This is a genomic window from Halohasta litorea (assembly GCF_024494645.1).
Lineage (GTDB): Archaea > Halobacteriota > Halobacteria > Halobacteriales > Haloferacaceae > Halohasta > Halohasta litorea.
Genome location: NZ_JANHDJ010000007.1, coordinates 220,335 through 275,255, shown reverse-complemented (window position 1 = coordinate 275,255; position 54,921 = coordinate 220,335). Strand labels below are relative to the sequence as shown.

At 63.4% G+C, this 54,921-nt stretch carries 56 protein-coding genes and 1 pseudogene (1 of these 57 cut by a window edge); 34 read left to right on the top strand and 23 right to left on the bottom strand.

The window, feature by feature from the left end; all coding sequences use genetic code 11:
* Positions 1 to 364 (bottom strand): annotated as a pseudogene (locus NO877_RS16950) (PGF-CTERM-anchored ABC transporter substrate-binding protein); the annotation flags it as partial.
* 202 nt (positions 365 to 566) lie between these two features.
* Here NO877_RS16950 and NO877_RS16945 point away from each other — a divergent pair.
* Together NO877_RS16945 and NO877_RS16940 are read left to right on the top strand one after the other, a co-directional pair.
* A complete protein-coding gene (locus NO877_RS16945) occupies positions 567 to 890 on the top strand; it encodes a DUF5783 family protein (RefSeq protein WP_256397539.1) in 324 nt (107 codons plus the stop codon).
* A 54-nt stretch (positions 891 to 944) separates the two neighbouring features.
* Positions 945 to 1,310, top strand: coding sequence for a NifU family protein (locus NO877_RS16940; protein WP_256397538.1), 366 nt, complete (start codon positions 945 to 947; stop codon positions 1,308 to 1,310).
* A 148-nt stretch (positions 1,311 to 1,458) separates the two neighbouring features.
* Here the strand turns inward: NO877_RS16940 and hcsS are convergent, their stop codons facing one another.
* From hcsS to arsD, 4 genes are read right to left on the bottom strand one after another with little or no spacing between them, the layout of a single operon-like run.
* On the bottom strand, positions 1,459 to 1,647 hold the full coding sequence (hcsS, locus tag NO877_RS16935; RefSeq protein ID WP_256397537.1) for a halo-CC-star protein HcsS: 189 nt from the start codon (positions 1,645 to 1,647) through the stop codon (positions 1,459 to 1,461).
* Complete coding sequence (gene hcsL / locus NO877_RS16930; RefSeq protein ID WP_256397536.1) at positions 1,638 to 2,012, bottom strand: halo-CC-star protein HcsL; 375 nt, start codon at positions 2,010 to 2,012, stop codon at positions 1,638 to 1,640. The genes hcsS and hcsL overlap by 10 nt, the downstream gene beginning before the upstream one ends.
* The gene (gene arsA / locus NO877_RS16925) at positions 2,009 to 3,946 is read right to left on the bottom strand and encodes an arsenical pump-driving ATPase (protein ID WP_256397535.1); all 1,938 of its coding nucleotides are present in this window, start codon (positions 3,944 to 3,946) and stop codon (positions 2,009 to 2,011) included. The genes hcsL and arsA overlap by 4 nt, the downstream gene beginning before the upstream one ends.
* Positions 3,947 to 4,282, bottom strand: coding sequence for an arsenite efflux transporter metallochaperone ArsD (arsD, locus tag NO877_RS16920; RefSeq protein ID WP_256397534.1), 336 nt, complete (start codon positions 4,280 to 4,282; stop codon positions 3,947 to 3,949).
* A 328-nt stretch (positions 4,283 to 4,610) separates the two neighbouring features.
* Between arsD and NO877_RS16915 the strand changes: the two genes are divergently transcribed.
* From NO877_RS16915 to NO877_RS16900, 4 genes are all read left to right on the top strand, one after another.
* Positions 4,611 to 5,009 (top strand): ArsR/SmtB family transcription factor, encoded by a 399-nt coding sequence (locus tag NO877_RS16915; protein WP_256397533.1) that lies wholly within the window; start codon positions 4,611 to 4,613, stop codon positions 5,007 to 5,009.
* 125 nt (positions 5,010 to 5,134) lie between these two features.
* Positions 5,135 to 6,058, top strand: a complete 924-nt coding sequence (locus NO877_RS16910; RefSeq protein WP_256397532.1) for a diacylglycerol/lipid kinase family protein — start codon at positions 5,135 to 5,137, stop codon at positions 6,056 to 6,058.
* Between the two features lie 56 nt (positions 6,059 to 6,114).
* Positions 6,115 to 6,714: a PGF-CTERM sorting domain-containing protein gene (locus NO877_RS16905; protein ID WP_256397531.1), complete on the top strand. Its 600-nt coding sequence runs from the start codon at positions 6,115 to 6,117 to the stop codon at positions 6,712 to 6,714.
* 117 nt (positions 6,715 to 6,831) lie between these two features.
* Positions 6,832 to 7,614 (top strand): formate/nitrite transporter family protein, encoded by a 783-nt coding sequence (locus NO877_RS16900; RefSeq protein WP_256397530.1) that lies wholly within the window; start codon positions 6,832 to 6,834, stop codon positions 7,612 to 7,614.
* A 7-nt stretch (positions 7,615 to 7,621) separates the two neighbouring features.
* Here the strand turns inward: NO877_RS16900 and NO877_RS16895 are convergent, their stop codons facing one another.
* Positions 7,622 to 8,050 (bottom strand): universal stress protein, encoded by a 429-nt coding sequence (locus tag NO877_RS16895; RefSeq protein ID WP_256397529.1) that lies wholly within the window; start codon positions 8,048 to 8,050, stop codon positions 7,622 to 7,624.
* 113 nt (positions 8,051 to 8,163) lie between these two features.
* Entirely contained in the window at positions 8,164 to 8,484 is a 321-nt protein-coding gene (locus NO877_RS16890) for a cupin domain-containing protein (protein WP_256397528.1), read from the bottom strand.
* A 117-nt stretch (positions 8,485 to 8,601) separates the two neighbouring features.
* Between NO877_RS16890 and NO877_RS16885 the strand changes: the two genes are divergently transcribed.
* A complete protein-coding gene (locus NO877_RS16885) occupies positions 8,602 to 9,621 on the top strand; it encodes an NADP-dependent oxidoreductase (protein WP_256397527.1) in 1,020 nt (339 codons plus the stop codon).
* Position 9,622: 1 nt separating this feature from the next.
* Here the strand turns inward: NO877_RS16885 and NO877_RS16880 are convergent, their stop codons facing one another.
* The 7 genes from NO877_RS16880 to NO877_RS16850 all read right to left on the bottom strand — a co-directional run bounded on the left by NO877_RS16880 (position 9,623) and on the right by NO877_RS16850 (position 15,719).
* The gene (locus NO877_RS16880) at positions 9,623 to 10,696 is read right to left on the bottom strand and encodes an ATP-binding protein (RefSeq protein ID WP_256397526.1); all 1,074 of its coding nucleotides are present in this window, start codon (positions 10,694 to 10,696) and stop codon (positions 9,623 to 9,625) included.
* A gap of 173 nt (positions 10,697 to 10,869) precedes the next feature.
* Positions 10,870 to 11,175: an amphi-Trp domain-containing protein gene (locus NO877_RS16875; RefSeq protein ID WP_256397525.1), complete on the bottom strand. Its 306-nt coding sequence runs from the start codon at positions 11,173 to 11,175 to the stop codon at positions 10,870 to 10,872.
* Between the two features lie 215 nt (positions 11,176 to 11,390).
* Positions 11,391 to 12,263 (bottom strand): DUF7551 domain-containing protein, encoded by an 873-nt coding sequence (locus tag NO877_RS16870; RefSeq protein ID WP_256397524.1) that lies wholly within the window; start codon positions 12,261 to 12,263, stop codon positions 11,391 to 11,393.
* 24 nt (positions 12,264 to 12,287) lie between these two features.
* Positions 12,288 to 13,481, bottom strand: coding sequence for an ABC transporter substrate-binding protein (locus NO877_RS16865; protein WP_256397523.1), 1,194 nt, complete (start codon positions 13,479 to 13,481; stop codon positions 12,288 to 12,290).
* Between the two features lie 56 nt (positions 13,482 to 13,537).
* Entirely contained in the window at positions 13,538 to 14,455 is a 918-nt protein-coding gene (locus NO877_RS16860) for an ABC transporter ATP-binding protein (RefSeq protein ID WP_256397522.1), read from the bottom strand.
* Positions 14,455 to 15,585, bottom strand: a complete 1,131-nt coding sequence (locus tag NO877_RS16855; RefSeq protein WP_256397521.1) for a FecCD family ABC transporter permease — start codon at positions 15,583 to 15,585, stop codon at positions 14,455 to 14,457. The genes NO877_RS16860 and NO877_RS16855 overlap by 1 nt, the downstream gene beginning before the upstream one ends.
* The gene (locus NO877_RS16850; protein ID WP_256397520.1) at positions 15,582 to 15,719 is read right to left on the bottom strand and encodes a hypothetical protein; all 138 of its coding nucleotides are present in this window, start codon (positions 15,717 to 15,719) and stop codon (positions 15,582 to 15,584) included. Before NO877_RS16850 ends, NO877_RS16855 begins: the two co-directional genes overlap by 4 nt.
* A gap of 219 nt (positions 15,720 to 15,938) precedes the next feature.
* On the opposite strand from NO877_RS16850, the gene NO877_RS16845 reads away from it, so the two are divergent.
* The 4 genes from NO877_RS16845 to NO877_RS16830 all read left to right on the top strand — a co-directional run bounded on the left by NO877_RS16845 (position 15,939) and on the right by NO877_RS16830 (position 21,860).
* Positions 15,939 to 17,357 carry an amidase gene (locus tag NO877_RS16845; protein ID WP_379826927.1) on the top strand — a complete coding sequence of 473 codons (1,419 nt, stop codon included), beginning with the start codon at positions 15,939 to 15,941 and terminating at the stop codon, positions 17,355 to 17,357.
* 33 nt (positions 17,358 to 17,390) lie between these two features.
* Complete coding sequence (locus NO877_RS16840; protein ID WP_256397518.1) at positions 17,391 to 17,810, top strand: PPC domain-containing DNA-binding protein; 420 nt, start codon at positions 17,391 to 17,393, stop codon at positions 17,808 to 17,810.
* A 68-nt stretch (positions 17,811 to 17,878) separates the two neighbouring features.
* Positions 17,879 to 21,403 carry a DNA polymerase II large subunit gene (locus NO877_RS16835; protein ID WP_256397544.1) on the top strand — a complete coding sequence of 1,175 codons (3,525 nt, stop codon included), beginning with the start codon at positions 17,879 to 17,881 and terminating at the stop codon, positions 21,401 to 21,403.
* Between the two features lie 151 nt (positions 21,404 to 21,554).
* Positions 21,555 to 21,860, top strand: coding sequence for a DUF7130 family rubredoxin-like protein (locus NO877_RS16830; RefSeq protein ID WP_256397517.1), 306 nt, complete (start codon positions 21,555 to 21,557; stop codon positions 21,858 to 21,860).
* A 19-nt stretch (positions 21,861 to 21,879) separates the two neighbouring features.
* Here the strand turns inward: NO877_RS16830 and NO877_RS16825 are convergent, their stop codons facing one another.
* A complete protein-coding gene (locus tag NO877_RS16825; RefSeq protein WP_256397516.1) occupies positions 21,880 to 22,047 on the bottom strand; it encodes a DUF7556 family protein in 168 nt (55 codons plus the stop codon).
* A 125-nt stretch (positions 22,048 to 22,172) separates the two neighbouring features.
* Here NO877_RS16825 and NO877_RS16820 point away from each other — a divergent pair, with 125 nt between their 5' ends.
* The 5 genes from NO877_RS16820 (at position 22,173) to NO877_RS16800 (ending at position 27,567) form a co-directional block, all read left to right on the top strand.
* Positions 22,173 to 23,030, top strand: a complete 858-nt coding sequence (locus tag NO877_RS16820; RefSeq protein ID WP_256397515.1) for a CBS domain-containing protein — start codon at positions 22,173 to 22,175, stop codon at positions 23,028 to 23,030.
* Positions 23,030 to 24,823 (top strand): glycine--tRNA ligase, encoded by a 1,794-nt coding sequence (glyS, locus tag NO877_RS16815; RefSeq protein WP_256397514.1) that lies wholly within the window; start codon positions 23,030 to 23,032, stop codon positions 24,821 to 24,823. Before NO877_RS16820 ends, glyS begins: the two co-directional genes overlap by 1 nt.
* 13 nt (positions 24,824 to 24,836) lie before the next feature.
* Positions 24,837 to 25,454 (top strand): dolichol kinase, encoded by a 618-nt coding sequence (locus tag NO877_RS16810; RefSeq protein ID WP_256397513.1) that lies wholly within the window; start codon positions 24,837 to 24,839, stop codon positions 25,452 to 25,454.
* 80 nt (positions 25,455 to 25,534) lie between these two features.
* Complete coding sequence (locus NO877_RS16805) at positions 25,535 to 26,113, top strand: TetR/AcrR family transcriptional regulator (RefSeq protein ID WP_256397512.1); 579 nt, start codon at positions 25,535 to 25,537, stop codon at positions 26,111 to 26,113.
* Positions 26,110 to 27,567: an MATE family efflux transporter gene (locus NO877_RS16800; protein ID WP_256397511.1), complete on the top strand. Its 1,458-nt coding sequence runs from the start codon at positions 26,110 to 26,112 to the stop codon at positions 27,565 to 27,567. Before NO877_RS16805 ends, NO877_RS16800 begins: the two co-directional genes overlap by 4 nt.
* Positions 27,568 to 27,618: 51 nt before the next feature.
* Here NO877_RS16800 and NO877_RS16795 read toward each other — a convergent pair whose 3' ends face one another.
* Positions 27,619 to 27,741 carry a hypothetical protein gene (locus NO877_RS16795; protein WP_256397510.1) on the bottom strand — a complete coding sequence of 41 codons (123 nt, stop codon included), beginning with the start codon at positions 27,739 to 27,741 and terminating at the stop codon, positions 27,619 to 27,621.
* A 181-nt stretch (positions 27,742 to 27,922) separates the two neighbouring features.
* Between NO877_RS16795 and NO877_RS16790 the strand changes: the two genes are divergently transcribed.
* The 9 genes from NO877_RS16790 to argF all read left to right on the top strand — a co-directional run bounded on the left by NO877_RS16790 (position 27,923) and on the right by argF (position 37,116).
* Positions 27,923 to 29,152, top strand: coding sequence for an argininosuccinate synthase (locus tag NO877_RS16790; protein WP_256397509.1), 1,230 nt, complete (start codon positions 27,923 to 27,925; stop codon positions 29,150 to 29,152).
* A gap of 1 nt (position 29,153) precedes the next feature.
* On the top strand, positions 29,154 to 30,650 hold the full coding sequence (argH, locus tag NO877_RS16785) for an argininosuccinate lyase (protein WP_256397508.1): 1,497 nt from the start codon (positions 29,154 to 29,156) through the stop codon (positions 30,648 to 30,650).
* Between the two features lie 174 nt (positions 30,651 to 30,824).
* A complete protein-coding gene (gene lysW, locus NO877_RS16780; RefSeq protein ID WP_256397507.1) occupies positions 30,825 to 30,995 on the top strand; it encodes a lysine biosynthesis protein LysW in 171 nt (56 codons plus the stop codon).
* A gap of 46 nt (positions 30,996 to 31,041) precedes the next feature.
* Positions 31,042 to 31,926, top strand: coding sequence for a lysine biosynthesis protein LysX (gene lysX, locus NO877_RS16775; protein WP_256397506.1), 885 nt, complete (start codon positions 31,042 to 31,044; stop codon positions 31,924 to 31,926).
* Entirely contained in the window at positions 31,923 to 32,969 is a 1,047-nt protein-coding gene (gene argC / locus NO877_RS16770) for an N-acetyl-gamma-glutamyl-phosphate reductase (RefSeq protein ID WP_256397505.1), read from the top strand. The genes lysX and argC overlap by 4 nt, the downstream gene beginning before the upstream one ends.
* Positions 32,970 to 32,994: 25 nt before the next feature.
* The gene (locus NO877_RS16765) at positions 32,995 to 33,981 is read left to right on the top strand and encodes an acetylglutamate/acetylaminoadipate kinase (protein WP_256397504.1); all 987 of its coding nucleotides are present in this window, start codon (positions 32,995 to 32,997) and stop codon (positions 33,979 to 33,981) included.
* The gene (locus tag NO877_RS16760) at positions 33,978 to 35,114 is read left to right on the top strand and encodes an aspartate aminotransferase family protein (RefSeq protein WP_256397503.1); all 1,137 of its coding nucleotides are present in this window, start codon (positions 33,978 to 33,980) and stop codon (positions 35,112 to 35,114) included. Before NO877_RS16765 ends, NO877_RS16760 begins: the two co-directional genes overlap by 4 nt.
* Entirely contained in the window at positions 35,114 to 36,223 is a 1,110-nt protein-coding gene (locus NO877_RS16755) for a [LysW]-lysine hydrolase (RefSeq protein WP_256397502.1), read from the top strand. The genes NO877_RS16760 and NO877_RS16755 overlap by 1 nt, the downstream gene beginning before the upstream one ends.
* A gap of 5 nt (positions 36,224 to 36,228) precedes the next feature.
* Entirely contained in the window at positions 36,229 to 37,116 is an 888-nt protein-coding gene (gene argF / locus NO877_RS16750; RefSeq protein WP_256397501.1) for an ornithine carbamoyltransferase, read from the top strand.
* A 70-nt stretch (positions 37,117 to 37,186) separates the two neighbouring features.
* Here argF and NO877_RS16745 read toward each other — a convergent pair whose 3' ends face one another.
* A complete protein-coding gene (locus NO877_RS16745; protein ID WP_256397500.1) occupies positions 37,187 to 37,438 on the bottom strand; it encodes a hypothetical protein in 252 nt (83 codons plus the stop codon).
* A 120-nt stretch (positions 37,439 to 37,558) separates the two neighbouring features.
* The gene (locus NO877_RS16740; RefSeq protein WP_256397499.1) at positions 37,559 to 38,047 is read right to left on the bottom strand and encodes a pyridoxamine 5'-phosphate oxidase family protein; all 489 of its coding nucleotides are present in this window, start codon (positions 38,045 to 38,047) and stop codon (positions 37,559 to 37,561) included.
* Between the two features lie 144 nt (positions 38,048 to 38,191).
* Here NO877_RS16740 and NO877_RS16735 point away from each other — a divergent pair, with 144 nt between their 5' ends.
* The gene (locus NO877_RS16735; RefSeq protein WP_256397498.1) at positions 38,192 to 40,384 is read left to right on the top strand and encodes an ATP-dependent DNA helicase; all 2,193 of its coding nucleotides are present in this window, start codon (positions 38,192 to 38,194) and stop codon (positions 40,382 to 40,384) included.
* Between the two features lie 264 nt (positions 40,385 to 40,648).
* On the top strand, positions 40,649 to 40,981 hold the full coding sequence (gene ddfA / locus NO877_RS16730) for a DdfA family disk-determining factor (protein WP_256397497.1): 333 nt from the start codon (positions 40,649 to 40,651) through the stop codon (positions 40,979 to 40,981).
* Positions 40,982 to 40,992: 11 nt separating this feature from the next.
* On the opposite strand, the gene NO877_RS16725 is transcribed toward ddfA, so the two are convergent.
* Positions 40,993 to 41,676: a helix-turn-helix domain-containing protein gene (locus tag NO877_RS16725; RefSeq protein WP_256397496.1), complete on the bottom strand. Its 684-nt coding sequence runs from the start codon at positions 41,674 to 41,676 to the stop codon at positions 40,993 to 40,995.
* A 660-nt stretch (positions 41,677 to 42,336) separates the two neighbouring features.
* On the opposite strand from NO877_RS16725, the gene NO877_RS16720 reads away from it, so the two are divergent.
* Entirely contained in the window at positions 42,337 to 43,308 is a 972-nt protein-coding gene (locus tag NO877_RS16720) for an ABC transporter ATP-binding protein (RefSeq protein ID WP_256397495.1), read from the top strand.
* Positions 43,305 to 44,123, top strand: a complete 819-nt coding sequence (locus NO877_RS16715; protein ID WP_256397494.1) for an ABC transporter permease subunit — start codon at positions 43,305 to 43,307, stop codon at positions 44,121 to 44,123. The genes NO877_RS16720 and NO877_RS16715 overlap by 4 nt, the downstream gene beginning before the upstream one ends.
* A 2-nt stretch (positions 44,124 to 44,125) precedes the next feature.
* On the opposite strand, the gene ligA is transcribed toward NO877_RS16715, so the two are convergent.
* On the bottom strand, positions 44,126 to 46,222 hold the full coding sequence (gene ligA / locus NO877_RS16710; RefSeq protein ID WP_256397493.1) for an NAD-dependent DNA ligase LigA: 2,097 nt from the start codon (positions 46,220 to 46,222) through the stop codon (positions 44,126 to 44,128).
* A 193-nt stretch (positions 46,223 to 46,415) separates the two neighbouring features.
* On the opposite strand from ligA, the gene NO877_RS16705 reads away from it, so the two are divergent.
* From NO877_RS16705 to NO877_RS16690, 4 genes are all read left to right on the top strand, one after another.
* On the top strand, positions 46,416 to 48,101 hold the full coding sequence (locus NO877_RS16705) for a sensor histidine kinase (protein WP_256397492.1): 1,686 nt from the start codon (positions 46,416 to 46,418) through the stop codon (positions 48,099 to 48,101).
* 199 nt (positions 48,102 to 48,300) lie between these two features.
* Positions 48,301 to 49,584, top strand: a complete 1,284-nt coding sequence (locus NO877_RS16700; RefSeq protein WP_256397491.1) for an O-acetylhomoserine aminocarboxypropyltransferase/cysteine synthase family protein — start codon at positions 48,301 to 48,303, stop codon at positions 49,582 to 49,584.
* A gap of 31 nt (positions 49,585 to 49,615) precedes the next feature.
* On the top strand, positions 49,616 to 50,872 hold the full coding sequence (gene metX / locus NO877_RS16695) for a homoserine O-acetyltransferase MetX (RefSeq protein WP_256397490.1): 1,257 nt from the start codon (positions 49,616 to 49,618) through the stop codon (positions 50,870 to 50,872).
* Positions 50,873 to 50,943: 71 nt separating this feature from the next.
* Positions 50,944 to 52,233, top strand: coding sequence for an O-acetylhomoserine aminocarboxypropyltransferase/cysteine synthase family protein (locus tag NO877_RS16690; RefSeq protein WP_256397489.1), 1,290 nt, complete (start codon positions 50,944 to 50,946; stop codon positions 52,231 to 52,233).
* 11 nt (positions 52,234 to 52,244) lie between these two features.
* Here NO877_RS16690 and NO877_RS16685 read toward each other — a convergent pair whose 3' ends face one another.
* From NO877_RS16685 to NO877_RS16675, 3 genes are all read right to left on the bottom strand, one after another.
* Entirely contained in the window at positions 52,245 to 52,445 is a 201-nt protein-coding gene (locus tag NO877_RS16685) for a hypothetical protein (RefSeq protein WP_256397488.1), read from the bottom strand.
* Between the two features lie 81 nt (positions 52,446 to 52,526).
* Entirely contained in the window at positions 52,527 to 52,925 is a 399-nt protein-coding gene (locus NO877_RS16680; protein WP_256397487.1) for a hypothetical protein, read from the bottom strand.
* A gap of 40 nt (positions 52,926 to 52,965) precedes the next feature.
* Complete coding sequence (locus NO877_RS16675) at positions 52,966 to 53,208, bottom strand: ferredoxin (RefSeq protein ID WP_256397486.1); 243 nt, start codon at positions 53,206 to 53,208, stop codon at positions 52,966 to 52,968.
* A gap of 116 nt (positions 53,209 to 53,324) precedes the next feature.
* Between NO877_RS16675 and NO877_RS16670 the strand changes: the two genes are divergently transcribed.
* Positions 53,325 to 54,921 carry the 5' portion of a sensor histidine kinase gene (locus tag NO877_RS16670; RefSeq protein WP_256397485.1) on the top strand. The gene runs 149 nt beyond the window's last position, so 1,597 of the gene's 1,746 nt are visible here — the first part of the coding sequence; the start codon lies at positions 53,325 to 53,327; its stop codon lies off the right edge, out of view.

The following is a 54,921-nucleotide window of genomic DNA, read 5'->3' as shown; positions in this document are numbered from 1 at the left end:
AGACGTTCGCTTTCGAGTCGGAGCCGTTGAGATACGACGCGAACTGTGTGACCCCTACAACGCGATCCTTTGCGTCCAACTCCCAGAGCGTCTGGGCGGCCGAGGGGTTCGTGGTCGTGATCCGATCCGGCCGCTCACTCAACGTGATTTCTGTTCCCGTTGTGTCAGTCAGATTCATCGGGAAAGAACACGTGTCGCTGGTCGAGTCTCCGTCGACTGCGGCCGTTATGCGGCCCCCGTTATCTGCCGATTCGATTGCGAATACGCTGTCCGCTGGCTGTGCGGCTGCCGTGATACCTGCAGTCCCGCCGAGCACGGAAATGCATAGCAGCCCGACAATCAACACGACGAATCTGTTTCGCATGAATTGTGAATCGAGGATGTGCAATAAAATATTACCTAATGAAAGCCAGCTTGTTCAAGATTGTCTGTATCGAACCGACCGGACCGGTTGTCGAGATATATATAGAGTGTTGATTCACCCGGAGGGCCGTATTGATATCCCAGAATACGATTTATGACTGGCGAATCGGCCGTCTTTTTAAGATGCTAGCCAATCACAGGATATGGCCGAGTTCGACCCCGAGAAGTTCGAAGACAAGTACGCGAACTACTTCCCGCAGCTCCAACGCGCGTACAAGAACGCGTTCAACACGATGAACGATGCCTACGACTCGACGTTGATCCACGCCATCGATCAACAGGTGCTCAACGAAAGCGAGCCGTTCTACAACGCCGACCGCGAAGGGTTCGACATCGAACTGCCCGACGAGCCCTACGAACGGCTGGAGGGCGTCGTCGTCGAGCGCGAGCGGTTCGAAGCCGTCCTCGCGGAGTACACCGACGAGATCGAAACCGAACTCCGGCAACTGTTCCGACTGACCGAGTAGCCCGGGTTCAACCTGAACCAAAGGCCTAAGCCTGTCGCATCCCAATAAAAATCTATGAGTACGGATTCAGCAGCGTCGGACTCCGACCTGAAAGACCGCGTGGTGAACTTCCTGCGCCGCAACTTCCCCCAGATCCAGATGCACGGCGGCAACGCCGCCATCGAGTATCTCGACGAGGAAAGCGGCGAGGTCCACATCCAGCTCGGCGGTGCCTGTTCGGGCTGTGGCATCTCCCCGATGACGATCCAGGCGATCAAAACCCGAATGGTCAAGGAGATCCCCGAGATCGAGCAGGTCCAGGCCAACACCGGCATGGGCGGCGAGCCCGAGATGGGCGAAACCGAGGGGATGAGTCCGTCATTCCCCGGTGAGTCGAGCGACGACGACGGCGGCAACGAAGGCCCACAGGCCCCGTTCTAACGCTGCTTTTTATATTGCATTTGTGTTGGTAGTTTGAGACGCTAGCGATGGCTGGCGTGTTTTAAATAGGCCGTGTGGAGCGAGCCGTCGACAGTCGATAAATCAAATAGTGCGATATCAAATAGGAGTTTGGCGGTCCGCAGACTACCTAACAGCAATCATCAACATCACAGACACTCCCGTAGTCGACGCCGATCTCCTCGGTAATCGCATCATTACATCGACGCAGCAGCGAGTCGAACTCGAACTGCGTCGACTCCCGTTGGGCATTGCGGAGTTCCTCGGCGAGTTCCTCGGCGGCCGCCAGCACCTCTTCGTCGGGAGCGCTCAACAGCACCCACCTCCCGACGACTGGGCGAAGACCATGCCGATCGGCTCGCTGATCACGTCGTTGGTCTCCTGGAGCAACTCGATGAGGTCGGACTCTGCGGCCCGATGGTGTTGGATCGTCTCGTTGTTCGCAAGCTCGGCTTGGAGTTCCTGGAGGTCGGCCATGAGTTCCTGATCGAAGGCCTGTTGTAGCTGTTGCTGCGTCTGTTGGAACTCTGCAAGCAGTGCCATTGCGTCGGCGTCGTTTTCCAGCCGTTCGTTCGCGGCCATGAACTGCTGGTAGGTCTCGCTGTCCTCGATGGCGTCGATGAACGCTTGGAGTTTCGCCTCGACGGCGTCTTCGGCGCTATCGAGTGAGTCGGCGTTGCTCATTGCTGCGGCACCTCCGCGGCCTGCTCGCCGAGCGCATCGAGTCCGGTCACCGCATCGCCGAACGCGCTGAGTTCGTCGAGGCCGATCGGCTCGTCCTGCCGGAGCGGTGCGCCCATCAGAGGTGTCTCGAAGCGATCCTGGATCTCGCCGAGATACTGCTGCTGTTGGGCCCGCCGGTTGGCGAAGAAAGCGTTGTCGCCGTAGGCCTCGGGGAGCAGGTAGTTGGCGACGACGAAGGCGGTCTCGATGCCGACCTGATCATGCAGGTCTTTGGCCGCGCGGTAGGCCTCCATCATCGGCGTGTACTCGGGGGACATGACAAAGGCGAACGAGCTCTTGTCGGGGTCCTGCATCGTCTCGATGACGGTGTCGTACTGGTCGCCCGTGGCGGGGGCCGCGCCCTTGGTCAGCGAGCCGAGATCCATGAACCCCTTCCAGTCCGAGGGGAGTTCGAGGAGGCGGAGCGTGTGACCGGTCGGTGCGGTATCGAAGACGACGATGTCGTAGCCATCCTCCTCGAAGTAGCCCACGAACTTTTCGAGGGCGGCCATCTCCTCGGCACAGGGCGATTCGAGTTCTTCTTCGACGTTGGCGATGGCCGCCTCGACGTCGATCCGGGTGTCCTCCTTCTCGGCGTACATCTCGGTGACGTGATCGAGGACCTGCTGGCGGTACTCGTCGAGGGCTTTCTCTTGGTCGATGCGGGCCGCATCGAGGTTGGCCTGGCTCACCGAAGTCGGTTCGTGGCCCACGGGCTCGCCGAAGATGTCTTCGAGGTGGGCCGCGGGGTCGGTCGTCACCACGAGCGTCTCGTAGCCCGCCTCGGCGAGTTTGGTCGCCGACGTCGCAGCGATGGTCGACTTGCCGACGCCACCTTTCCCGGTGAAGAACAGATAGCGTGTCTCGCCGTCGACCGGCTGGAGCTTCTCGGCGACTGCGTCGGGATCGGTCAGCGAGTCGAAGTCGACCGACGTCTCGGCCGCACCGTTGGGTACGGAGCCGACCTCGACGGTCGCGTCGTCGCCGTCGTAGAGGACGCCACCCACGTCGGCTAGCAGATCGAGTCCGGCGATCTCGCCGGGCTGCAGCGGGTAGGTCGCCATCGCGTCGGCGTCGAACTCGCTTTCGGCGCGCTCGATGACCGCCTGTTCGTCGGCGCGTTTCCCATTGAAGAAGGGGTCCTCACAGACCGACTCGGGCAGATAGCCATTGATAATGAGGAGCTGTGATTCGATACCGAGGTCGCCCAGATCAGACGCGCTCCGCTGGATCTCGTCTATCGAGGAGTCCTCGGGCTTGCCGACGAAGGCAAAGGAGGTTTGCTCGCTGTCTTGCAGCGTCTCGATGGCGTGCTCGTAGTCCTGCTTTCGATCCTCCATCGAGGCGGCGGGGCCGATACAGGTCGAGCCGCCCTTTTCGAGTTCGGCGTTCCAGTCGGAGGGCAGTTCCATCAGCCGGATCGTGTGGCCCGTGGGTGCGGTATCGAAGACGACCACGTCGTATTCGGGACTATCCATGAAGTCGACGAAGTTGTCGAAGGCCGCGATCTCCTCGACACAGGGGCTGTTGAGCTGTTCTTCGACGGCCTGGATCTGCTCGTCGTCGAGCAACTCGCGCATCGGCTCGATGGTTTCTTGGCGGTAGTCCTCGGCGGCCTGATCCGGGTCGATCTCGATGGCCGAGAGGTTGTCAATGTCCTCGATCTCGGTTACCTCGTGGCCGATCTCCTGGCCGAAGATATCCGAGAGGTTCGGTGCAGGGTCGGTCGTCACCAGAAGGGTGTTGTAGTCGTTGTCGGCGAGCCACGTCGCGGTCGCACAGCTGACGGTGCTCTTGCCGACGCCGCCTTTCCCGCTGAAAAAGACGAACTCGGTGTCCGATCCGCTGGGTTCGACGATCGCTCGGGCGTCAGTTGTCGGTCGCGTTGGTGCCATTCAGTGGGCCTCCTGGGGCTGCGTGTGACGGTCGCGCAGTTCGGCCGCCAACTCGTCGTACGAAAGGTACTCTTCTTTGGCGACGATCTCGCCGTCGACGGTCGTGATCGGGAGGATTTCGGGGCCGTGTTCCTCGACGAGGTCGTAGATCGCCTCGGTATTGAGGAACTCGTCGATGTTGTGCTGCATGTTTGCCCGCGAGATCTCGGCATCCTCGAATTCGGCTTCGAGTTGGTCGAGGGCGGCACTCAGCTCGACGAGTTCGTCGTCGGGATCGGGTCCACAGACGCCTGTGGAGCAACACATCGCTTCTTCGTAGAGGTGGATTTCGGTCATGGGTGGAGTCGTCCGCAATCGAGTCCGGATGGTGCGAACCGTGATTGCAGGTCAGCTGGTGTCGGACTCATTTTAGCAGATCGTGAACCGACAACCTAAACATTTCGATGGTAGCTAAATCGATTGTCGATCAAATTGGCCTGTAAAACAGGGCCGAATGTCGAGAGTAGATCAGAACGCGTTTACTGCCGAGTATAGTGTTTTTGCTGTGCAGCGCGTCGATATACGCAACTATAAATTAGTGAATACTAAATCGTTCTGCCGAGAGAGATAGTCTGTTATGTGGCCGCTACAAAAGGTTTAATTTACGTTTGAGTCAACTATGGGTATGTCTGCGAGGGACCGATTACAGCGCTATCTGACCGACGAACGCGGTTCGTGTGGTTCCGAGGCGCTCGAACAGCGACTCGACGAACTCGATGCGTTGGATGCGGCTGTCGGTGGGCCAGATCTCGAATCGGACGTCGACCTGCTGTCGGCGCTATCCAACGAAACGCGGTACAAGATCGTTCGAATCCTGCATACAGCCAACGAGGAGCTCTGTGTCTGTGAGTTCGCACCGTTGCTCGACGTGAGCGACAGTGCGATCAGCCATGCACTCTCCCAGCTCACCGAGGCGGGCCTCCTCACGCGGCGAAAGGACGGCAAGTGGCGCAAATACAGCGTCACGAACCGGGCAACCGCCGTTCTGATTGCACTCGACGGCTCCCGGTCGATCGACCCCTGACGCGGTACCCGCCGTCGTGGGACCCTTGAGATCCGTCCCGAGCGGGATCGACAGCCCATCAGCCGTTCGACGCTCCAACGGAACCGCCATGTCGTACTTATGCGGGCGTCCCGTCGACGCGTCCCATGGGTGAGGCACGTCCAGACCGATCTGCCGAACGTCGTCGACTCGTCCTCAACCCCGTCAGCGGCGGGGCCGATCACGCCGAGACGGTACGGCGGCTGGCGGCGATTCACCAGTTTCCAGTGGTCGAAACCGAACGCGGCGGTCACGGAGTCGAGCTGGCCAAAGCGGCCGCTGCCGATAGCGTCGACCTGCTGGCGGTCTGTGGGGGCGACGGGACGCTTCACGAGGTGGTCGAGGGGCTGGCCGCGGTCGACGCTCTGGATGCGGTGACGGTCTGTGTGATTCCCGCCGGGACCGAGAACATCGTCGCGGGGGATCTGGGCATCGAAACGCTGGGCGAGGGGTTCGAGGTGGCCGACAGCGGCGAAACACGGCGGCTGGATCTCGGCGTCGCAAACGACGAACCGTTCGTCATGTCGGCCATCGCGGGGCTGCCAGCAGACGTGAGCGAGGCCGCAACCGCCGATCTGAAAGAGCGGTTCGGCTCGGTCGCGTTCCTGATCGGCGGGCTCAGAGAAGGGTTTTCGTTCGATGGCCTTGAGGTGACGATCGACGCCAGCGGCGGCAGTGCGGAGACAGCGTGGACCGGTGAGGCGATTGCGGTTCTGGTCGGGAACCTGCGCCGACTCGGGAAGAACGGCGGGCGGGCCGACGCCGAAGACGGACTGCTTGCTGTCGAAATCATCGAGCGAATGCCGCCGGGCGAGGCGGTGCGAGAGGCCATCGAACAGCGATTCCTCGATCGTGACACCCCACACGTGCGGGCGTTACGGACGACCCGACTGGCGGTCGACCCGCTCGGAGCCGAGCCGATCAGGTTCAGTCTCGACGGCGAGCTCCGCGAGTTCGAGACCGTCGAGTTCGGGGTCCTGCCGGACGCCCTCCGGCTGCGGGTCGGCCCGGAGTACAGACCCGAGGGGTGAAGCAAGCCGACGGCAACGGCCATCGCGCTTTAGCGTCGACCGCCGGAACGGACGGTATGGAGAGAGCCGACCGACAGCAACCGACAGCAGCGAGCCAGTCGCTCTCGCGTCGTGCGTTCGTCGCTGGCAGTGCGGGAACCGCAGCAACTGCAGTACTGCCCGGTTCGGGCGTCGCACAGACTGACAGGGAGCCAGTGTTCACCGACGTCGCCATCTCGTCGACGGTGCCGACGCTCGACCGCGACGACTACACCGGCCTGTTCGTCCAGGTCGTCCGGGTGGAGGCCGAATCGGATATCGACATCGGGGTCGAAGCCTGTGGATTCCTCGAATCAAGCGGGGAGACCGTCGCCTACGAAACCCGATTTATCGACCGGATCGAGGAGGATCGGACCTCGACATCGGCGATCGTCTACGCCGACGAGGGCAACGACGATGTCCACGAGGGGAAACTGTTCGTCGTCAACACCCAGGAAGCCTGTTCGGAGGACTTCGTCTCGCTGAATCTGGAACAGATCGGAGCCACGGAAATCGGCGAGGTAGCCCCCGAAGGCAACGGAGGGACGGAGACGACAACGCCCGGCTTCGGCGTTGGAACGGCGCTCCTCGGGTTGGGGGGCGCATCGCTTGTCGCGCTCCGTCGACTGGTCGAGTGAACCCCGGGCGAGTACCGGAGCCAGCGGTCGAACGGCGTCCGGATCGATGTACCCGATAGCTGTGGGTTACTCCAGGAACCAACCCTCATTATACAGCTGTCAGCCAAATTACAGAGTATGTCAGTCGGGCCAACACCGGACGAGATCTTCCGGCGCGCAGTCGACGAGGGCCAGCGACGACTCGATCAGTCGACGCTCGAACTGGTGTCGACGAGCTTTATCGCGGGCTTCACGATCGTCTTCGGGATCGCGGCCCTCGGGGCGGTCGAGGCGCTCGTCGAACCACAGTTCGGCGACGCTGCGACGGTCGCTGGCGCGCTCACCTTCGGCATCGGCGTTGTCTTCCTCGTCGTGGGTCGCGCCGAGCTGTTCAACGAGAACTTCTTCGATCCGGTTGCGACGGCGGTCGACCACGACGAGTCGTGGATCGTCGGGCCGCTCGTCCGGCTCTGGACACTGACGTTCCTGTTCAACTTCGTCGGCGGCGGGCTGTTCGCGCTCGTCGTCGCCGTCGACGGGGCCCTTCCTGCGGGATCGGGACACGTCCTGCGAACGGTCGCCGCACAGATCGCCGGTCGGACGCCGCTCACCGTCTTCGCCAGCGCCATCATCGGCGGGGCGCTGGTCAGCCTGCTGTCGTACATGTTAGAGGGCGTCGACAGCGTCGGCAGCCAGATGGCACTGGCCTACAGCGTCGGCTTCCTGCTGGCGCTCGGGCCGTTCGACCACGTCGTCGTCACCGGCCTCCACGTGTTTCTGGGAGTGCTGTTCGGAGCGCAGATCAGCCCGAACCAGTGGGGTGTCGTCCTCGGAGTCGGGACGATCGGGAACCTCGTCGGCGGGGTCGGGCTGGTGACGCTCAGCCACGTTGCCCAAGTGAGCGGCTCCGAGTCCGACTGAGTGGACGCTACCGGGCGATCAGCACCGAGACCTCGACCGAGCGGGCGACACGGTCGGTCGTGCTTCCCATGAGGTGTTCGGTGATGCCCGACCGGCCGGTCGACCCCAGCACGACGAGGTCGATCCCGTGGTTGGCACAGTAGTCGACGATCGCCTCGTGGGGAATGCCTTCGAGGGCGACCCGTTCGGTCGGGACTCCGGCCTCGGCGGCCCGCGATTCGGCGGCGTCGAGGGCCTCGGTCGCCATCTTGTCGAGGGTGTCGGTCAACTGGCTCGCGATGGCTCCCTCCGCCGAGCCCGACATCTCCGTGCCGAGGTCGACCACGTGGAGCAGGTGAACGGTCGCCCCGAACCGGTCTGCGACCGCGAGGGCCTGATCGACGGCGACCACACTCGCGTCGCTTCCGTCGGTCGCAACGAGGATCTCGTTGTACACGGCCGCCGAATCGGGGCGAAGGCCCAAAAACGGCGTCTAGCCGAATGCCGACTGTTCGACAGCGGTGAGAAAGCGTGGCGATCCGGAGTCGATCTTCCCGAGAGTCGTGTCGATTAGGGCGCGCCAGCGAGGACGAACAGGCTCTCGTCGTCGCCGTTGTGGATCTGGCGCGTGCTGTCGGGGGCGACTCGCAGCGCGTCGCCCGCCTCCATCGGGACTTTCTCGTCGTCGACGGTGACGACAGCTGCCCCCTCGACGAGGACGTACACCTCCTCCTGGCCTTCGTCGGCGTGGTCGTGGGGCTTGCCTTCCCAGCCCGGCTCGCAGGTGAGCAGCGAGACGCCGAGCTGCTCGCACTCCAAGGGCTCCCGCAGGAAGCGGAGCCCGTCGGCGACCGGTTCGACCTCGTCGGTGTCGACTTTGGTGTAGGACATCAACCGGATATTACGCGCCGAGCGGAAAGTGCGCTTCGGCCGAACGGTGCCGACGTGTCTCACGGCTGTCGATTGGGATGTCCCAAGTGTCTTGGGTCGGCCGCACGTACCCGAACCATGGACGACACAACTCGTGAGTGGCATCTCGCCGAGCGGCCGCAAGGAGAACCCGACAGCGACTGTTTCGAACTCGAAGAAGCCGAGGTTCCGGAGCCAGCACCGGGCGAACTCCTCGTCCGCGTGAACTACCTTTCGGTCGACCCTTATATGCGGGGCCGAATGTCGGCCGGAGAATCCTACGCCGAGCCGTGGGAGGTCGGCGACGTTTTAAAAGGCGGCATCGTCGGCGAAGTCGTCGAAAGCAACAGCGAGGCCTACAGCGAGGGCGATCTCGTGACTGGTGAGGGACGCTGGGGAGAGTACAGCCTGCTCGATGCGAGCGAGGTCGCACCTGTCGATCCCGCGGTCGCCGACCAGCCTGCCTACTTGGGCACGCTGGGAATGCCCGGCCGGACGGCCTACTTCGGCCTGCTTGAGGTCGGCGAGCCGAAACCCGGCGACACCGTGGTCGTCTCGGGCGCGGCGGGCGCGGTCGGCTCGGTCGTCGGCCAGATCGCCAAACTGAACGGCTGCCGTGTGGTCGGCTTTGCCGGATCGGACGAAAAGACCGACTGGCTGACTGAGGATCTGGGCTACGATGCCGCGATCAACTACAAAACGACCGACGACTACGGCGAGGCACTCGCCGAGGCTGCCCCCGAGGGCGTCGATGTCTACTTCGACAACGTCGGCGGCCCCATTACGGATGCGGTCTTCACGCAGTTGAACCTCGACGCCCGCGTGGCGGTCTGTGGGCAGATCGCCCACTACAACGCCGAAAGCGTGCCGACCGGCCCGCGGAAGCTCCCCCAGATCATCGCGCCCCGAGCGAAAGTCCAGGGGCTGCTTGTCAGCGACTTCGTCACGCGGTTCGGCGAGGCCAGCGAACAGCTCGGGGAGTGGGTTGCCTCCGACGAGCTGACCCACCGGGAGACGATCGTCGAGGGCCTGGAGAACGCACCCGACGCGTTCCTCGGGCTGTTCTCGGGTGACAACATCGGCAAGCAGGTCGTCCAGGTCGGCGATCGCTCGGCGTAGGCTACGACCGATCGTTTGCGTCGGCCCGCGGCAGGTCGACGACGAACGCCGCCCCGCCCAACTGGCTTGCTTCGGCTCGGATCTCGCCGCCGTACTCCTCGACCAGCGTGGCGACCAGCGAGAGTCCGCCAGTAGCCCCGTTGTTCGTCTCGAAGAGCGGCTGTTGTGCGTCGGGAATCCCCGAGCCATTGTCGCTGATCCGGAGCCGGACGGTTTCCGGCTCGGTGTCGACGGTGACCGCGATCCGTGGCTCGCTGGCATCGTTGTGTTCGGCGGCGTTCTCCAGGAGGTTATCAACGACCGGCCGAAGGCCATCGTTGGCGGCGACGACTGCCTCCGCCGGGAGGTCGGTCGTCACCGAGACCGCAAAGGAGTCCTGGATTCGGTCGGCGAACTCAGTAACGACGGGAACGAGATCGACGGCTTCGAGTTCCGGATCGTCGAGCAGTGTCTCGGTGATCGCGTGGCTGGTGTCGATGCGGACGAGCGCCTCGTCGGCGTTCCGAGCGATGATTTCGGCTGGATCGCGGTCCGAGTCGGCGGCAGTCGGCTGGTCGCCGATGTGGGTGGCGTAGCCGTAGATCGCGGACAGATCGTTCCGCAGGTCGTGACGAATGAGTCGGTTGACGAACGCCAGCGCGTCGCTGACCACCTCGGCTCGCCGGGCATCGGCCCGTGCCTGAGCGTTGTTGTAACCGGCGATCAGCCCCGCAATAGCCCCGACTTCGGCGGCGATCAAAAGCGAGAACACCGGTTCGGTGACGGGGCGGCTCTCGACGGCGTGGACGATAAACATCGCCCCGATGACCCCGAGGAACAGCAGGCCGCCGCCGACTCCCCAGCGCAACACGGAATACTGGCTGTGGGTCGAGAGATCGGCCCCGCTGAGCCGATAGCCGAAGTAGGCAACGGCGAACGCCGGACCCCCATCCAACAGAAAGGCGATCAGGGGACCGACCGAGCCGCCGAGGGCGAGAAACTCGCCAGCGTGATAACTCAGGGAAATAGCAAAGAACAGCGTGCCAAGTGCGACGATGAACAACGGCGAGTTGGCCCGGAGCTGACTCCGAATCACAGCCTAGCAACCGGCAAACAGCCGTTTGAGCGTTCCGGATGCGGAAGATTTCCTGAATGTATTTCATTCCAACATATTCGACGGGATCACCGAACGGTCGCAGGATTCGATGGCGTTTGCCATGTAGTGTCGACGCGCGCATCGAGTCGACTAACTGGGCAGTATCCCTGTCGCTACTCGACGCGTGGTGCGGTGGCGTCGGTTCGGCCGGGGATTTCGATCTCGATTTCGAGTTCCGGCTCGTCCATCCCCTCGTAGTCGACGTCGAGTTCGACCGGTTCGCCGAAGGCGAACGGAAGCTCCCACTCGTCGTCGACAATGGTGAGTTCGTCGTCATCACGGAGCTGTTCGCCCAGAGCGATCAGGAACTCGCCCGCCTCGCTGGCGTCGAGTCGGTACTCCTGTTCAAAGTTGCGGCCGGACCGAATGATCGTTCGCTCGGCGTCGGCTGTTTCATGCTCGGTGTCATGATCAGACATGGTCGAGGCTACCAACGAGCCCGATGAGTAAAGTGGTCCTGATTTAGTTCTCGGCGTTGATCAGTGACGGGAGACGACTGTCGACTGCTGGGGCTGGTTGTCGCGTGACTGCCATGTCCATCGGATGGGATGGACTCGGACCGTTCGTTGGTAGTCGGCACAGCACTCGGAGAGCGTGGCGACTAACACCAGGACGGGATCGGCCGACAGCGGACTCAGGAGTGGGCCTCCCGAACAACACTCAGTGGGCCGCTAGAGGCGGCCGCAGTCGCGGTGAGGCTGAACCGCCACGACGGCGGCGAGCTCTCGACTCGCTCGACGGCCGTAATTCGGAGTCCGACCGTCGACAGTCGGGCGAACAGTTCGATGACCAGCGGCAGGGTGACCACGGCCCCGGTGTCGCTGGCGAGTGGGTAGTCGTCGAGTATCACCGTCCACGAGGCCGCCGCGCAGCTGGCCGACTGGTGGTCGACCGAATAGTCGCCGAGCAGCGCCACCGACTGGAGCGAATCGAGTGCCGATTCGAGCGGGTCCGCCGAGCGGGAGCGACGCCGTACAGACGGTAGGTTCGTCGCTGCAGTCCGGAGCACGTCGGCCTGGTCGTCGGTATCGAGCCGACTGTCGAGTTCGGTGGCGATGCTTTCGATCAGCCGGAGACAGAGCTCGTCGGGATGGTCGACGCGTTCGGCCAGTTCGAGATACCGATCCATGATCGCCCGCTGGAGCATCGAGTGCGAGGAGTCGGCGATCGTCTCGAAGACGACACCGGCGACGGTGTGACAGAAGTCGATCAGCGACGGTTGCGCAGAGACGTGAGTTCGCTGATCGTCCGGCGACCGCACGGCCTCGGTCCGCTGGCAGACGATCACGTCGTAACAGGGAAGCTGTGGGTCGTAGCGGCGGAGTGCCGTGCGGTACTGTTCGGTTGCGGTCGCCGCCGCACGCGCTGTCGGTCGAGAGTCGAACGAGAGCCCGGCGGCTGGCACCGGTCGCTGGCCAGTGCGGCCACAGACGAGGTAGTAGGCCCCCTGCGGGCTGGCGAGCGATTCGATATGGTGGCGGATATCACTGAGTGTCGTGCCGATCATGGGTTGTGAGGCCGGGGCGAGACGTTACAGCTCTCCGTTGATGATGTCTGCAACCCGCTGGCGGTCGAACAGTTGCTCGTCTTCGGGTATGTCTGGGTACGGTCCCTCATCGTACTGTGGCCACACGCCGAAGACATCGGGGAACAGCTGCTTGGCGGTCATCTCCAGCTGGAAGAGGTTGAGAATCGGCCCCTGATATCTGGCCCCCTGTGGGTAGAGTCGGTCGTCCTGGACGGCCGTGATCTCGGCGGCGACCGGATCGGATCTGAACGCCTCCCGTCGCTCCGGCAGGCTCGTCTCCGGCTCGAAGCCGCCGAGCAGGAAGATTACATCGGGGTCAGCATCCAGCAGCGTCTCGAAGTCGACCACCGAGTTCGAGTCGACCTCGCCGTCAAAAGCGTCTCGCGCGCCGAACGGCCGGGTATGGGCGGTCAGAAAGCCGGGATTGCTCAGGGTGTAGGCGTAGATCTGTTCGATATCGGCCGACGCGAGCATGACTGCCGAGGGGCGTTCCGACTCCGGTGGCAGGTCGGCCTCGATGGTCGACAGCAGCTCGTCGTGGATGTCGGCGAGCGCGTCGTATCGGGCCTGCTCCTGGAACAGTTCGGCGACGAGTTCGAACTGCTCCCAGAGCGTGTAGTACTCGTAGCCCTCGGCGTAGGCGGCGGCCGGTTCGGCGTGACGATCACTGAGAGAGTTCCCGAACCACGGCGATACTCTCGTGGCGATCTCCTCGATGTCCGCTTTGTCCCAGCCGTCCTGTTTGGTGATCCACGCCGGGTCCGCGAGGTGGACGTCGCTGTCGAGATCGTAGAGCTTCTCCTTGCTGGGTTCCCACGAGGAGTACAGTCCCGTCCAGTCCACGGAGACACCGGGCAGTCGTTCGACGAACTGGTTCCAGAGCCCGTCGTAGTAGTCGGGGGCGTGCATCGCCGTGATCGAGTCCCCGTGGCCGAGGGCGAAGGCCATCCCCGCGTGATGGGTGAGTCGCGTAAAGACGGTCTCCGGCGGCGAGTCGAGCGTCACCTCGCCCATCGGGGATATCGACACCGTATCGGAGTCGTCGGCAGCGGCCGACGCCGAGTCGGTCGACTGAGTGGTCGACCCCGAGTCATCGCCAGTACAGCCCGCGAGCAGCCCACCGCCGACGACTGTACCGCCGTATCTGATCGTTTCTCTGCGCGTCGGTGCGCGCTGTACCGTCTCGGTAGTTGGCATGGTTTTAGGCTTGCCTAAATAAATAAAACAGTTCCGGTTTTTAGGTGAGCCAAAAATCAGGAGTCGGTCGACTCGGCCTCGCTCCCCTCGTGGCGGGCGCGAATCGGTGTGATGCGAGGGCCACGGTCGGTGCTGTCGACCTCGGCGTCGATCTCGAACACCTCGGCCAGGAGCTGTTCGGTAATCACCTCCTCCGGTGGACCGCGAGCTTTGATCTCGCCGTCCCGCAGTGCGACGATAGAGTCGGCATGGCGTGCGGCCTGCTCGATATCGTGGAGGACGACGACGACCGTAATCTCGCGTTCGTCGCGGAGTGTCTCGATTATCTCCATCACCTCCAGTTGGTGATGTAAGTCGAGGAACGTCGTCGGCTCGTCGAGCAGCAGCACATCGGTATCTTGGGCCAACACCATGGCGATCCACGCCAGCTGTTTCTGGCCGCCGCTGAGACTGCCTACCTGGCGGTCCCGGAGGTGATCACAGCCAGCGAGGTCGATCGCGTTGTCGACCGCACACTCGTCTTCGTAAGTGACGTGTTCGAAAAACCCACGGTAGGGATACCGGCCGTGAGAGACCAGTTCCTCGACAGTAATACTGTCGGGCGAGGTGCTCTCTTGAGAGAGCAATCCGAGCTTCCGGGCGAGCGCCTTGGTGTCGAGGCTGTGGATATCCTGGCCGTCGATCAACACCACGCCGTCGTCGGGAGCTAGCTGGTTGGCGAGGCCCTTCAGCAGGGTGCTTTTGCCGGAACCGTTCGGGCCGACGAGCGCGGTCACCGCCCCCCGTTCGCCGGTGATCGTTTCGCCGTCGACGATCGGGTCGTCAGTGGTTGGGTACCCCAACACGAGTTCCGTGCCAGTGAGCCTCGACGCCGAGCTATCGGTCGATTCGGGGGCCGACGCTGTCGCCGTCGCCTCGGAGTCGTCTTCGTCTCGATTCCGTCCCTGTGTGATCGAGGCGATGGTATCGAACATTAGATCTCACCCATGTGTTGCTGTGTCCGCATCAGATAGAGGAAGTACGGCCCGCCGACCAGTCCGGTGACGATCCCAACGGGGATCTGGTCGGGAGCGAGTGCGAGCCGCGCGCCAGCGTCGGCACCGACCATGAGTGCCGGGCCGACGAACAGACAGCCGACGATCAGTTTTCGGTAATCGCTGCCGACCAGATTCCGGACCATGTGCGGGACGATCAGCCCGACGAAACCGACGATTCCGGCGACTGCGATGCTCGCCGAGGCCGCCAGCACGGCCACCCCAGACAGTGCGAACCGGACCTTTTCGATCGACATTCCCAGCGATTTGGCGGTCTGTTCGCCAAGCAACAGGACGTTACACTGTCGGGAGCCAGCGACACCGAGCAGGACCGCCACGACCGTCCACGGCAGGACGAGCCGAACCTGCTCCCAGTCGGTCCCTGTGAGGGAGCCAGTGGTCCACGCGATCGCCGACTGAACGACGCCAATGTCCTCGGCGAAAAAGAACAGCGCCGTCTGGAGGCTCCCGAAGACGGTGCCGACGATGACGCCAGCGAGGACAAGTCGAACCGGTGAGGTACCGTGTTTCCATGCAATCGCGTAGACGATCAGAAAGGCGAGTGTGCCGCCAGCCGAGGCGATCAGCGGGAGAAACGCCGAGAGGCTCCCGAAGACGACCAACGTCAGCAGGATCAGCAGTCCCGCACCGGAAGAGACCCCGAGGATGAACGGGCTGGCGAGTTCGTTCCGGGTGACCGCCTGAAAGATAGCCCCCGACAGGGCGAGGTTCATACCGACGAGAATCGCGACGAACACCCGTGGCAGCCGAATGTCCCAGACGATCAGGCTCTCGCGGCTCATCTCGGGGAGTTCGCCGCCCAGCAGGAAGGCGTTCCACGCCCGGTGGTTGAACAGCACGTCGGGGTTGAATACGGCCTGCCACGCTTGGGTAATCGTCATCGAGTAGGACCCAAGACTCACCTGTATGAGGCCGCCGATCACCACGACTGCGAGGCTTCCGAAAGCGACCGACAGCAGTTTCGGATCGAACAGCCAGTCGACTCGGCTCCCAGTGGGCCTCGACCGCGTTGCTTGGTCGGTCCCGACCGATGACTCTCGGTTGCTCATTGGGCCACCAACAGCGAGGGCTGTCTCTCAAAAGGCGGTCGAATGGTAGGGCTGTCGATCGATTCGAGCACGCGGCCGTCGGCAGTGACGATAGTGGAGACGTATGCGGTCGGTGTGTCGGTCGAGGCCTTCATACTTTTAGGCCAGCCTTAATCAACAAATGCGTTTCGGAATTTAGGTATACCTAAAATATGACAACTGCATCGCGACACTGCTGTGTTGAGATCACTCACGCCAGTGCTTGTTGAGGGTATCCGACAGTCAAACGGAGTGAACAAACCTATCGGTTGATGGGACAGTACGTGACGGTCAACCCCTACCACAAAGACCACTGCATCCGTTTTACAGAGACAATGGACGAACAGGAACCCCAGATCTGGGAGCTGTCGGCTACACAGTTGGCCAGCGAGATCCGAACTGGAGCCCTCAGCCCCACCGATATCGTCGACGCCTACTTCAACCGAATCGAGGCCGAAAACGACTCGCTCAACGCCTACATCACTGTCACCGAGGACTCGGCGCGGGAGGCTGCCCGCGAGGCCGAGGCAGCACTCGATGCCGACGAGGAAATCGGTCCGCTCCACGGCGTTCCCATCGCGCTCAAGGATCTGCAAGCGATGAAGAAAGGCGTCCGCCACACCTTCGGTTCGCGGCTGTTTGCAGAGTTCGAAGCCCCCAGAACCAGCGTCATGGTCGACCGACTCGAAGCCGCCGGAGCCATCGTTCTCGGGAAGACGAACACACCCGAGTTGGGCCACAAGGGACTCACCCGGAACGAACTTGTCGGGGCGACCGCCTCGCCGGTCGACCGATCGTGCAACGCCGGTGGCTCCTCGGGCGGCAGTGCCGCGGCGGTCGGCGGGAGACTGGCGGCCCTGGCTACCGGGAGCGACGCGGGCGGCTCGATCCGTATTCCCGCCGCATGCTGTGGCATCTTCGGCATGAAGCCCTCCTTCGGGCTCGTTCCCATCGACTCCCGTCCCAACGCCTTCAGCACCAAACGACACCACACCGCACTCGGCCCGCTCACCCGCACCGTTGAGGACGCCGCACTCATGCTCGATGTCGTCGCTGGCCCCCACCCAGCCGATCCAGGATGCGTCCCGGTTGCCATCGACTTCCGGGGCGCAGTTGATCGCCCGATCGACGACGTATCCATCGCCTACTCGCCGGAGCTCGATGTCTTCGAGGTCGACTCCGCGGTACTGGCAGTCGTCGAGGACGCACTCCCGAACTTCGAGGCTGTCGGAGCCACCGTCGAGGAAGTGACGATCGACCACGGATGCTCGTTGGCCGAACTCACCGAGGCGGTCGGTGCGACGTTCAACACGGCGATGCTGGGCGCAGCGGAGGTGATGCGAGAATCGACGGGCGTCGACCTGACAGCCCATCCCGAGGAGGTTAGTGAGAGCCTACTGAAGATGATAGAAGCGGGCCGGGAGTACGAGACGCGGGATGTCGAACTGTCGGGGATCGTCCGCACCCAGCTGTTCGATGCGGTTCAGTCAGTGCTGTCGAGCCACGAAATTCTCGTCACACCAACCATCGCTCGAAGTGGGTTCGGTCTCCACGAGGATCTCGGCCCGATGGAGTGGGACGCGGTGCTGACGTGGCCGTTCAACGTGACGGGCCACCCGGCCGCGTCGGTGCCTGTGGGCCAGACGGACGAGGGCCGTCCAGTCGGGCTCCAAGTGGTGGGTCGGCGCTACGCCGACGATACCGTCCTCGCGGCGAGCGCGGCGATCGAAGCCCAACTGGGTCAGGAGAACTGAAGCTTTTTGCCCCGGTGTGACAATGAGGATTCTATGAACTACCGAGAGGTCACCGTCACCGGCGAGTATATGGCTCGACTCGAAACCGGCGCGGACTGGCGCGAGGAGATCGAAACCCTCGCACGCGATGTCGACGCCGAGGCGGGCTGGTTTTCGGCCCTCGGCTCGGTCGAGGACGCCGAACTCTGGTTTTACGACCAAGATGACAAAGAGTACCAATCGGTAACCTTCGACGAGCCCCTGGAGGTTGCAGCCTGTGTCGGCAACGTTAGTCTCCTGGACGGCGAGCCCTTCGCCCACACCCACGCGGTGCTCTCACGCCGGAACGGACAGGCGCTTGCCGGGCACCTCAACGCCGGAACCGTCTTCGCGGGCGAACTGTATTTCCGCGCGTTCGAACAGCCACTGACCCGCGAGCGGGACGAACAGACCGAGTTGGACCTCTGGCTGTGAGCGAGACGAGCGACGGCCCCGCTGGCGACCAGTCCGAAGCGTCCGAAGAATCCACAAACCGGACGCCGATGCGCGCCGACGACGAGCGGTATTTCGACCGGATCGAGAGCCGACTCGACGAGGCGATGGCGGTCGCCCAGCGCGCCAAAGGCCAGGGCAAGGACCCCGAACCCGAGGTCGAAATCCCGATTGCCCAGGACATGGCCGACCGCGTCGAGAACATCCTCGGAATCCCGAACGTCGCCGAACGCGTCCGGGAGTTGGAGGGCCAGATGTCACGGGAGGAGGCCGCCCTCGAACTGGCGAAGGATTTCGCCGAGGGTCGTGTGGGCGACTACGACAGCAAGGCCGGGAAGATCGAGGGGGCGGTCAGAACGGCGGTCGCCCTGCTCACCGAGGGCGTGGTCGCCGCGCCGATCGAGGGGATCGACCGGGTCGAACTGCTCGACAACGACGACGGCACGCAGTTCGTCAACGTCTACTACGCCGGGCCGATCCGCTCGGCGGGTGGGACCGCACAGGCACTCTCCGTACTGGTCGCCGACTACACCCGGAGTATCCTCGGCCTCGCCGAGTACAAAGGCCGCGAAGAGGAGATCGAACGCTACGTCGAGGAGATCAACCTCTACGACAAGGACACCGGCCTCCAGTACTCGCCGAAGGACAAGGAGAGCCGCTTTATCGCCACAAATATGCCGATCATGCTCGACGGCGAGGCGACCGGCGACCTCGAAGTCTCGGGCTATCGGGATCTCGACCGCGTCGACACCAACGCCTCGCGGGGCGGGATGTGTCTGGTCGCCGCCGAGGGGATCGCCCTGAAGGCCCCCAAAATCCAGCGCTACACCCGCCAGCTTGAGGAGGTCGACTGGCCGTGGCTGCAAGATCTCATCGACGGGACCATCGACGGCGAAAAAGACGACAGCGACGAGGAGGCCGAGGAGGACGCTTCCGACGCCGAAGCCGACGAGGGCGAAAGCGAGAACGGAGACGAGGAGGGCGAACCCGACGGACCAGCGCGTGTCAAACCGAAATCGAAGTACCTGCTCGATCTGATCGCGGGTCGACCCGTCTTCGGCCACCCCTCCGAATCAGGTGGTTTCAGGCTCCGGTATGGCCGGGCGCGGAATCTCGGCTTTGCGACCGCGGGCGTCCACCCGGCGACGATGCACATCATCGACGACTTTCTCGCTACGGGGACCCAGATCAAAACCGAACGCCCCGGAAAGGCAGCCGGCATCATCCCAGTCGACTCCATCGAGGGGCCGACGGTCAAACTGGCGACCGGCGAAGTCCGGCGGATAGACGACCCCGAGGAGGCGCTGGAACTCCGCAACGGCGTCGAGAAGATCCTGGATCTCGGCGAGTACCTCGTCAACTACGGCGAGTTCGTCGAGAACAACCACCCGCTCGCACCCGCATCCTACGCCCCCGAGTGGTGGGTCCAGGAGTTCGCGGCTGCGGGCGCGGACGTCCAAGCCCTCCAGGACGACCCTCACGTCGACCTCGAATCGCCGACCGCAACCGAAGCCCTCCAGTGGGCGACCGACTACGACTGCCCGCTCCACCCGAAATACACCTACGTCTGGCATGATATCCCGGTCGAGGCCTTCGAGACGCTCGCGGCGGCCGTCGCCGACGGCGAACTCCGCGAGGGCGGCGACCTGCTCGTCGTCGAGCGAAGCGAGACGGTCCAGACGAGCCTCGAAACGCTGCTCGTCGCCCACCAGCAGACCGACGAGACCATCGAAATCCGCGACTGGCTCCCGCTGGCCCGCTCGCTCGGCGTGAGCGAGGATCTCACGAAAGAGTGGGACGAGTTGTCGGCGGACGCGAGGACGTGGGACGGCGGCGACAACGCCGTGAAGGCAGCCAACGAGGTCGCCCCGTTCGACCTCCGGGAGCGTGCGCCGACACGGATCGGCGCGCGGATGGGTCGACCCGAGAAATCCGAAAAGCGAGACCTCTCACCGGCAGTCCACACGCTGTTCCCGATCACCGAAGCCGGGGGGAGCCAGCGGGACGTGGCCGCCGCCGCCCGGGAGATGGACGAGCAGGGTCGTCGCGGCGTCCACAGGATGCAGATCAACCAGCGGCAGTGTCCGGACTGCGAGACCCAGACGTTCAAATCCCAGTGTCCGGACTGCGGGGTCCACACCGAGCCCCACTACGAGTGTGAGGACTGCGAGGTCGTCTGCGAACCCGACGAGGCGGGCCGGGTCGAATGTCCACGGTGTGAACGCGAGGTCACCGCCGCCGAGTGGCAGGAGGTCGACCTCCGAAAGGAGTACCGCGGGGCCCTCGAATCGATCACCGAACGCGAGGGGAACTTCGAGATTTTAAAAGGCGTCCAGGGGCTCACGTCGGCGAACAAGACACCCGAGGCCATCGAAAAGGGGATTTTACGGACGAAACACGGCGTCTCGTCGTTTAAAGACGGGACGGTTCGCTACGATATGACCGACCTGCCGGTCACGGCGGTCAAACCCGAAGAGCTCGACGTGACCGCCGACCACTTCCGCGGGCTAGGCTACGAGACCGATATCGACGGCGACCCGCTGCGGCATGACGATCAGCTGGTCGAACTCAAGGTCCAGGACATCGTCCTCTCGGACGGCGCGGCCGAGCACATGATCAAAACCGCGGACTTCGTCGACGACCTCTTAGAGCGGTTTTACGGCCTGCCCGCCTTCTACGATGTCGACGAACGCGACGATCTCGTCGGCGAACTCGTCTTCGGGATGGCCCCCCACACGAGCGCGGCAGTGGTCGGGCGGGTGGTCGGCTTTACCAGCGCAGCAGTCGGCTACGCGCATCCGTACTTTCACGCCGCAAAACGGCGCAACTGCGATGGTGACGAAGACTGTGTGATGCTGCTTATGGACGGGCTGTTGAACTTCAGCCGGGAGTTCCTGCCGAACAAGCGTGGTGGGCGCATGGATGCGCCCTTAGTGATGTCCTCACGCATCGACCCGGCCGAAATCGACGACGAGGCCCACAACATGGACATCGTCGAAAACTACCCCAAATCGTTCTACGAGGCTACCCTCGAAAAGACCGACCCCGAGTCGGTCGACATCAAAATCGGCGAGGACACCCTCGGCACCAAAGACCAGTACCGCGGCTTCAACCACACCCACTCGACGACGGACATTCACATGGGGCCGAGCCTCTCGGCGTACAAGACGCTGGGCTCGATGATGGACAAGATGGACGCTCAACTCGAACTGGCCCGCAAGCTCCGGGCGGTCGACGAGACCGACGTGGCCGAACGCGTCATCGAGTACCATTTTCTTCCTGATTTGATCGGCAACCTCCGGGCGTTTTCGAGCCAGAAAACGCGGTGTCTCGACTGCGACGAGAAGTACCGCCGGATGCCGTTGTCGGGCGAATGCCGGGAGTGCGGCGGCCGGGTCAACCTCACGGTCCACCAGGGGTCGGTCAACAAGTATATGGACACCGCCATCGAGGTCGCCGAGCGGTTCGGCTGCCGGGAGTACACCAAACAGCGGCTCCGCATCCTGGAGCGCTCGCTTGAATCCGTCTTCGAGAACGACAAAAACAAGCAGAGCGGGATTGCGGACTTCATGTAGTGGTTGGGAACCACTCCCGAACCCCCTCCGTTTCGGGTGGAGATTTGTAGCCGACAGAACCAGTCGACCGACATAACGACCCGTTTCGGTCGATAGTCGACGAAAGCTACCGTTTAACACACTTATGCGACTGCTGGCCGTAGCCGGAACCATGAGTGAATCAAATAGCCATCCGGCAGACACCGATCAGACACCGAAGCTCGTCGGTGAAACGGTGTTCGACGCGGACGGAGAGCCGCTGGGCGTGGTCCGGAGCCTGACCGACCACGGGTTCGTCGTCTCGACCAGTCCCGACGCTACCGGCGGCCCGCAGTCGACCAGCGGCGAGTTCGGCGAGGCCTACCTCATGTGGCGGTGTCTGGAGTGCGGCGAGATGGGCGAGATCGAACAGATGCCCGACCGGTGTCCGAACTGCGATGCCGAAAAAGAGTCGCTGTACTACTGGACTGAGGACTGATAAAAAGGCTACAGACAGGTCAACACCACTCGGCGAGCACCGGCGCGTCGGTCTCGGATACCGAGAGCCACGCGTCATCCCGGCTGATGTCCGCGATGATATAGGAAGGACTACTAGAGGAAGCGTCGATCGAGGCCATCACCTCGGCGTCCGAGCCATCGGCAACAGGTGTGTGTTCCTGTGGCATGGTTGTCTCTCACACTCTGACGTATATAAACGTGTCGAAAGGTAATGTAACTATCCAGTATCGACCGCCAGCAAGGCGGGGCGGCGTTCGGTTGATACAAGAGGCTGGCCGACGGTACGCGAACTATGCACGTAGTCGACGCGATGACACCGCGGTCGGAGCTGGTGACCGTCGAGCTGCCCGGCACCCGCGACGACGTCCTGGAGTACCTACAGGAACATGGCTTTTCGTCGGTCCCGGTCGTCAAGGATAGCGACGGGAGCGAGGTCTACCGCGGACTCGTCTCCCGAGACGACCTGATCGACCGCCCCGACGAGGATCAGTTGGCACTCCTGATGCGTGAGGTGCCGACGATCACGACCGAGGCGGATATCCACGAGGCCGCCGGGCTCATGCGCGAGGAGACCGCCCGGCGGCTGCCGGTCGTCGAGGCCGACGACGAGACCGCACTCGCCGGAATTCTCACACTGACTGATGTGGTTCGGGCGATCGCCCGCGAAGAGATCGACGGCGACCGCGAGGTCGGCGAGCTTGCCACGCAGGATATCAACACCACCTACGTCGAGACTCCCCTCGCGGTCGGCGAACGCGAGATCTACTACGCGAACGTCCCCTACACCGTGGTCCTCGACGACGAGGGGAACATGACCGGCATCCTGACCGAGGTCGATATCGTCGAGGTCGCCCGCGTGGTCGAAGGCGAGGACGACACCGGCGAGTCGATTGCCGAACAGGATTCCGAATGGGCCTGGGAAGGAATCAAGGCGGTCGGCAACAGCTACTTCCCGACCCGAAACGTCGAGATCCCGGCCGAACCCATCGCGGAGATCATGACCGAAGACGTGGTGACGATCTCCCGAACCAAGACCGCCACGGAGGCCGCCCAGGCGATGATCAAAAACGATATCGAGCAGATTCCCCTGCTGGCTGGCGGCGAACTCGTCGGCATCGTTCGAGATATCGATCTCCTGGAGGGGCTCTGATGGCCGAGCAAAACGAGCTCATGGAGCTGGCCAAACGCCGCGGGTTCTTCTTCGGTTCGAACGGAGCCTACGGCGGAACCGCTGGCTTCTACACCTTCGGCCCGGAGGGCGCGTCGCTCAAACACAACGTCGAATCCGCCTGGCGCGACCAGTTCACCGTCCGGCTCGGCAACGACGAGATCGAAGCGCCGACGATCATGCCCGAGGCCGTCTTCGAGGCCTCCGGCCACCTCGATGGGTTCGACGACATGCTCGTCGAGTGCGCCGAGTGTGGTGAGAGCCACCGTGCCGACCATCTGATCGAGGACGCCGTCGAAGGAATTGAAGACGCCGAAGCCCTCGGCGTCGACCGCGTCGAGGAACTGATCCGCGAGCACGATCTGGCGTGTCCGACCTGTGGCGCGGACCTCGCGGGCGAGCCGGTCGAGGATTTCAACCTCATGTTCGAGACCTCGATCGGCCCCGGCTCGGGCCAGCCCGGCTATATGCGCCCCGAGACGGCCCAGGGCATCTTCGTGGAGTTCCCGCGGCTCAAGGAGTATGCCCGCGGCCAACTCCCCTTTGGCGTCACCCAGATCGGCCCGGCCTACCGCAACGAGATCAGCCCGCGGCGCGGGATCATTCGCGTGCGCGAGTTTACACAGGCCGAGTTGGAGCAGTTCATCGACCCCGAGGAAGACGAACCACCCCTTGGAGAAGTCGACGATGTCGAGGTGACGCTCTACCCCGCAACCGAACAGAACGCCGACGACGGTGACTACGTCGACACGACCATCGGCGAGGCCGTCGAGGAGGGGATCATTGGCTCGCCGTGGGTCGCCTACTATCTCGGTATCGCCCAGGAGTGGTACGAGCGCGTGGGCGTCGACATGGATCGGTTCCGGTTCCGCCAACACCTCAGCGGCGAGCGGGCCCACTACGCCGCCGACTGCTGGGACGCCGAAAGTGAGATTTCGGGCAACTGGATCGAGATCGCCGGCTTCGCCTACCGCGGCGACTACGACCTGACCAAACACGGCGAGTACTCCGAGGACCGCTTTACGGTATTCAAACGGTACGACGAGCCGATCACCGTCGAGAAAGCGGTCGTCGACCCCGATATGTCGGCGCTCGGCCCCGAGTTCGGCGGCGCTGCGGCCGACGTGGCCGAAGCGCTCCAGGAGCTCGCCGACGAGGACCCCGAGGCCTTCGAGGGCGACGAGGTAACCGTCGATGTCGATGGCAAGAGCTACACGGTTGACACCGAAGTCGCCAACTTCAGCGTCGAGGAGCAGACCGAATCGGGCGAACACATCACGCCCCACGTCGTCGAACCCTCCTTCGGGGTTGGGCGGACAGTGTATACGCTCTTAGAGCACGGCTACAGCGAAGACGAGGTCGACGGCGAGACGCGGAGCTACCTCTCGCTTGCGCCCGAAATGGCCCCGACCAACGTCGCGGTCTTCCCGCTTGTCAGCAACGACAGCGAGCTGGTCGAGGTGGCGACCGAGGTGTCGGGAAGCCTTCGGGAGGCAGGCATCTCGGTCACCTATGACGATTCGGGCTCGATCGGCCGCCGCTACCGGCGACAGGACGAGGTCGGCACGCCGTTCTGTGTCACCGTCGACCACGAGGGCCTCGAAGGCGACGGCAAGCAGACAGTCACGCTCCGCGAGCGGGATTCGGCCACCCAGATCCGGCTGCCGGTCGACGACGTGGCAGGGGAGCTGGAGGCCATGCTGGCCGGAGACCGCTCGTTCGACGAACTCGGCGATCGGTACGACGACGTCGCAACCGACGTGACGACAACGTGAGCCGGAGTCCGAGATGAGCGAGTACGGTCGGCGGGCGGTCCACGCCAGCGGGGTCGGGATGCCACTGCTGTATCTGCTCGATCTGGCGACGTGGAACCAGCTGCGGTACTTCATGCTCGGCGTGACAGCCGTGGCGTTCGTTTTGGAGTTCCTCCGGCTCGTCGTCGGGCTGAACCACTGGCTCTACGACGAGCTCACCCGCCCCTACGAGGCCGACAGCGTGGCTGGCTACGCCTTTTATATGCTGAGCGTCACACTGGTCGCGGTGACCTTCGGGCCGAGCGTCACGCTTCCGGCCGTCCTGATGCTGGCGGTCGCCGATCCGATCAGCGGCGCGCTGAGCGACAACGGGGCCCACGAACACAAGCGCCCGGCAGTGATCGGCGCGACTTTCGGACTCTGTTTCCTGCTCGCGGTGCCGTTTACGGCTGCATGGAGCACCCCTGCCGCCGGTGCGGCCGCCGCGGCCGGTGGCGCACTGTTGGCAGCGATCGCCGACGGGATCAAGCCGATCATCCGTGGAGTGGCCGTCGACGACAACCTCACGATCCCGCTGGCCGCCGCGGTCGGTATTGCGGGCGTCTTTTGGCTGCTCGGCGTCGAGACCGGCTTCGATCCGCTCGGCTTCTGAGCGGCTCCGTTTATAAATCCGGAATCGGCTCCGGGCAACCGAAGCCCATTTACTAACTAGTCAGTAAGTTGTGGGCGAACATGGAATCGGAGACGACCGAGACGATCATCCGTGCGACCGGTCGGAGCCTCTGTGAGTACGGCTACGCCGACCTCACAATGCAGCGCATCGCCGAGGCGTCATCAGTGACGACGGCGGCGATTCACTACCATTTCGACACGAAGGAGGAACTCCTGGATGCGTTTCTCGACGATCTGATCGACCGCTTCGAACGGCAGGTCGACTGCGAGGCCGCCGACCCCCGCGATCGGCTGGCGGGGTTTCTCGATGCGGTGTTTGATTCGGAGCCCGACGACGAGTTCCCGATCGCGCTGATGGAGCTAAAGGCCCAAGCACCGTTCCACAACACCTACCGCGAGCGGTTCCGCGAACTCGACGCCGCGCTTCGAGGGGTCGTCCAGGACGCTGTGGAAGCGGGCATCGAGGCTGGCCATTTCGACGCGGTCGACACCGCGGAGGTCGCCCGGACGGTCAGCACGATGATCAACGGTAGCCACGTCCGGATGGTCGCACTCGGCGAAGATCCCGACGAAACCCGGCGGGTGGTCGAAGACTATCTCGAAGCACAGTTGGGCTGGAGTCCGGAGGGGGCCGCGTGAGCTTTTTTAAAGGACAGGAGGAGCTCGAACTGACCGAGGGCGGCATCCTCAAGCCGCTAGTGTATCTCTCCTTGCCGATCGTGATTACGAACCTGCTGCAGACCGCCTACAATCTGGCCGATACGTTCTGGCTCGGGCGCTACTCGACGGAGGCGCTGGCGGCGATCTCCTTCGGCTTCCCGATGGTCTTTCTGCTCATATCGCTGGGGATGGGCCTCTCCGTAGCGGGTAGTGTGTTGGTCGCCCAGCACACCGGGGCGGGCGAGACCGCACAGGCGGAGTACGCCGCCTCCCAGACGGTCACCTTCGCCGTCGTCGGCTCGCTCGTTTTGGGACTGGCCAGCTACCCGTTCGTCGAGCCGTTCCTCGCCCTGTTGGGAGCCTCACCCGAAGTCTTGCCGGGAGCAGCCGCCTACATGGAGGTCATCGCCCTCGGCTTGCCGTTTATGTTCGGCTTCTTCGTCTTCATCGCGCTGATGCGGGGGTCGGGCGATACGATCACGCCGATGGTCGTGATGCTGGGGACGGTTATTATCAACGTGATCCTCGATCCGTTTTTGATCAACGGCTGGGCGGTCGGGCCGATCGCGTTCCCCGAGCTCGGGATCGAAGGGGCGGCGATCGCGACCGTCTTCTCGCGGAGTTTGGCGATGATTGTCGGGATCGGAATCATGCTGTCGGGCAGCCGCGGCATCCAGATCAACGTCGGTGATATGTGGCCGGATTTCGAGTTCCTCCGGAAGCTCCTGCGGATCGGCGTGCCGGCGAGCATCGAGGGGACCGGCCGGGCGGTGTCGATCAACGCGCTGTTGGTCGTCGTCGGGCTGTTTTCGACCTCGGTCGTCGCGGCCTTCGGGATCGGAACCCGCGTGCTGTCGGTTATCTTCCTGCCCGCGGTTGCGGTCGCTCGCGGCGTCGAGACGATGTCGGGCCAGAACATCGGGGCCGGAAAGTACGACCGGGCCGAGGCGGCCAACTACCTCGCGGCCAAGAGCCTGTTCGCCATCCTCGGGTTCGTGGGCGTCCTCATTTTCCTCGTGCCGACACCTATCGTCAGCGTGTTCACCGACGACCCCGCCGTACTCGACGAAGGCGCTACGCTCCTCCGGTACGTCTCGCTGTCGTTCGGCTTCACGGGCATCATGCGGGCCTTTACCGGCGGGTTCCGCGGGGCGGGCAAAACGCTCGTCGCCGCGGCGATCGCCATCCTCACCCTTGGAGGGATCCGGCTGCCGGTTGCCTACGTCGCCTCACAGTACCGGCTCCCGATCCCCTACGCCGAGTTGGTCTACGGCGTCGAGGGGATCTGGACCGCCTTCTTCGTCTCGAACGTCGCCGGCGCGGTTATCGCGTGGCTCTGGTTCCGGCGCGGGACGTGGCGCGAGGGCGACGTTCGTGGGACCCCGGAGGTAGTCGACGGGCCCGAGGTCGACGCCTCGGCCGGTGACGATTAGCCCCGGTCGGGACGGAGTGTTGGATGTGGTCAGTACACACGGTACGGACAATCACGCAACGGTTTTGTAGCAGAGCCCAAAACCCACTGCTAATGGCAGCGAGTCGTCGACCACGCCTGTTGGCTCCGATCCGGCAGCGGCGGCTACGGCGACTACCGCGAGCGGGGCGGCCATACGTGGCCGACCTCGCCTCGTTTTGACGATCGAGCCAGCGTGGTGCCAGTAGGCACCCGCGGTTCGGCCGTCGATTCGTTTTCATGACTCCTCGTTTTTAGGTGCGTAGCCTGCTCTATGACACTATTTTCGGAAAATAGAAACGCTGAATTTAAGTTCCCCTCTCTATTCGTAGTAGCCAATGACAAAGCGTGTGGCACTGGCGTTCAGCGGCGGTCTCGATACGACCGTCTGTGTGCCGGTTCTCGAAGAGGAGTACGGCTACGACGAAGTAATCGGTGTGACCGTCGACGTCGGCCAACCGGCCGAAGAGTTCGAGGAGGCCCGGGAGACCGCCGAGGCCCTCGACCTGGAGCATCACGTAGTCGAGGCCAAAGAGGAGTTCGCCGACCTCTGTTTCGACGCGGTTCGCGCGAACGCGGACTATCAGGGCTACCCACTCGGCACGGCGCTGGCCCGTCCCGTGATCGCCAAAGCCATCCTCCGCGTTGCCCAGGAAGAGGGCTGCGACGGGATCGCCCACGGCTGTACCGGCAAAGGCAACGACCAGCTCCGCTTCGAGGCTGTCTGGCGCGCCTCCGATCTCGAAGTCATCGCCCCCGTCCGCGAGATGGGGATGACCCGCAACTGGGAGATCGAGTACGCCGACGAACGTGACCTTCCCGTGCAGGCCGGAAACGAGGGCACCTGGTCGATCGACACCAACCTCTGGAGTCGCTCGATCGAGGGCGGCGACCTCGAAGAGCCCGACCACGTCCCCGGCGAGGAGATCTACGACTGGACCACCGCGCCGAGCGGCGAGACCGAAGAGATCGAACTCGAGTTCGAAGACGGCTATCCGGTCGCGCTCAACGGCGAGGCGATGGAGCCGATCGCGCTCATCGAGGAGCTCAACGAGCTGGCGGGCTCCTACGGCGTCGGTCGCACCGACATGATGGAAGACCGGATGCTCGGCCTCAAAGTCCGCGAAAACTACGAGCACCCCGCAGCCACGACCCTGCTGAACGCCCACGAGGGCCTCGAATCGCTCGTCCTCACGAAGGAAGAACGCGACTTCAAGAAGCAGGTCGACAACGAGTGGAGTCAGAAAGGCTACGAAGGGCTCGTGGATGGGCCGCTCGTTGCGGCGCTTGAGGGCTTCATCGACGAGACCCAGCAGAAAGTCACCGGCTCGGTGACGATCCGCTTCGAGGGTGGCCAGGCCCGCGTCGTCGGCCGGTCCAGCGAGTACGCCGTCTACTCCGCCGATGCGGCCTCGTTCAATACCGAGACGGTCGGCAAGATCACCCAAGAGGACGCAACGGGTGTTGCCAAATACCACGGCTACCAGGACCGCATTGCCGCCCAGGCCAAGAAGGCCGCCGAAGACGCCAAAACGAAAGCAGCCGCCGACGGCGGCGACAGCGAATAAGATGTCCGGAGACTCGACGGACGACAGCGACGTGGCGCAGGGCGAGGAGACAGTCGTCCGCCGGGACCGCTTCAGCGGCGGCCCCGCCCGTGAGTTCCTGTCGAGTCTCGCTGGCGACGAGCGTATTTTTACGGCGGATCTCGCGGTCGACCGCGCCCACGTCGTCATGCTCGCCGAACAGGAGATCATCAGCGATGAGGAGGCAGGCTGGATTCTCGACGCGCTGGCTGATGTCGAAAACGCGGGCCACGGTGACCTCTCCGGCGGGGAAGACGTCCACGAAGCTATCGAATCGGCCGTGATCGACCGCATCGGCCCCGATGGCGGGAAGATGCACACCGCCCGGAGCCGCAACGACGAAGTGGCGGCGTGTATTCGCTACCGCCTTCGTGCTGACCTGCTGGAGGCCATCGAAACCACGCTCGCACTGCGTGAGGCCCTGATCGACGCGGCGGCCGAGCACACTGACACTCTGATGCCTGGCTACACGCATCTCCAGCCCGCCCAGCCGATCACGGTCGGTCACTTCCTCATGTCGTATGCGTCGACCATCAGCCGCGATACAGCGCGGCTGCTCGATGCCTACGACCGAACCAACGAATCGCCCCTTGGCGGGGCAGCCTTTGCGGGCACGCCGTTCGATATCGACCGCGAGCGAACCGCCGCGCTGCTCGGGTTTGATCGAGTTGTCGACAACTCGATGGACGCATCGTCGGCCCGTGACTTCCTCGCCGAGGCGACGGCGGCACTGGCGATCCACGCCACGACGCTGTCGGGACTGGCTGAAGATATCGTCATCTTCGCTAATAAAGGGTATATCGACCTCTCGGACGACTACAGTTCGACCTCGTCGATCATGCCCCAAAAGAAGAACCCCGACACGCTCGAACTCACCCGTGCGGTGGCGGGCGATGCAACCGGCGAGCTGACCGGGCTACTGACGACACTTAAAGGGCTGCCGCAGGCCTACAACCGTGATCTACAGCGCGCCCATCCGCACACGTTCCGGGCGGTCGACGCCGTCGTCGAGGCCTCGGCGGTCGCGGCGGGAGCGGTGTCGACCGCGAGTTGGAACGAGAAGCTGCTGGCCGACGAGGCCGGGGCAGGCTTTTCGACGGCGACCGGGATCGCCGACCTGCTGGCGATGGCTGGGCTCCCGTTCCGCACGGCCCACGAGGTGGTCGCACTGGCCGCCGAGGAGGCCGAAGATAGGGACACGGGAGTCTCGGCCGCCCTGCTCGATTCGGCCACCGAGGACGTACTCGGCGAGTCACTATTTAAATACGTAGACGAGCAGGCCGTCGCCGCCGCCCTCGATCCCGCCCAGAGCGTCGAGAGCCGCGACTCGCAGGGCGGCCCGGCCACCGCAGCCGTCGAGTCGACCATCGCGGGCGCACGGGAGACGCTCGCCGACGACAGCGACGCGCTGGCCGACAGGCAGGCCGCGCTGGATGAGGCCGAAACGACTCTGGCCAAGGAGGTCGACCAGTATGTATAGACGACTGCGGCGACCCCCTCGTGGGGGCAACACACCAACATGAAATCCAGCCGAGGATTTCGACGAACTGCCGACGCCCGCTAATTCTCCCGTAGTGGCTTCTCCGCTTATTGTAAACTTTCAAACAAGTTCGATGTGTTTAAGTATATAGGTGGGGAAGTCGTGAGTACGCACATGACAGACGCAGAATGTCCGGAGTGCGGGGCCGAGGTCTCCCTGCACGACGATCTGGAAGTCGGAGAGATCATCGACTGCGGCACCTGTGGTGCCGAACTCGAAGTCATCGCCGTCGACCCGCCGGAGCTGGAGACGGCCCCCGAACTCGAAGAGGACTGGGGCGAGTAAGTTTGGCGACGACCGCGGTGGCGTTTTCACGCCCGACCACACACCTATGAACATTGGAATTCTTTATTCGCGGATTCGCAAAGACGAGAAGCTCTTGCTCGGCGAGCTGCGGGAGCGGGACCACGAGATCACGAAGATCGACGTTCGGAAACACCAGTTCGGCCTCGACGGCACGACCGCCGATATCGAGGACCTCGATCTGGTCGTCGACCGCTGTCTGTCGACCAGCCGGTCGCTGTACGCCACCCGCTTTATCGACCACTACGGCATCCCGGTCGTCAACGGTCCCGAGACCGCCGACGTTTGTGCCGACAAGGCCAAAAACAGCCTCGCGCTCGACGACGCTGGCGTGCCGACGCCCGAAACCAAAGTCGCCTTTACCACTGACTCGGCGATGGAGGCCATCGAGGAGTTCGGCTACCCTTGCGTCCTGAAGCCGGTTGTGGGATCATGGGGTCGACTGATGGCCAAGATCGACTCGAAAAGTGCTGCCGAGGCGATCCTGGAGCACAAGAAGGTCCTGGGCCACTACGAGCACAAGGTGTTCTACATCCAGGAGTTCGTCGACAAGCCGGGCCGCGATATTCGCGTGCTGGCAACCGACGGCAAGCCGGTCGCCGCGATGACGCGAACGTCGGACCACTGGCTGACCAACGCCGCCAAGGGCGGCGAGACCGACGACTTCGAACTCGACGACAGGGCCTTGGAGCTGGTCGAACAGGCCAGCGACGCGGTCGGTGGCGGGCTGCTGGGCGTCGACCTGATGGAGGTCGGCGGCCCCGAAAGCGGCGAGTACACCGTCCACGAGATCAACCACAATGTCGAGTTCAAAGCCCTCGATAGCTGCGTGGATGTCGACGTGCCCGCCGCGGTCGTTGACTGGCTGGAATCGAAAGCAGCGGCCGAAAACGAGGAGTTGACGACTGCATGAGCAGCGAGACCTACACCGCGACAGTCATCGGCGGCACCGGCTTCACCGGCGGCGAACTGCTGCGCCTGCTGGCTGGCCACCCGAACTTCGAGATCACACAGGCCACGAGCCGCTCGAAAGCGAACAAAACGGTCGGCCACTCCCATCCGAACCTCCGGGAACTCGACCTGCGATTTAGCTCGCCCGATGACCTCGAATCTGTCGACGTGATCTTCGCGGCGACGCCACACGGCGTCTCGATGGAGCAGATCGACACGTTCTACGAGCACGCCGACACGGTCGTCGACCTCTCGGCGGACTTCCGCCTCAACACCGCCGAACAGTACGAGGAGTGGTACGATGGCCACAGCGCGCCCGAATACCTCGATAAGAGCGTCTACGCGCTTCCCGAACTCACGCGCGAGGAGTTGCCGGGAGCCGAACTCATCGCGAGCGGGGGCTGTAACGCCACCTCGACGATTCTCGGCCTCAAACCGCTCTTTGATGCCGACATCCTCAGCGGCGGCGAAGATATCGTCGTCGACGTCAAGGTCGGCTCCTCGGAGGGTGGCGCAGGTGGCGGCGCGGCCTCAAGCCACCCCGAGCGCTCGGGGATCGTCCGCCCGTATGCACCGATTTCCCACCGCCACGAGGCCGAGATCGAGCAGTTCCTCGGTATCTCGGTGTCGTTTACCGTCCACGCGGTCGATATGATCCGCGGCTCGTCGGCCACGTGTCACGTCTTCCCCGGCCAACCAGTTTCAAAAGGGGACCTCTGGAAGGCCTACCGCGGCAGCTACGAGGACGAGCCGTTCATGCGACTCGTCGCCGGCGGCGGTGGCGTCTACCGCTACCCCGAGCCGAAGGCGGTCGCCGGGACCAACATCGGCGAGGTCGGCTTCGAACTCGACCCCTCGAACAAGCGCATCGTCGCCTTCTCGGCGATCGACAACATGATGAAAGGCTCGGCCGGACAGGCAATCCACGGCGCGAACGTCGCCCTCGGCCTCGACGAGACTGCGGGCCTCGAGTTCGCAGGCCTCCACCCGGTCGGCGCGCCATAGCGTCGACCCGTTTGACGATTTTACTATGACCGGATACACCACAGACGCGCGTGACGTTCGTATTTCCGAGCCGCGCGCAGACGACCAGTCGACCGAATCGGCCGCCCACCAGGCGAACCAGCTTGCGACCGACGGTGGCCGACGGCCCCCGGTCGTGGTAAAGATCGGCGGCGCGAAAGCCGTCGACCCCGAGGGCGCGGTCGGCGACATCGCCGAACTCGTCGACGAGGGCCGCGACGTTGTCGTCGTCCACGGCGGCTCGACGGCGGTCGACGAGACGCTCGAACGGATGGAGATCGAGCCGACCTATGTCGAGACGCCCGGCGGCGTCACTGGCCGCTTCACCGACGAGGAGACCATCGAGGTCTTCGAGATGGTGATGGCCGGCAAGCTCAACACCGAACTGACGACGCTGTTTCGGAATGCGGGCGTCGACGCCATCGGTCTCTCGGGCGTCGACGGCGGCCTCTTGAGTGGCCCGCGCAAGTCAGCGGTCCGTGTGCTCGAAGACGGCAAAAAGAAGATCAAACGCGGCGACCACTCCGGGAAGATCACCGACGTGAACGACGAGCTACTGACCGATTTGTTGGCGGATAGCTATACGCCGATCGTGAGCGTGCCGATGCTCGGCGAAAACAAGGATGGGTCGGTAACCCCAGTGAACGCGGATGCCGACCGCTCGGCGGCCGCAATCGCGGGCGCACTCGGCGGTGAGCTTATCATGCTGACGGATGTAACCGGAATTTACGAAGATCCGGACGATCCGGAGACGCTGATCGAGTCGGCGTCGACGCCCGCGGAGTTGGCGGCAGTCAAGACGGCAGCGGAAGGATTCATGACAAAGAAAGTGATGGCAGCGACAGAAGCACTCGACGGCGGCTCGCCAGCCGTCTACGTGGCCGATGCGAACAGTGACGCGCCAGTGACCGACGCCCTCGGTGGAAGCGGGACGACGATCCACCGCAGCGCGTTGGACGCCACCGAAGACGAACCAGCGGAGGCGGACCAATGAGCGGCTTCGTTTTCTCCGAGAAACCCATCGACATCGACCACGGCGAGGGGCCGTATCTCTACAGCGAAGACGGCACCGAGTATCTGGACTTCGGTGCGAGCTACGCGGTCGCGCCGCTGGGCCACAGCCACCCCGACGTGACCGCGGCGATCCAGAATCAGGCCGAGACGCTGACCTACGTGCAGGCGTCGTACCCGGTCGACGTCCGCACGGAACTCTACGAGCGGCTCGCCAATCTCGCACCCGGCGACCTCTCGAAGGTGTGGCTCTGTAACTCCGGGACCGAGGCCAACGAGGCCGCGATGAAGTTCGCCCGCAGCGCGACCGGCAACTCGAAGATCGTCGCCACCAAGCGCGCCTTCCACGGCCGCACGATGGGCGCACTGGCGATGACGTGGAAACAGAAATATAAGAAGGATTTCGAGCCGCTGGCCGGCGACATCGAGTTCGTCAGCTACGGCGACGAGGAGGAGTTGGCCGAGGTGGTCGACGACGAGACGGCGGCGGTCTTCCTCGAACCGGTGCAGGGCGAAGGTGGGATTCACCCCGCGACAGTCGACTATCTCGAATCGGCCCGCGAGGTGACCAAAGACGCTGGCGCAGCACTCGTCTTCGACGAGATCCAGACCGGCGTCGGCCGAACCGGCACGCTGTGGGCCTGCGAGCAGGCCGGTGTCGTCCCCGACATCCTCACGAGCGCGAAAGGAATTGCCAACGGAATGCCCCTCGGCGCGACGCTGTGTGCCGACTGGATCGCCGAGGACTGCGGCAACCACGGCTCGACCTTCTCGGGTGGGCCAGTGGTCGCCGCCGCCTCGAACGCAACGCTGGAGACTCTGATGAGCGAGGAGATCCCGTCCCACGCCGACGAGATCGGCGACTACATGACTGCCGAGATCGAGGCCGCCGCCGAGGAACACGATCTGCCGATCCGGGAGGTCCGCGGTAATGGCCTGATGATCGGTGTCGAGGTCAAACGCGGCGCGAACCGCGTGCTGCGGGATCTCGCGATCAACCATCAGGTGCTCGCGCTGCCCGCGGGCCGAACCGTCGTCCGGTTCCTGCCGCCGCTGATCATCGAGAAAGACCACGTCGACACTGTTGTCGACGCCCTGACGGAGGCACTCTCGTAATGGCGGTCGAAGCCAGCGAGAGCGTGCTCGACCATCCCGCGGTCGACACCGAGGGCCGCGAACTCCTGACGGAGCTCGTCTCGATCCCCTCAGTGTCGGGCAACGAGACCGAGGCCGCCGAGGCGCTGGCGGCCTTCTTCGAGCGCCACGACCGCGAGGTCTGGATCGACGATATCGGCAACGTCCGCGCGCCCGGTGACGATACGATCCTCCTGACCTCGCATATCGACACCGTACCGGGAGACATTCCGGTCGAAATCAAAGACGGCGAGGAGGGCCCCGAACTCTGGGGCCGCGGCAGCGTCGACGCCACCGGCCCGCTGGCGGCGATGGCGATCGCTGCAGTGGAAACGGGGGCCTCATTCGTGGGTGTTGTCGGCGAGGAGTCGACCTCTCGCGGCGCGTGGCACCTCATCGAGAACCGCGAGGCACCCGAGGCGATCATCAACGGCGAGCCCTCGGGCTGGGACGGCATCACGCTGGGCTACCGGGGGCTGCTTGAGGGCACCTACGTCGCAACGAGCGAGTCCGGCCACACCTCCCGGCCCGACCCGAACGCGATCCAGCACGCCATGAGCTGGTGGGAGCGCGTCGAGGACGTTTTCGAACCCGACGAGTGGATTCCGGTCTTCGAACAGGTGACGACCAAACCCGTCGAGTTCGAGGGCGGAATTTCAGTGGATGGGCTCTCGATGGAGTCGACCATGGAGTTCCAGCTCCGAGTGCCGCCGGAGCGCACCCCCGAGGAGGTCCGGGAGCTCTCCGATGCCGAACTGGAGACGGGGACGGTCAACTGGACGGAGTTCATCCCGGCGGTGATGACCAGCCCTCGCAGCGAGGTTGCCCGGCTGTTCCGGGTGGCGATCCGCGAGCAGGGCGGCGATCCGCGCCTGCTACGGAAAACCGGCACCGCGGATATGAACATCTACGCCGACGAGTGGGGCTGTCCGATCGTTTCTTACGGTCCTGGCGATTCGAACCTCGATCACACGCCCCACGAGCACCTCTCGCTCGCCGAGTTCGATCACTCGATCGACGTGCTGATCGAGGTCTGTGAGCAACTGGGCGTAGAGACAGGCGACAGCAAGCACAGCGAACCGACGGAGTGAGAGCCATGAACACGGATAACTTTCTCGACATTGACGATCTGACGGCCGACGAGGTAGACGAGGTATTGGCGCGTGCGGCGGCACTGAAAAACGGCGAGGACGACGCCCAGCTCTCGGATCAGACCCTCGGGATGCTGTTCGAAAAGCCAAGCACCCGAACCCGGATCTCCTTCGAGACCGGAATGACCCAATTAGGGGGTCACGCGATCTTCATGGGTCCCGAGGACATCCAGCTGGGTCACGGCGAGCCCTTAAAAGATACCGCCCGTGCGATGGGTCGCTACGTCGACGGGATCATGGCCCGCCTCTTCAGCCACGAGGACGCCGAAATCCTCGCGGAGTACGCCGACGTTCCGGTTATAAACGGATTAACCGATGACGCACACCCATGTCAGACGCTGGCCGATCTGCTGACGATCCGCGAGCGGTTCGACGAGGACGTCCAGGTCGCGTGGGTTGGCGACGGCAACAACGTCGGCCAGTCGTTCGCGATCGGCTGTGCGCTGGCCGGGATCGACCTCACGGTGGCGACACCCTCGGAGTACCCGATGGACGACGCCGTCGTCGACCGGGCGACCGAACTCGGCAGCGAACCGGAAATCTACACCGACCCCGAGGCTGCTATCGAGGGGGCGGATGTCGTGTATACCGATGTCTGGGTCAGCATGGGCGAAGAGGACAAACGCGAGGAGAAACTCGCGGCCTTCGAGGGGTTCCAACTCAACGAGGAACTGCTTGCGGGTACCGACGCGAAGGTCATGCACTGCCTCCCGGCCCACCGCGGCGAGGAGATCACCGACGCGGTCCTCGAAAGCGACCGCTCGATCGTCTGGGATCAGGCCGAAAACCGGCTCCACGCCCAGAAGGCGCTGCTGGTCGAACTGCTCGGGTAACCGTCTCCCGAGAGCCGTTTTTAAAAAGTAATCGTCGACTACCGGCTGGTGAACACTGAGTACAACAGCCCTAACAGACCGCGCGGGCGAATCCGGCGAAGACGACGCCGAGCACCGCCGAGTGGGCCATGTGGATCGTCCAGCCAGCGACGCCGCTGCTAAAGCCGTAGAGGCCGGGGATCGCCCCGCCGATGATGTCGGGCATCAGCATCGATAGCAGGATGCCGAAAACGAGGCCACCGCCAAGGCCGCCGATGACGCCCACTTTCCAGTCTGCGAGGTCTGCCACGAGTGCCGTTCGAGTGGGATGTTTGGTTGCCATCTCAACTGTTAACAATGCGTAGGAAGCGGAACACACTGCCTCGGGACGGTATGAGTGGCGCACAGCACCACAACAGCTATCGACCGTCTGAGAGTAGCTGGGCGCGGTCCGGTAACCGGTTCAGTCGACCCGGTCGTCGGCCGGGGCTTCGAACCCGGGCGGCAGTCCGAGGTGTTTGATGCCAGTCCGTTCGTCGATCTCAAAGCGGTAGAGCGCGGTGGGCTCGTCGACGCTGGCCTGCTCGAAGAGGTCCGGCCGCCATCGGATCTCCATGGCGTCGAGCAGTGGCGCGAGGTCGGACTCCGGCACCTCGCTCAGCGAGCCGGTCAGCAGGACGCTCCGCCAGTTGAACGGCGTCTCGGCGCTGTAGACGAGGAATCTGGCGGCCTCGACCTGCTGGCTCAGGTCGTGTTTCCGGCTCTCCTCGCCGAGGACGTAGACGAAGTAGAGGCTGTCTTTGCCGTCGAACCAAAACGACAGCGGCCGGAGCATGGGCACCCCGTCGGTCGGCAGTCCCAACACGCCGACACTCCGGCTCGACAGAAAGCTCCGAATGTTCGCGTCGGTCATCGGTTCCATTCCGTACTCGGCGAGGCCGTCGACGGTCATAGAGAGGACACACGGACGAGAGCCGCATAAGCGGTCGCTCCCGACGGATTTCGATAGTTTCTGGAAGGCCGACGGACCGAATCGGGTCGACCACTTTCACCGTGGCCACCACACCTTTTAAACTGATGAGGCCAAAGAGGGGCTGTGGCAACCGCAGACGACCAGCTACGGTTCTTTCCGTACGACGAGCCGTATCCGAACCAGCGGGAGGCGATCGACCGGATCGACAACTCGCTGGATCAGGGCCGGGACGTCCTCTTAGAGGGTGCACCGGGCACCGGCAAGACGCTGTCGGCGCTCGTCCCCGCCCTCGAATACGCCCGCGAAGAGGACAAAACGGTCGTCATCACGACCAACGTCCACCAGCAGATGCGGCAGTTCGTCGAGGACGCCCGCGCGATCACCCGCACTGAGCCGATCCGCGCGGTCGTTTTTAAGGGGAAGGCGAAGATGTGCCACATCGACGTGGGGTATCAGGAGTGTCAGAGCCTCCGGGATACCACGCGGGAGCTGGTCGACACCGAGACCGACAAACAGCAGCTGGCCGCCCGCCAACAGGAGCTCCTGGATGCAAGTCAAGACGGCGATTCCGAGGCGATCGAGGCCCGCAGTGCGGTGATGGACGAACTCGACTCGGTGGAAGACGAACTCCAGGAGTTACAAGACGGCAACGTCTGCGATTTTTATTACAACAACCTCACCGACGACACCGACGAGTTCTTCTCGTGGCTCTTTGATGACGTGCGGACGCCAGACGACGTATATGAATACGCCGACCAGCAGGGACTCTGCGGGTACGAGCTGTTGAAGGAGGGGATGGAGGGCGTCGACCTCGTGGTCTGCAACTACCACCACCTGCTCGATCCGATGATCCGCGAGCAGTTCTTCCGGTGGTTGGACCGCGATCCCGACGACGTGATCACGGTGTTCGACGAGGCCCACAACATCGAGGGCGCGGCGCGGGATCACGCCACCCGGACGCTGACAGAGAACACCCTCCAGTCGGCGCTCGACGAACTGGAGGATCTCGACGACTCGCGTGCCGAGCCCGCCCGCAACGTGATCGGGGCGTTTCTCGACGCGCTGCAGTCGACCTACGACGACGGCGTCGGCTCCCAGTTGGCTGGCCAGCGGATCGGCGACAACTGGGAAGACATCTCGGTGGCCAACGACGACAGGCGCGACGACCTGACGCTGGCGTTTCTGCAGCGCTACGAGGGCCGCGGCATCGAGATCGAGACCGAGCTTGCGGTGCAGTTGGGCAAGGTGCTGGACGAGGAGTACGAACAGGCGTACAAAAACGGCGAGTCGACGACCCGCTCGGAGTGCCAGACGTTGCAGGCGGCCGGATTTATCAGTACGTGGATGTCCGAGGGCGGCGAACTCGGCCAGCATCCGATGGTCGGCGTCCGGCGCGACGGGGCGACCGAGGAGGTCTACGGCCGGGCCGAGCTCTACACCTGTATTCCGCGGGAGGTGACCCGCGAGCTGTTCGACGAGGTCTACGCCAGCGTGCTGATGAGTGCAACGCTCCGGCCGTTCGACGTGACTGAGGACGTACTCGGGCTGGATTCACCGGCGCGGCTGGCCTACGAACTCGGCTATCCCGAAGAGAACCGACGAACGTACGCGGCCGACGTGCCGCCGCTGTTCGCCAGCGAACGCGACGACCCCGAGACACAGGAGACGATTACGGCGATGCTCCAGGACGTGGTGCAGTTCACCCCCGGCAACACCCTACTCTTCTTCCCGTCGTACTCGGAGGCCGAGCGGTACTACGACCGGCTCGGTGGCGGGGGAATCGAGGGCCACGGGCTCGGCACGCTGATCCTCGACGAGTCAGGAACGCCGACCGAGGAGTTGCGCCAGCGGTTCGTCGACAGCGACAACGCGACCCTCCTGACCTCGCTGTGGGGGACGCTCGCCGAGGGCGTGAGCTTCGACGGCGACGACGCTCGGACGGTCGTGGTCGTCGGCGTGCCGTATCCCCAATTGTCCGAGCGAATGGAGGCGGTCCAGGACGCCTACAACCGCGCCTACAGCGACCAGCGGCGCACGCGGGATGCGGGCTGGGCCTACGCCGTGGAGATTCCAACCGTCAGAAAAACGCGGCAGGCCTTGGGGCGAGTGATTCGATCGCCGGAGGATTTCGGGGTGCGAATTCTGGCCGATCGACGGTACACGGACGCGGATATGGGGAAATACAGCGTCCGGGAGAGTTTCCCCGTGGAGGAGCGCGAAGAGCTGGTCGACATCGATCCCGAGAAACTGAAATTTGCGATGCTGAATTTTTATACCGATCACGCGGCCTACGACGGCGAGCCGCCGAAACCGTGAGAGAGATATGAAATACTCAGAAGAACAGTTCAGCACCAGCATCCGCGCGAGTGAAGCGAGCGGGGTTCCCGGACGGCGAGGCCGAAGGCCGAGCCATCCGCCTTTTTCATCGGCGTAAAAAGTCCGGCGCTTGCAGTCTTGCTGTCATACCGTGCATAGTCCGACGAGAGTTGTTCATTCGCTATCACGAACCACCCTTGAGTTGTAGGGGATTATTTTAATAGTCAGTCATACCTGAAACTTATCAGATTGATTGAGCATACGATGGTACGAAAAAATGAAACTGCGCCAGATGATAAATCTGCTAACAGACATGATAATCACATTAGTATTCATTATACAATTGACCCAGATGAATCCATCTCACACAACGTAATTAGGGCTGTGGCAGCTGCAACTGAGGTTTCTCCGGAGCGATTGGAACCACTCTATAACGTGGTCGACCCGGACGCACTTGATCGATTATTTAAAATGCCATCTGAAACCCCTCCGTCATCTCAAGAAACCATCGTTTCATTTCAGTATGAAGGCTACCTCGTCACCATCCAAAACAGTCAGCAGATAATTCTCTATTCACGGGCGGCTGCCAATCCCTGAGCCCCAATTCACTAATTCATCTCAATTTGCTCTTCGCATGAATCACTAAAGAGGATGGTGAGAAGCTTACGTTCAGCGGCGTGAATATGTTCTGAGAAAGTGGCTGATGTGATGCCAAGATCTTCTGCAACGCCCTTCCCGCTGGCTTGGCGCGGCCAATCATAGTACCCCGCATTGTAGGCCGCTCGCAGAACCTCAAGCTGCCTGTCGGTCAGATCAGATTGAAGCATCTGTTGGAATGCTGATCGCGTAAAGATTGACGAGATGGAATCCTGTTGTTGTTTCGAAACGAGTTGTGCATCAGAATTCTCATCGAGAAACTGATTGATAATCGCAGATGAATCATAGTGCTGAGGGATTTCAGCTACGATGCGACCGTTTCCGTCGACAGCTATGACTTCCCGTGGAAGCGCGCCGAGCTCCGCGAGTGTGTACGCTGGGCAGTCTCCAGACGCAACGAATTCAAAGAGCCCTCCGTCTTCATATTCTTGGAGGACGAATACTTCTAATGTTTCGTAGGACCCGGCAAGGTCGAGGATCTTGTCTGATCTTATCCCAGATATTTTGAAGAATTCAGCATATTTTGCGTCCGCTCGAGGTACCATTTTGGCAAGCTCAATCATGCAATCACCATCTTGTGTCGCAGCCACGAAGGGGTATTTCGAATCACTAATTGAAAACTCGACTTCGATCACGGAATCGGTCGACTCCGACTTCTCGCTGTTATGGGGAACCATCAAGAATTCTTCGTGGCCCTGAAATTTGGTTCTTGTGCACAATTACTTCAACTCATACGGAGGCAATCAGACGATGTATGAAAGTACTAGCGGGTGTAGAAAAAATAAAGACAGGTGAGAACGATACGACTGAGTCTTACTACCTACGTTATAATTCAGTAAATTGGTTCGACCAGTCTTGCAACCGATCAACTGACCCTGACGAGTCGACAAATGACTCTTGAATAGTCGTCTGTAACAGCGCAGTCTCCCAACCATCTCTAACGGTCGACTGCTCGCACAGACGGAGTACACGAAGCGGTTGTCTCCCGTGGCTATTTATATCGACGTATAGGTGCGGTAATTTATTACTTAACTGTGGCCTGGAGTAGGTGGCGGCTGCGTTCAGCACCAGCATCGGCGCGAGCGGAGCGAGCGCGGTTCCCGGACAGCGAGGCCGAAGGCAGAGCCGTCCGCCTTTTTCATCGACGTTCGGTAGAGCAGAGCTCTACCGCAGCCCATCAGAAGTCGAAGACTTCTGAGGACGTTTTTGCGCCGAGCGGTTCGCCTTTGGCGAACCCGAGGCGGAAAAGGTCGAGCCGCAACGTTTTATCGGCAACCGAAGTAACGTCCAGTTAGATGTCAGCTATTCAGCTCTCCAGCGTCACAAAGCGGTTCGGCGACATCGAGGCCGTCCGCGATCTGGATCTCACCGTCGAGTCCGGCGAGATCTACGGCTTTCTCGGCCCGAACGGCGCAGGCAAATCGACGACGATCAATATGCTCCTGGATTTCGTCCGCCCAACCGAGGGAACGATCACCGTCCTCGGCGAGCCGGTCGAGGCCGCAGGCGCCGAGCTCCGCGAGCGCATCGGCGTCCTCCCCGAGGGGTTCGACGTCTACAGCCGCCTCACCGGGCGAAAACACATCGAGTTCGCCATCGACTCGAAGGAGGCCGACGACGACCCAGCGGAGATCTTAGACCGGGTCGGACTCTCGGAGGCCGCCGACCGCCCGGCCGGTGGCTACTCGAAAGGAATGCGCCAACGGCTCGCGCTTGGAATGGCACTCGTCGGCGAACCCGAACTCCTGATCCTCGACGAACCCTCGACCGGCCTGGACCCCGGTGGAGCCAGAGAGATGCGGGAGATCGTCGAAGCCGAAGCCGCTCGTGGGGCGACAGTCTTCTTTTCGAGCCACGTCCTCGGCCAGGTCGAAGCCGTCTGCGACCGCGTGGGCATCCTCCACGAGGGTGAACTCGTCACCGAAGACAGCATCGAGGGACTGCGGGAGGCCAGCGACAGCGAGGCGACGCTGATTCTCACTGTCGATGACGCCACCGACGACGACCTGGACGCCGTTCGCCGACTCGACGGCGTCTCGGGAGCCGCGGTCGACGGGTCGATGGTCACCGTCTCCTGTGAAGCGGGCGTGAAGACTGACGTGATCTCGACGCTGGGCGAGGCTGGCATCGAGATCCAGGATATCGAAACCGAGTCGACCTCGCTCGAAGAGCTGTTCCTCTCGTATACCGATGGCGAGGGTGTCGTCGAGAAGGAGGGAACCGGGACCGGAGAGCCAGCGGTCGCCACGCCGGAGGGCGGCCAATGAGTTGGCTCGTCGTCGCCCGGAAGGATTTCGAGGATTCGATCCGCTCGCGGTGGCTGCAGGGGCTGACTGGGCTGTTTGTCGGCCTCGTTGCGCTCATTGCGGTTGTGAGTCTCCGTCTTTCGACCGGCGGTGAAACCATCAGTACGAACGCGCTTTTGGGTGCGAACTTCATGGGGCTCCTTTCGGGAACACTGGTCCCGCTGATCGCGCTCGTGATCGCCTACAGTGCGGTGACGGGCGAACGCGAGTCGGGGTCGCTCAAACTCCTGTTGTCACTGCCACACTCACGGGCCGACGTGGTGTTCGGCAAAGTCGCCGGACGGTCGGCAGCGCTATCGACGGCGATCATTGTCGGCTTCGTAGTTCCGGCGGTGATCCTCGCGCTCGGACCGCTCTCGCTCGATATCGTGAGCTACATTGGCTACACGCTGTTGGTTGCGCTGTTGATGTCGGTGTTCGTCGCCATCGCGGTTGGCTGGTCGGCGGCTGCACCATCCCAGCGGGTCGCACTGGGCGGGGCAATCGGGCTCTACTTCCTGTTCGTTCCCTTCTGGGAGATCATCCAGTTCCCACTCCAAATAGCGATTTCCGCACTGCCGGAGTGGGTTCCCGTGAGTGGTACCGCCATCAGCAACGCGCTGTTCCTCAGCAACCCCGCCTCGGCGTTTCGGGGGCTGACCAACGCGTTGCTGCAGGGCCAGCTGTTTGCCGGAGAAACCGCCGGACTGCAGGTGGCGGCGCTGTCGATGCTGCTGTTCTGGCTGCTGGCCGCGCCGCTCGTGGGGCTGTTGGTCTTCCAGCGGCGGGACCTGTAGCCCTACGCAGGCGGCCACTCGATGCCGTGGTCGGCCAACACGTCCGCGAATTCGTTTTCTTCAAGCACCGGAACGTCGTTTGCGGCCGCATCGTCCTGCTTTCGCTGCCCGGGATTGTCCCCGATCACGAGATAGTCAGTATTGCCCGAGACGCTGCCGGTCGCATTGGCTCCGTGGGCCTCTACGAGGTCTTGGGCGTCGCTCCGTGATACCGACAGCGAGCCGGTGAAAACGAACGTGAGCCCGTCGAGTTCGGCGGCCGATCGGTCGGTGTCGACCGACTCGGGGTCGACGCCCGCGTCGAGCAGCTCGTCGAGGGCCGCACGGTTCTCCGGCGTGTCGAAGAAGTCCTGGATCTTCTCGGCGACGATCGGCCCGACGTCGTCGACGGCCTCCAGCTCCTCCGGCTGGGCATTTATAAGCGCCTCCAGGGAGCCGAACTCGGCGGCGAGTTCGGTGGCGGTCGAGCCGCCGACCTCGGGGATTGATACGGCAGTCAAAAACGAATCCAGCGGCGGCTCGCGGGCCGCATCGATCTCCTCGACGAGGTTTTGGGCGCTCTTTTCGCCCCAGCCCTCCAGTTCGGCCAGTTCCTCGGCCTCAAGTCGGTAGAGATCGGCCAGCGAATCGAGGAATCCGGCCTCCTGGAGCTGTGTGATGCGCTCGGGGCCCAACCCCTCGATGTCGAGGCCGCCGCGGCTGACGTAGTGTTCGATGGCGCGTTCGAGTTGGGACTCACAGGCCAGCCCGCCGGGACAGAACGCCAGCGGGCCATCGCGTTCGACCGGGCTGTCGCAGACGGGGCAGGTGTCGGGGAACGTGAAGGTCGAGCCGCTCGTATCCTCGACGACCTCCTCGATGTAGGGGATCACGTCGCCCGCCCGTAGCACCCGGACGGTGTCGCCGACGTCGACGCCCAGCGATTCGATCTCGCCCGGATTGTGCAGGGTAGCACGGGAGACGGTGACGCCGCCGACCTGGACCGGCTCCAGGAGCGCCACCGGCGTCAGCCTCCCAGTGCGGCCGACCTGGACGACGATGTCGGTGATCGTCGTCACCTCGGTGCGGGCGGGGAATTTATACGCGAATGCGGACCGGGTAGAGCGGGCGGTGGTACCGAGGGCCTCGCAGGCGGCAACGTCGTCGACTTTGATGACGACGCCGTCGATCTCGTAGTTGAGGTCTTCGCGGTCGGCCATCAGTTCGTCGCGGTAGTCGATGGCGGCTTCGATGTCGTCGACGCGCTCGGCGCGGTCGTCGACATTGAATCCCCACTCACGGAAGGCCTGGAGTTCGTCCCACTGCGTGGCAGGGCGGTCACGGTCGGCGTCCTCGTAGGCCATAATGCCGTAAAAAAAGCAGTCCAGCGGGCGGTCGGCGACGACCGAGGGGTCGAGTTGGCGGATCGTTCCCGCCGTCGCGTTGCGAGGGTTGGCAAACGGCTCCTCGCCGCGTTCGATCCGCTCGCGGTTATGCGCTCGAAAGCCGTCTTTCGGCATGAATACCTCGCCGCGAACGGCGAGGAAGTCGGGGTACTCGCCGCGGAGTCGCTGCGGGATGGAGGGGATGGCTCGGACCTGGGCGGTCACGTCGTCACCCTCGCGGCCATCGCCGCGGGTCGCTGCGCGCTGGAGTCGACCCTCCTCGTAGACTGCCTCCAGCGAGATACCGTCGAATTTGGGTTCACAGACGTAGCCCGTGGCGTCGAACCCCTCGGCGCTGAGTTCCCGGCGGACGCGCTCGTCGAACTCCCTGACGTCCTGGGCCTCGCCGCTCTGGTCGATCGAGAGCATCGGGGCGGTGTGTTCGACCGTCCGGAGCTCCGCGACCGGCTCGCCGCCGACGCGTTGGGTCGGGCTGTCGGGGTCGGCCAGATCGAAGGCAGCTTCGAGCTCCTGGAGACGCTCGAACAGCAGGTCGTAGACGCGGTCGGCGATCAGGGGGTCGGCCTCGACGTAGTAACGGTGGTCGTGTTCCCGGATCGCCTCGCGGAGCTGTTCGGTCCGGCGTTCGGCCTCGGCGCTGGACAGCGAGTCGACCGGTTCGAATTCCAAGGGTGGGTCGCGGAGATAGGGGTTCGACTCGTCGACGTGGCTCATTGGCGTGGGCTACTGGCCGACTCCTCATACGGTTTACTGTAGACAGTCTCGAACGGCGAGGGGCGACGGCTCTCAAATCGGAAATCGGGCCGATGGTATCGGGAGCCGCACGGACCGACCCAGCCGCCCAGAATTATTGGAATCGATATTCGGAGGGCTAGAATATATATTTACCAACACGTTAGCGGAGATAATGGGAGATGGCGCACTGCTCGGTGTTCTCGTCGTCTCGCTCGTCCTGTTGGCTGCCGTGGTGAGTCTGGTGTTGGCAGTCTACTCGTGGCGTCGGATGGAACATCCAATTTCGGACTCGTATGCCCGACTGCTGGCGGCCGACAGCGCGTGGGCTGGCTTTTATTTCGTCATGATTCTCAGCGGCGGTGGACTGCTCTCGGCTGCCGCGCTGGCCGCCCACTCGATCAGTGCCTCGACTGCTGCGGTGATGTGGTTCCTGTTCGTCATCGAGTACACCGGCGACGACGAGTGGCTGCCGGACTGGTCGGGGTCGATACTACTGGCGGAGATCGGCGTCTACAGCGTCCTGCGGCTACTCAACCCCAACGGACTGGCCGTCAGGGAGATCGTGACCGGCGAGTTCGGCCGGTTCGTGCTGTCGGCGGAGGTCTTCGGGCCGATCGTCCTCGCCCAATTGGCGTTCACCTACTGTCTGCTCGGCGTCTCGTTCGTCCTGTTGGGGCGGTTTATGTGGAACACGCGGAACCTCTATCGGTATCAGGCCGGTGCGATCCTCCTGACGGCCGTCGTCGTCACGGCCTCGACGGTGCTGTTCGTGAGTGAGTTCCGGCTCCACCCACAGCTGGATATCACGTCGGTCTTTTTCGTCTTTCAGGCGGTCGTCATCGGTGTCGCGCTCTACCGGTACGACTTCTTGAAGATCGCGCCGGTCGCCTCCGACCGGTTTTTCCGCGAGATGGCCGATCCCGTGTTGATCCTGGATGCCGACCACGAGATCATCGACGCCAACGAGGCCGCCGAGGGCATCGTCGACGGACTCGCCAGCCAGCAGCCCCTCGATGGGCTCGATAAGGGAGAGCTCACCGATGCGATCAGCGCCGCACTCAGTGAGACCGCCGAGCCGACCGAACTCTCGATGATGGCCGACGGCGGGAGGCGACAGGTCTACGACATCGAGGTGACCCCGGTGACCGATCAGTTCGAGATCACACAGGGCCACGTCGTCGTCCTCCACGACGTGACCGACCGAAAGCAGCGCGAGCGGCGGCTCCGCGAACAGAACGATCGGCTCGAAGAGTTCGCCGATATCGTCTCCCACGACCTCAGAAATCCCCTGTCGACAGCGGCGGGATGGACGGAAGTGATCGACAGGGAGCTGGCAGACGACGAGCCGGATACCGAGACGCTCCAAACCGGGGTAGAGCAGCTCGTGGAGTCACACGAGCGGATGGACGAACTCATCGAGGTGTTGCTGACGATGGCTCGCGAGGGCCAGGCCGTCGACGATCCCGAGATGGTCGCGATCGACCAGTGTGCGACCGAGGCGTGGCGAACCGCCGAAACGGGCGACCTCGAACTCGTCGTCGAGGCCGACCGGACGGTCGAGGCCGATCCCGCCCGACTCCGACAGGCGCTCGAAAACCTGTTCCGGAACGCCAACGACCACGGCGCGGCCTCGACAGTGTACGTCACCGAAACCCCCGGCGGGTTCGCGGTCGAAGACGACGGCGAGGGGGTTCCCGAGACCGACGAGGCGTCGCTGTTCGAGTTCGGCTACACCACCGACGAGGAGGGCACTGGGATTGGCCTCGCGGTGGTCAAACGCATCGTCGAGGCCCACGGCTGGCGGATCGGTGTTGCCGACAGCAACCACGGTGGTGCGCGGTTCGAGATCATGACCTGAGCACCGGCAGCACGCTGACAGTCGATTATGTCCTGAGCGGTATCAGTCGAAACGGCTGGGACCCCGAGACGAACGTATAAATAAGGTTAGAAATTGGGAGAGCCGTATCAGGTTCAAACACCGTGTGTGGGAGACACACAGTGGCGACTTTTGCCGTAACTGACGTGCATAAAGGCCTACAGAGATATGCACACCATACATGACCGAGGGTTTCAACACGCGGAGTCTGCACGCCGGGACCGAGCCGGACCCCGCGACCGGCGCACGGGCCCCGCCGATCTACCAGACCACATCCTACGTCTTTGAAGACGCCGACAGTGCGGCCGAACTCTACGCGCTCCGCGAGGAGGGCGACGTCTACTCGCGGGTCTCGAATCCGACCGTTCGCCAACTGGAGGCCCGGCTGGCCAGCCTCGAAGGCGGCGTCGGCGCGGTCGCCACGGCGGCGGGGATGGGCGCTCTCGATTCCGCAACCACGATCCTCGCACAGAGCGGCGACAACGTCGTCGCCAGTAACGATATGTACGGCGGCACCGGGACCTACCTCTCGAAGCTCGCCCCGCGACGCGGGATCGACGCCCGCACTGTCGATACTCTCGACTACGAGGCCTACGAGGAGGCGATCGACGACGACACCGCCTACGTTCACGTCGAGACGCTGGCCAACCCCTCCTTGGTCACACCGGATTTCGAGCGGCTTGCTGACATTGCCCATGAGAACGCGGTCCCGCTGGTCGTCGACAACACCTTCGGGACGCCCTACCTCTGTCGGCCGCTGGAACACGGGGCCGATATCGTCTGGGAGTCGACGACCAAGTGGATTCACGGCTCGGGGACCACGGTTGGCGGTGTGCTCGTCGATGGCGGCACCTTCCCGTGGGACCACCCCGACGCCGACTACCCCGAGTTGTCGGGCGAAAACCCCGGCTGGGGGTTCGACTTCTCCGAACGGTTCGGCGAACGTGCCTTCACGCTCGCGGCGCGCCACCGCGCCATTCGGGCGCTCGGTAATCAGCAGGGCCCGTTCGACGCCTGGCAGACGATGCAAGGGCTCGAAACCTTGCCGCTGCGGATGGACCGCCACTGCGAGAATGCCCGCGCGGTCGCCGAGTTCCTCCAGGACGATCCACGCGTCGCGTGGGTCACCTACCCCGGCTTCGCCGACCACCCGACCCACGACAACGCCACCGAGTATCTGGACAGCTACGGCGGGATGGTCACCTTCGGCGTCGAGGGCGGCTTCGAGCCGGCCAAGACGTTCTGCGAGAGCGTCGACCGCATCAGTTTCCTCGCCAACATCGGCGATGCGAAGACGCTGGTGATTCACCCGGCCTCGACGACTCACGCCCAGTTGAGCGCCGAGGAACAGCGCGCCGCAGGCGTCGCCCCCGATATGCTCCGCATGTCGGTCGGCATCGAGAACAGTGAGGATATCATTACTGATCTCGATTCGGGATTGGCCGCCGCCACGAACCAGCAGTGACATATGCCACAACCCCTACAGGAGATAAACAATGAGCGCGACTGACGTCGACCGGGGGGCCGTCGAACTCGGGGAGTTCCGCTTCGAGTGCGGCGAAACCATCGACAATCTGGAGATTGCCTACGAGGCCTACGGCGAGTTCACCGGCGACAACGCCATTCTGGTCTGCCACGCCCTGACCGGCAGCCAGAACGTCGCCAGCTACAACACCCCCGGCACGGCGGGCCAAGCCCGCGCCTGGTGGGGCGACATCGTGGGGCCGGGCAAGGCGATCGACACCACCGAGTACTACGTGGTCTGTGCGAACGTTCCGGGGTCGTGTTACGGCTCGTCGGGACCCGCCTCGACCAACCCCGAAACGGGCGAGCCGTGGGGGAGCGATTTCCCACCGGTAACGATCGGCGACTGGACCCGCGCCCAGCGACGGCTCCTGGACCATCTCGGCGTCGGCCGCTTGCGCCTCATCGTCGGCGGTAGCGTCGGCGGGATGAACGTCTTGGAGTGGGCCAAACAGTTCCCCGACGACGCCGAACTGATCGCCCCCATCGCCGCCGCGGACAAACTCGACCCCCAGTGTCTCGGCCTCGATGCGATCGCCCGCCGGGCGATCCGCAGCGACCCCAACTGGAACGGCGGCGACTACTACGGCTCCGGCGACGACGACGCCAGCCCACCCCGGCAGGGCCTGGCTATCGCCCGCCAGATCGGCCACCTGATGTATCTCTCGAAGGCCTCGATGGACCGCAAGTTCGGCCGCCGGTCTGCCGGACGGGACAGCGGTATCGAGGGGAGTGATGCGCTGTTCCCGCCGGACAAGGCCGCCGCCTTTTTCCCGTATCGGGAGGTCGAGTCCTATCTCGACTACAACGCCGAGCAGTTCGTCGACCGCTTCGACGCCAACAGCTATCTCTATCTCACGCGGGCGATGGACGACTACGATCTCGCCGAGGGGTACGGGACGCCCGACCGAGCGATTTCGGCCTTCGAGGGAGAGGTACTGCTGGTGTCGTTTACCGGCGACTGGCATTTCACCGTCGGACAGAGCGAACACCTCGCGGAGGCCTTCAGGTCGGTCGACATCCCGGTCGCCCACCACGTCGTCGACTCCGACCACGGCCACGACGCGTTCCTCGTTGAGCCCGAAAACGTCGCCCCGCCGGTCGCCGACTTCCTCGAAAGCGGGGTCGACGGCCGGGCGATCACTGATACGGCCAGCGACGACGAAAGCGAGGTCGACGACGGTGACGCCGACTTCGCGCCGGTCCACTCCAGTCTGTTCTCCGGCTGACAGGCTCCCAGATAGCGGCAGGCGTTTCGATAGCAGTGGAGTTTAGGTCCCCTCCAGTCCTTGAGGGCGATATGTCCGAGGACGATCACGGATTCGAGACCCGAAGCCTACACGCTGGAACCGCCCCCGACCCGACAACGGGATCGCGTGCGCCACCGATCTATCAGACCACGTCGTATGTGTTTGACGACGCGGAGGACGCCGCCGCACAGTTCGCCCTCGAAAAGCCGGGCCACATCTACTCGCGGCTGATGAATCCCACGGTGGGGAGCCTCCAGGAACGCCTCGCGTCCCTCGAAGGGGGAATTGGCGCGGTGGCCACCGCCTCCGGGATGGCCGCCTTCGATCTGACGACGTTCCTGCTGGCGTCGGCGGGCGACAACATCGTCTCGGCGTCGGCACTCTATGGGGGGACCTACACCTACCTCACCCATACCGTCGAGCGCCGCGGCATCGAGACACGCTTTGTCGAGCCCCTCGACTACGAGGCCTACGAGGAGGCGATCGACGACGACACCGCCTTCGTCCACTTCGAGACCATCGGCAACCCCGCGCTCGTCACACCCGACATCGAGCGGGTCGCCGAGATCGCCCACGAGCACGACACGCCGCTGTTCGTCGACAACACCTTCGCCTCGCCATACCTCTGCCAGCCGCTGGAACACGGCGCGGACCTCGTCTGGGAGTCGACGACGAAATGGATTCACGGCGCGGGCTCGACCGTCGGCGGCGTCGTGGTCGACGGCGGCTCCTTCGATTGGGCCGAACACGCCGACAAGTATCCCGAAATCGGTGCGGACAACCCAGCGTATCATGGCGTCAACTTCGCCGAGACCTTTGGGGATGCGGCCTTCACCTACGCCGGAATCGCCCGTGGGCTGCGCGACCTCGGCAATCAGCAGTCGCCGTTCGATGCGTGGGTCGTCCTCCAGAAGCTCGAAACGCTGCCGATGCGGATGGATCGCCACTGCGAGAACGCCCAGGTCGTCTCGGAGTTCCTGGAGGCCCACGAGGAGGTCTCGTGGGTGAACTACCCCGGTCTCGAAAGCCACGAAACCCACGAAGAGGCCAGCAAGTATCTCGACGGCGGCTACGGCGGGATGATCACCTTCGGCCTCGAAGGCGGGTACGATGCCGCCCGAGGCACCGTCGAATCGACAGAGTTGGCCTCGCTGCTGGCGAACGTGGGCGACGCCAAGACCCTCATTATTCATCCGGCTTCGACGACCCACCAGCAGCTCAGCGAGGAGGAGAAGCTCTCGGCCGGTGTGACCAACGATCTGGTGCGGCTGTCGGTCGGCATCGAGGATCCACAGGATATCATCGACGATCTGGCCCAGGCCATCGAGCAATCGAGCTGAAGGCCGAGGTGTTACGGAATCAGCAGACCGAGGAGGCAGAGTGCCGTTCCGACGAAGACGAGAAACAGGAGATCGGGTACGAAGCCGCCGACGAGTGTGAATTGAATACCGAGCCCGATGCATTTCAGCCCGCTCAGGTTTCCTGAAACCCCCGTGGCGTCTTTCGCTGCCAGTGCGCGGTCGATCTGTCGACGGTCGGTCGAGTCGGCCATTTTTCGATAGACGGTCGACAGGTGATAAATAAGCTGTGCAGCGACATCGGCCATCGGGGAGACCGGAAACGAAGCGCGAGTTCAGTTCGAGTCGGCGGAGGCGGTTGGTTCGGAGCCAGCAGTGTCGGCTGCGTGGATGTCGAGTTCACCACTCTCGACCAACCAAATACCGGTCGAAACGCCGAAGGCCACGAGACCGAAACCCAAAACACCGGCTCCCAGATCGATCCCGGAACCGACACCTTGGGCCAACGAGAGGCAGCCGAACGTCATGCCGCCAGCGAGCACGCCGGAGACCATCCCGCCGTCCTGCTGGCGACCCCAGAGGAGGGCAGGATACCGGAGCGTGAGAGCGGTAGCCAGCGTGTAGATGCCGAAGATCCCAACCAGGAGAACGCCCGACGCGTTTTGAGTGGCCACACCGCCGGTCACACCAGCCGCCAACAGGAGCGCACTGGCGAACCGAGTCGTTCGATTCATATCAATTCAGACAACAACCGGCTGCAAAAGCCTTCGGTACTCAGACGACCTGCTCGCCGTCGTCATCGTAGAGTGCGATCGCATCGACCGGACACGACCGGGCGGCGAACTCGGCGTCGAACTCTTCGTCTTCGGGGACCTCAACGACGAACAGGTCCTCCTCGACCTCCTCGCTTCCGTCGAGGTCGGCCTTCCCGGCGTCGAGGTTCTTTTTAAATGCATCCCACTCCTCGACGCACTGGTACATCCCGATACAGGTGTCGCGGTCGAATTCGATCTTCATGTTGTCGTGTTGGCGGGTGGGCTACATAGCCGTGTTGGAGCCGAGTAGTCTCATCGTGGCTGAACCGCACCTGCTGAAGCAGTTTCTTTAATATGCAGAGAGACATCTAGGAAACAATGAGTTGGGTCGACGCTGTTTCTTGGCTCACCATTAGCTCCTTGGGGGCCGGACTGGCCACGCTCGTGCTTATCAAGCTCCTGTATGAATATCGCGGCAAACCGGGTGCGAACTGGCTGCTCGTGTTGTCGGCCGTCCAAGCCGGATTTTGTTTCTCCTATGGGCTCTCGCTGGTCGTCTTCGATCCGGCGCTCCGTGTCTGGTTCGAGTCGGCGACCTGGATCGGGATGGCCTGGACCGGGCCGCTGTTTCTGGCGTTCGCCCTCGAATACACGGGGCGAGGGAATATCGTCCGCAGCGCCCTGTATGCGCCGATTGTCGGGGTGACGCTGCTGTCGAGCGGCCTCGCGCTGACACCGCCGTTGCGCGGGCTGCTGTGGACCGACTTCGAGATCCTCCCTTCCTTCGGCTCGTCGACCGTCCAGTACACGTTCGAACCGCTGGGCTATCTCACGGTCCTGACAGTGCTTGTGACCGCAGGGATTGGCCTGCTGTTACTGTTGGAGGCGATCTTGAGCTATGGGCCGCTGTACCGCCGTGAGGCGACTGCCGTGGGGTTGAGTGTGGTCTTTCCGGCCGCGGGAGTCGTCATGTGGGCGCTCGACCTCGGCCCGATGCCGCAGGTCAACCTGACGCCGACGCTGTTTTTGGGGCACGTCGTCCTGGACGGCTACGCGTTCGTCGGGACCAGCATCTTCGACAGCAACCCGACCACGCGCCGGGCGGCCGAACAGACCGCGATCGACGATCTTGGGATGCCGATCATGGTTCTCGATACCGAAAAACGGATCGTCGACCTCAACCGAACGGCCCAACGCCTCTTCGGAAGCGACGAGCCGACCGCGCTCCGCCAATCGATCACGGAACTCTCCGAGGCGGATTTCGACTCGCTGGGGCCCGGTGACGTGGTGACGCTCCCGTTCGAGGGGCGACAACACGAGTATATGCTCGCCTGCTCGCCGCTGACCGATCCCCGCGGCCGGACGGTCGGCAAAACCGTCGTCTTCCAGGACATCACCCAGGAGCGACAACAGAAACAGCGGCTCGAAGTCCTCAATCGAGTGATTCGACACAACCTCCGCAACGAGATGACCGTCATTCAGGGGTATGCCGGGACGATCGCGGCTACCCCGGAAAGTCCGGCGGTCACCGAGTGGGCCGAGACGATCACCAACAGCAGCAACCGGCTGATCGATATCGGCGAGAAAGCCCGCGATTTCGAGCGGATCATCAACACCGACACCACCTCGACCGAGATCGGCCTCCAGGAACTCCTCAACGAGATCCGAACCGATCTCGAATCGAGCGCCCCGGAGACGACAGTCGAACTCAGCGCCGAGCCCAGCGAACTCGGGACGATCCGGACCGATCCGTCGCTGTTCGTCCTTGTCATCACAACGCTCGTCGAGAGCACGCTGAGCCACAACGAGAGCCCGACGCCCGCCGTCGAAATCAGCGTCCAACGGGCCACAGCCGAAGGCGAAGCCATCGAGATCAGTATCCAGGATAACGGGGCCGGGATTCCCGAGTCGGAGCTGGCCCCGCTCCGGAACGGCTCGGAGAGCCCGCTCGAACACGGCAGCGGCGTCAGCCTCT

Excerpts from the sequence above, each read along its gene's own strand:
- NO877_RS16945 (WP_256397539.1), top strand. The coding sequence starts at position 567 with ATGGCCGAGTTCGACCCCGAGAAGTTCGAAGACAAGTACGCGAACTAC.
- NO877_RS16940 (WP_256397538.1), top strand. The coding sequence starts at position 945 with ATGAGTACGGATTCAGCAGCGTCGGACTCCGACCTGAAAGACCGCGTG.
- hcsL (WP_256397536.1), bottom strand. The coding sequence starts at position 2,012 with ATGAGCAACGCCGACTCACTCGATAGCGCCGAAGACGCCGTCGAGGCG.
- arsA (WP_256397535.1), bottom strand. The coding sequence starts at position 3,946 with ATGGCACCAACGCGACCGACAACTGACGCCCGAGCGATCGTCGAACCC.
- arsD (WP_256397534.1), bottom strand. The coding sequence starts at position 4,282 with ATGACCGAAATCCACCTCTACGAAGAAGCGATGTGTTGCTCCACAGGC.
- NO877_RS16915 (WP_256397533.1), top strand. The coding sequence starts at position 4,611 with ATGTCTGCGAGGGACCGATTACAGCGCTATCTGACCGACGAACGCGGT.
- NO877_RS16910 (WP_256397532.1), top strand. The coding sequence starts at position 5,135 with ATGGGTGAGGCACGTCCAGACCGATCTGCCGAACGTCGTCGACTCGTC.
- NO877_RS16905 (WP_256397531.1), top strand. The coding sequence starts at position 6,115 with ATGGAGAGAGCCGACCGACAGCAACCGACAGCAGCGAGCCAGTCGCTC.
- NO877_RS16900 (WP_256397530.1), top strand. The coding sequence starts at position 6,832 with ATGTCAGTCGGGCCAACACCGGACGAGATCTTCCGGCGCGCAGTCGAC.
- NO877_RS16890 (WP_256397528.1), bottom strand. The coding sequence starts at position 8,484 with ATGTCCTACACCAAAGTCGACACCGACGAGGTCGAACCGGTCGCCGAC.
- NO877_RS16885 (WP_256397527.1), top strand. The coding sequence starts at position 8,602 with ATGGACGACACAACTCGTGAGTGGCATCTCGCCGAGCGGCCGCAAGGA.
- NO877_RS16875 (WP_256397525.1), bottom strand. The coding sequence starts at position 11,175 with ATGTCTGATCATGACACCGAGCATGAAACAGCCGACGCCGAGCGAACG.
- NO877_RS16870 (WP_256397524.1), bottom strand. The coding sequence starts at position 12,263 with ATGATCGGCACGACACTCAGTGATATCCGCCACCATATCGAATCGCTC.
- NO877_RS16865 (WP_256397523.1), bottom strand. The coding sequence starts at position 13,481 with ATGCCAACTACCGAGACGGTACAGCGCGCACCGACGCGCAGAGAAACG.
- NO877_RS16860 (WP_256397522.1), bottom strand. The coding sequence starts at position 14,455 with ATGTTCGATACCATCGCCTCGATCACACAGGGACGGAATCGAGACGAA.
- NO877_RS16855 (WP_256397521.1), bottom strand. The coding sequence starts at position 15,585 with ATGAGCAACCGAGAGTCATCGGTCGGGACCGACCAAGCAACGCGGTCG.
- NO877_RS16850 (WP_256397520.1), bottom strand. The coding sequence starts at position 15,719 with ATGAAGGCCTCGACCGACACACCGACCGCATACGTCTCCACTATCGTC.
- NO877_RS16845 (WP_379826927.1), top strand. The coding sequence starts at position 15,939 with ATGGACGAACAGGAACCCCAGATCTGGGAGCTGTCGGCTACACAGTTG.
- NO877_RS16840 (WP_256397518.1), top strand. The coding sequence starts at position 17,391 with ATGAACTACCGAGAGGTCACCGTCACCGGCGAGTATATGGCTCGACTC.
- NO877_RS16835 (WP_256397544.1), top strand. The coding sequence starts at position 17,879 with ATGCGCGCCGACGACGAGCGGTATTTCGACCGGATCGAGAGCCGACTC.
- NO877_RS16830 (WP_256397517.1), top strand. The coding sequence starts at position 21,555 with ATGAGTGAATCAAATAGCCATCCGGCAGACACCGATCAGACACCGAAG.
- NO877_RS16825 (WP_256397516.1), bottom strand. The coding sequence starts at position 22,047 with ATGCCACAGGAACACACACCTGTTGCCGATGGCTCGGACGCCGAGGTG.
- NO877_RS16820 (WP_256397515.1), top strand. The coding sequence starts at position 22,173 with ATGCACGTAGTCGACGCGATGACACCGCGGTCGGAGCTGGTGACCGTC.
- glyS (WP_256397514.1), top strand. The coding sequence starts at position 23,030 with ATGGCCGAGCAAAACGAGCTCATGGAGCTGGCCAAACGCCGCGGGTTC.
- NO877_RS16810 (WP_256397513.1), top strand. The coding sequence starts at position 24,837 with ATGAGCGAGTACGGTCGGCGGGCGGTCCACGCCAGCGGGGTCGGGATG.
- NO877_RS16805 (WP_256397512.1), top strand. The coding sequence starts at position 25,535 with ATGGAATCGGAGACGACCGAGACGATCATCCGTGCGACCGGTCGGAGC.
- NO877_RS16795 (WP_256397510.1), bottom strand. The coding sequence starts at position 27,741 with ATGGCCGCCCCGCTCGCGGTAGTCGCCGTAGCCGCCGCTGCCGGATCG.
- NO877_RS16790 (WP_256397509.1), top strand. The coding sequence starts at position 27,923 with ATGACAAAGCGTGTGGCACTGGCGTTCAGCGGCGGTCTCGATACGACC.
- argH (WP_256397508.1), top strand. The coding sequence starts at position 29,154 with ATGTCCGGAGACTCGACGGACGACAGCGACGTGGCGCAGGGCGAGGAG.
- lysW (WP_256397507.1), top strand. The coding sequence starts at position 30,825 with ATGACAGACGCAGAATGTCCGGAGTGCGGGGCCGAGGTCTCCCTGCAC.
- lysX (WP_256397506.1), top strand. The coding sequence starts at position 31,042 with ATGAACATTGGAATTCTTTATTCGCGGATTCGCAAAGACGAGAAGCTC.
- argC (WP_256397505.1), top strand. The coding sequence starts at position 31,923 with ATGAGCAGCGAGACCTACACCGCGACAGTCATCGGCGGCACCGGCTTC.
- NO877_RS16765 (WP_256397504.1), top strand. The coding sequence starts at position 32,995 with ATGACCGGATACACCACAGACGCGCGTGACGTTCGTATTTCCGAGCCG.
- NO877_RS16760 (WP_256397503.1), top strand. The coding sequence starts at position 33,978 with ATGAGCGGCTTCGTTTTCTCCGAGAAACCCATCGACATCGACCACGGC.
- NO877_RS16755 (WP_256397502.1), top strand. The coding sequence starts at position 35,114 with ATGGCGGTCGAAGCCAGCGAGAGCGTGCTCGACCATCCCGCGGTCGAC.
- argF (WP_256397501.1), top strand. The coding sequence starts at position 36,229 with ATGAACACGGATAACTTTCTCGACATTGACGATCTGACGGCCGACGAG.
- NO877_RS16745 (WP_256397500.1), bottom strand. The coding sequence starts at position 37,438 with ATGGCAACCAAACATCCCACTCGAACGGCACTCGTGGCAGACCTCGCA.
- NO877_RS16740 (WP_256397499.1), bottom strand. The coding sequence starts at position 38,047 with ATGACCGTCGACGGCCTCGCCGAGTACGGAATGGAACCGATGACCGAC.
- ddfA (WP_256397497.1), top strand. The coding sequence starts at position 40,649 with ATGGTACGAAAAAATGAAACTGCGCCAGATGATAAATCTGCTAACAGA.
- NO877_RS16720 (WP_256397495.1), top strand. The coding sequence starts at position 42,337 with ATGTCAGCTATTCAGCTCTCCAGCGTCACAAAGCGGTTCGGCGACATC.
- NO877_RS16715 (WP_256397494.1), top strand. The coding sequence starts at position 43,305 with ATGAGTTGGCTCGTCGTCGCCCGGAAGGATTTCGAGGATTCGATCCGC.
- ligA (WP_256397493.1), bottom strand. The coding sequence starts at position 46,222 with ATGAGCCACGTCGACGAGTCGAACCCCTATCTCCGCGACCCACCCTTG.
- NO877_RS16705 (WP_256397492.1), top strand. The coding sequence starts at position 46,416 with ATGGGAGATGGCGCACTGCTCGGTGTTCTCGTCGTCTCGCTCGTCCTG.
- NO877_RS16700 (WP_256397491.1), top strand. The coding sequence starts at position 48,301 with ATGACCGAGGGTTTCAACACGCGGAGTCTGCACGCCGGGACCGAGCCG.
- metX (WP_256397490.1), top strand. The coding sequence starts at position 49,616 with ATGAGCGCGACTGACGTCGACCGGGGGGCCGTCGAACTCGGGGAGTTC.
- NO877_RS16690 (WP_256397489.1), top strand. The coding sequence starts at position 50,944 with ATGTCCGAGGACGATCACGGATTCGAGACCCGAAGCCTACACGCTGGA.
- NO877_RS16685 (WP_256397488.1), bottom strand. The coding sequence starts at position 52,445 with ATGGCCGACTCGACCGACCGTCGACAGATCGACCGCGCACTGGCAGCG.
- NO877_RS16680 (WP_256397487.1), bottom strand. The coding sequence starts at position 52,925 with ATGAATCGAACGACTCGGTTCGCCAGTGCGCTCCTGTTGGCGGCTGGT.
- NO877_RS16675 (WP_256397486.1), bottom strand. The coding sequence starts at position 53,208 with ATGAAGATCGAATTCGACCGCGACACCTGTATCGGGATGTACCAGTGC.